We start from the raw sequence: 54,023 nt of genomic DNA on the forward strand, positions 1-54,023 counted from the left end.
CTGCCCGATCCGCCGCCACTGACAGGCCAGCACGTAGCGCCACACGTCCTCGGGATACCAGCTCAGCGCCCGCCGGGCCGCCTCCAGCCCCGCGCCCTCCAGGCCGTCGTGGAACACCTCACCCCGCGTCACCTCGGCCAGGCGCTGCCACGGCGCCGACAACCAGTCCAGCAGCGACACCCCGGCCCGCGGATCGAACCCCAGCTCCCCCTCCAGCCACGACCCCAGATCCGTCACCGTTACCCCGGGCCGCACCTGACCGTGATAGCCGAACACCGTCGGAAACCCACTGAACCGCTCCGGCAGCCCCGCCACCACCTTCGCCTCGACCTCGGCCACACGAGAAGGCGCCACGAACAGCAACACCCGAGGCCCCCAGTCATGGTCGGCGGACCGGGCGGTGTCGAACTCCAGCACCTCCGACCCGGGGCCCACCAGCGCGGCACTATGGGGCACTCCGGACACCAGTGGCGCGACCACCTCGCCATAAAAGGAACGCGACAACTCGAGACCAGGAACGAAATCGCACATCACGCCGTCAACTGTGCCTGACCCCTGCCCGAACCTCACTCGATTTTCCACCGGGTGCGAAAACGCCCAGCACCCTGGGGTGAGACGCCATCACCCGCCGCCGATGGGGTGGGAGGCCATCACCCGCCGCCGCCGATACCCGATCCGCTCGTACACCGTGATCGCCGCCGCGTTGTCGTCATCCACCATCAACGCCGCCCGCCCGTGCGCCGCCACCAGCTCCCGCGACACCCACCGGCACACCCGCTCGGCCAGCCCCCGCCCCCGTAAGGACGGACGCGTCGCCACCCCGGCCAGGAACCCGACCGTCGGCGCCGACCACGCGTCCGCGGCCACCGCCGCCAGCTCCCCGCCGTCCCGTAACCCGGCCCACCGGCGCACCCCGGCCACGCCGGGCACCGCGTACGAGTCCGGCGCCGCAGCCGCCAGCAGCGCCGCCACCTCCGCGTCACCGCCGAGCCAGCCCACACCGCCCCCGGCCTCGGGCACGCCACCGGACAGGCTCATCCACGAGAACCGGCCGCTCTCCTCCAGCCCGTCCAGCTTCGCCGTGACCGCAGCCACCAGGTCCACGTCCCCGAACGGCCGGTAGGAGGGCCCCAGCTCAGCCAGCGCGTGCCGTACCAGCTCCACCGCGGACGACGCGCCACCGGCGACCGCCAGCCGATCCCGCCGCGAGATCGCGGGCGCCCCGGCCACCACCGCGTCGCCCAGCACCCACGCCCGGCCACCCGAACCAGAGCTCTGGGCGGCCCACATCACCAGGTCGTCGTCTCCGCACGCCGCGCGCAGCTCCGCCGCCGACCGCAGCTCCCGGATCACAGAATCGAGCCGGGCCGGTACGCCGCCGCCTCCGGACGCTCCGCCACCACCGCGCCCACCCGCCCCGTCACCGCACGCACCTGGCCGGCGGCCGCGCCCGTGAACGACACCCGATCGGCCAGCAGCTCCTCCAGCCGGGCCCGGTCCAGCGGGAAACGCTCGTCGGCGGCCAGCCGGCCGAGCAGCTCGTTGGCCGCGCCCCGCGAACGCATCGCCAGCGCCGCCGCGACCGCGTGCTCCTTGATCAGCTCGTGCGCCTGCTCACGCCCCACCCCGGCCCGCACCGCCGCCATCAGCATCTTCGTCGTCGCCAGGAACGGCAGATACCGGTCCAGCTCGGCCGCGATCACCGCCGGGAACGCGCCGAACTCGTCCAGCACCGTCAGCATCGTCTCCACCAGCCCGTCGAAGGCGAAGAACGCGTCCGGCAGCGCCACCCGCCGTACCACCGAGCATGAGACGTCGCCCTCGTTCCACTGGTCGCCGGCCAGCTCACCCACCATCGAGGAGTAGCCGCGCAACACCACGGCCAGGCCGTTGACCCGCTCGCACGAGCGCGTGTTCATCTTGTGCGGCATCGCCGACGAGCCGACCTGGCCCTCCTTGAAGCCCTCGGTCACCAGCTCGTGCCCGGCCATCAGCCGGATCGTCTTGGCCAGCGACGACGGCGCCGCCGACAGCTGCACCAGCGCCGTGACCACCTCGAAGTCGAGCGAACGCGGATAGACCTGGCCCACGCTGGTGAACCGGTGCTCGAAGCCCAGGTGCGCGGCCACCCGCTCCTCCAGCTCGGCCAGCTTGCCCTGGTCGCCGCCGAGCAGGTCGAGCATGTCCTGCGCGGTGCCGACCGGGCCCTTGATCCCGCGCAGCGGATAACGGGCGATCAGCTCCTCCAGCCGCCGATAGGCCACCAGCAGCTCGTCGGCCGCCGTGGCGAACCGCTTGCCCAGCGTGGTGGCCTGCGCCGCCACGTTGTGCGAACGGCCGGCGATCACCGTCGACTCGTGCTCCTCGGCCAGCGCCGCCAGCCGGCCCAGCAGCGCCACCACCCGGTCGCGTACCAGCAGCAGGCTGTCGCGCACCTGCAACTGCTCGACGTTCTCGGTCAGGTCACGCGAGGTCATGCCCTTGTGCACCTGCTCGTGCCCCGCCAGCGCGTTGAACTCCTCGATGCGCGCCTTCACATCGTGGCGGCTGACCCGCTCACGGGCTGCGATGGACTCCAGATCGACCCGCTCGACCACCTTGTCGTAGTCGTCGACCGCCCCCTCGGGCACCGCGATCCCCAGCTCGGCCTGCGCCCGCAACACCGCCAGCCACAACCGCCGCTCAGCAATGATCTTGTACTCGGGCGACCACAGACGGGCCAGCTCGACCGAGGCATAACGGGAGGCCAGGACATTCGGGATACGCGGCTTGGAAGTCACGTTGGACAAGTGTATGGGCCACCCCGCGATCGCTGGACGAGGCCCTCAACGGCAGGTGAGTCTCAACGGCGACGCCGCATCGAGAGGACCGGAGAACATGGCCAACTTCTACGAAGACACCCTGGAGCTGCGAGAGAACCTCGAAGAGGCCAGAAAGACCTAGGTCAGAAGTATGCGAGGTAGCACGCTTGACGGGCATGGCCGGCGTTGACCGCCGCCTCGGATACGAGATAGGTCAGGCAGTTGCTGTAGGAGTAATAGCCTAAATTGCAGCCCCTGGCCCGCTCACTGGTCGTGGGATAACCGACGCTGTTGAGATAGCTGAGGCAGACCTCCGGCGTTCTCTGACCATTGGGGCCGGCCATGCCCTGCGCCGGGATGGCGAACATGCCGAATGCCAGGGCGGCCACGCTTCCCACGACAGCCATGGTCTTGAAGGTGCGCATGTGCGTGTCCTCCTAGGTGCTGACTGAGTACGTCCGAGTTCTCGCCCTGAAGACAGAGTCTCATCGCCAAATGGATCACACCAGAACAGATCCGTGACTCAAGGAAACTGCAAGAGATCATCAATGCGCCGTACATACGATGACGGCATGAACCTCGGTGTTCCCGAACTCCTCATCATCGGCGTGGTCTTCGTTCTCCTGGTTCTCTTCCTCCTCGCCGTGGGAGGTGTGGTGTTCGTCGCCGTACGGCGCGCGAATCGGCGACGCGATTAGAAACGACGCGTCACCTTGGCGCTCGACAGCGTCGGCATAGGTCTGGGGCATGGGGGGTCAGGGCCGGACGCCTCCCTGAATCGCCTCGACGAACTCCGTACGGCACGACCTGTTCACCGTCCCCATCGTGAGCGCCGAAAATCGATCGAGACCCGATAACGGATCCGCTAGCGTCTACCTCGCAAGTCCATCGGGCCTGGTGCGGGCACGGGTCGAATGGCGTCGGTCATCTCTCCAAAAGATCACCTCCGGCGCCGCTTCTCACATCCGTACCCATTCCAGGCCCGATGGCCGCCAGTGCGGTTCGGTGAGGGCACGGGTCGAAGCTTCATCGGTTATCCACCCCCAACGGGGTGGTCGCAGGTCCGAGCCCTGCCCGGGATCACGGTCTCGGTAACTCAGCCGGCCAGAGCACCTGAACGCCGGTGGACGTCCCCACATCCGCGCCTTCCCCCGACCGCATGGGCATGGCCGTCGGCTTTGCCGGTGGCACGGGTCGAATCCGGCCGGTTACCACAGGGTTGAGGTTCGATTCCTTCCGGCCCCTCCTCATGGGGCCGGTCGCCCAGGTCGGCTGGGCACCCGGCCGGAGCCCCATATCCGTGCCGCCGACAAAGCTCCCGCCCCTTATATCCGCCGTCAGGGCGGGTCGAATCCCTTGGAGACATTTCCCATGGCCCGCAGCCGCGACCCACTCGCCGGCGTTTCCGCCATCGCCACGCCGCAGACGCGGCCGATGCCCGGCCGTAACGACCAGATGCGCAACGCGGCCGGTGGCTACATATTCGCCAAGGACCTGTGGCGCGAACTGGAGGACTTCCTCATTCTCGGCACCACCGGCGGCACCTACTACGTGTCGGAGGATCGGCTCACCGCCGAGAACGCCGGTGTGCTCTTCGAGGCGATCGCCGCGGACGGGCCGCGCGTCGTCGCCCTGCTGACCGACATTTCGACGGCGCGCCCGCCACGCGCCCCCAAGCAGCGGCCGGCGCTGTTCGCACTCGCCGCCGCCTACGCCCAAGGCGACGCCGCCACCCGCCAGGCCGCCAAGGCGGCGCTGCCCAAGGTCGCCCGCACCACCGACCATCTGGCCCAGTTCTTCGGCTACTACAAGAACCTGGGCGGCAAGCCGACCCCTCACGGCATAGCGCCGGTCGCCGGCCGGTCGCTGCGTACCGCGCTCGCCTCCTGGTTCACCGCCGGCAGCGCGGACGACGTCGCGTTCAAGGTGTGCAAGGCCCGCCAGCGCAAGACCCCGCAGGGTGAGTCGTTCGACCTGCGTGACGTGCTGCGCATCGCCCACCCGAAGGCCGACAGCCCCGAGCGGGCGCGGCTGTTCGGATGGATCGCCGGGAACGTCCCCGACGAGGAGGCCCGCGACGTCCTGGAGTCGGTCGACCGGTTCCTCACCGCCAAGGCCGTCACCAGCCCTCGCGAGGCGATCCGCGTCATCGAGGAGCGCAAGGTGCCGTGGGAGTTCCTGCCGGACGCCATGCTCAGGGAGGCGGAGGTGTGGGACGCGCTGATCGCTACGATCGGCCTGACCGCGCTCATCCGCAACCTGTCCAGGATGACCCGGATCGGCGCCCTGAAGCCCATGGGCGACGCCACCCGGCGCGCGGTCGCCCGGCTCACCGACCAGGACGCCCTGCTGCGCGCACGCATCCACCCGATGGACGCCTTCCTGGCGCTGCGCGTCTACGCCTCCGGCCGCAGCCGGCCGAACCCACGCGCCGGCACGCAGCGATGGACCCCGGTCCCGGCGATCCTGGACGCCCTGGAGGAGACCTACGAGCTGTCGTTCGGCACGGTCGAGCCCACGGGCCGGCGACTGCTGGTCGCCGTCGACTCCTCCGGCTCGATGAGCTGGGACGGCGGCGTCATGGCCGGCGGCTCACCGATCGGGTCACCGTACGAGGTCGGCTGCGCCATGGCCGTCATGCTGGCCCGCATCGAACGCGGCAACGTACACGTCATCGACGTGGACACCAGCGTCCACGCCTCGAAGGTGACTCCGCGCACGAGCCTGCGCGAGATCGCCTCCTGGGAGCCGTCCGGCGGCGGCACCGACCTGTCCCTGCCGTTCCGATGGGCACGCCAGCAGCGCATGGAGACGGACGGCATCGTCCTGTTCACCGACAACGAGACCTGGTCGGGCCAAACGCACCCCTCACAGGAACTCGACGCCTACCGGCGCACCGTGGCCGCCCAGTCCCGCGTGGTCGTGGCGTCGATGACCGCAACGGGTGGCACGATCGGCGACCCACGAGACGAGGGCGTACTGAACGTGGCGGGCCTGGACGCCTCACTGCCACTGATCGTCAACGGCTTCATCCGCAACTGACGCACATGACAGGACCGCCTGCCTCCCAGCCAGGGAAGCAGGCGGTCCTGCCATGTGCGTGGCACTCGATCGAGGCTGGACAGGTTCCGAGTCGCTTGAGCGGCCCGCTGCGGCCATCGCTCCTGTCCACGTCGCCGCCGGGCGGCGTGCCGGGCGGCCGGTCACGGCGAATCAGCGCGACATCATGGCCGCAGACCACGAGGCCGCCGGCGCGGACGTTAACAATGATCGTTCTCGGCAACGTGGAGGATCTGGATGTCACATGAACCTTTCTGACGCGAAGCGCGCGTACGACCATGTGCTTTCCGAGTGTGCGCAATCCCTCCACGCCCGAACGGTTCCTTCGGAGACGGCGATCGACCGCGCGTCCGAGCGGTCGGCCAAGGTCAAGAAGCGTGCCAAGCGCGCGGTTGACCAGCATCGTCCCCTCGGTTCGACGAAGCCATACGACCTGCGACGCAGCCCTTGAATTGTTTGTTCAGTGGTTGGTTCCCTTGCTGGACAACCCCTGGCGACGTACAAACGGGTCTCCAGGTGCCGAACACGGGACATCGAATCCGCCTACAACAGGAACACGGGGTAAACGGCATGACGAAACTCACCTCAAGAGCGCTGAAGGTGCTTCTTGTGCCGATTCTGCTCCTGCTCTCAGTCGTCGTACTCCAATCTCCGGCATACGCCGGATGTCAGTCCGTCAGCTTCACGTTCATCGGCTACCAAAGTAGCGACTACAGCAGATCGTGCAGCGGCCGCTATTACCCCGGAGTCGACATAAAGGGATTCCGTGCGACCGGCTGGAGCGGCTACTTCACGTACACCTGCGGTAGAGACGTCCCCATCCAGCACTGCTCCGCCAACTACCATGAGTTCTGCGACTGGGACTCCGTCAACCTACCGACATACCGCTGGTTCGATGGCGAGAAGATTGTGACCAGGCAGCTCCACTTCATCATCACGGAGCTCTACCTCAATGCAACACGACCGTCTCGGTGCAACTGACAATCCGATCACGGGATGACCAGCGGTGTAGTCGCCCTCTGAGCACAGCTCTGACAGCAGCAAACACACTGAACATGGCGCTGGCCTATCGAATGGCCGTCACGGCATCGGCTCCTTTCGGGAGAGGTTCCGTTTGACGGCCTCGGCGGCCGGGTTGAGCGTGGCAGAGCTCTTGGTCGTTGCTGAGGTTTCAGTTGTTCAACTGCATGATCGATAACAAATCCCCCGCCTTTACAAAGTAGATCAACCCCATTCCTCTGTCCTGCTGCCGCTCGGGCCGGAGCACGTTCACGCGCTGTGTGGTGCTCCCTAGGGCATTCGGGGAGGGACGGACTCCGTGGCATCGCGCCGCGCCACGAACACGAACTCCCCGCTCGGCCGGTCGGGTGCGGCGCGTACGTCCTCGACGACGAAGCCGTGCTCGCACAAGTCCCGCTCGATCTCCGCACGTTCGCGGAAACGAAGTGTCGATTCCGAGGTCAGTACGTCCCCTGAGGTACGGACTAGCGGCAGCGGCCGGAACAGCGGCCATTTCTCTCGGGCTGCTGACCACGGCGACAGCCGGCGCCCAAGCCAGCGCGATGGTGGAGTGCGGATCTGGGCAGGTATGCATCTACCCGCAGACCAACTACGGCGGCGTACCCTACGTCCGCCGGGCGTCGGACGACAGCACGAGCCTCGCGAACACGGTCATCAACGACCACACGTTCTCTGTCATCAACAACGGCACGGGGGATCGCACCGCGCGTATCTACCGGGCCAGCAACTACACCGGCTCCCACACCTGCATTCAGCCAGGCGGGCGAATAGGAGATCTAGAAGGGTATCCCGTCGGCCGGTGGGGGTCATCGCTGAGGCTCAACAACGATAGATGCGGCTAAGTAGTTCCATCGCGAAACCGCGGTGAATTTCGGCCGCAGTCAAATCTCACATGCGGGCCGATCGCTTCCATGATGATGCGTGACCCGTACATGAGCCCGGGCCCGCCCGCACAGCGGACGGGCCCGAGACCCACGACCAGAAACCGGCCCCTACGGCGTCGGCGCCAGGACCTTCGCCTCGTGCTTCGGTTCGGCCGGGCGGCGGCGCATTCGTTCCTTCGTGCGCTCCACCACCGTGTACAGCGTCGGCACCAGCACCAGCGTCAGCAGCGTCGAGGAGATCAGGCCGCCGATCACCACGATCGCCAGCGGCTGTGAGATGAAGCCGCCGGAACCCGTCACCCCCAGCGCCATCGGCGTCAGCGCGCAGATCGTGGCCACCGCGGTCATCAGGATCGGCCGCAACCGTCGCCGGCCGCCCTCGATCACCGCCTCCACCACGCCCATGCCCTGATCCCGGTACTGGTTGATCAGGTCGATCAGCACGATCGCGTTCGTCACCACGATGCCGATCAGCATCAGCATGCCGATCAACGCCGGCACGCCCAGCGCCGTGTCCGTCGCCACCAGCAGCCCGACCGCGCCCGTGGCCGCGAACGGCACCGACACCAGCAGGATCAGCGGCTGGATGAAGCTGCGGAACGTCGCCACCATGATCAGGAACACGATCGCGATCGCCGCCAGCATCGCCAGCCCCAGGTCGGAGAACGCCTCCGCCTGGTCGGCCGACGCGCCACCGATCTCGTACGAGGCCCCCGACTCCAGCGCCACCCCGTCCAGCTTCGTCGTCAGCGCCTGCGTCACCGTACCGAGGTCACCGGCGTTGACCGCCTTGGCCGACACCGTCGCGGAACGCTCACCGTCGATCCGGGTCACCTGCGTCGGACCGGCCACCTCGCGCACGTCGGCCACCGACGACAGCTTCACCATCCCGCCCGCCGTCGCGAGCTTGAGGTCCTCGATCGCCTCGACGTCCTCCGGGGCGTCCGCGCCGCGCAACACCAGGTCACTCGTACGCCCGTCCAGCGTGATCTGCCCCAGCGGCGCGCCACGGAACGCCTGCGCCACCGCCTGGCCGACCTGCGCCTCCGACAGCCCCCGCTCCGCGGCCTCCTGCCGGTCCACCACGACCTCGACCCGCGGCGCGCTCGCCTCCAGGTTCGACGACAGATCCCGCAGCCCGGACACCTCGCCCATGGCCGCCTTCACCCGGTCGGTCGCCGCGCGCAGCCCCTCGGTGTCCGGCGCCCGTACGATCACGTCGATCGTGTCGGAGGAGAACCCGCCCCCACCGGCCCCGCCGACGGTGACCTCACCGACCCCCGACAGCCCGGAGATCCGCTCGCGCAGCTCCTGCTCCACCTTCGCGGTGTCGGCCTCCTCCTCAAGCGTCACCGAGTACGACGCCCGATCCGCGCCACCCCCGACCCCGCCCTGCATGGCGTTGCCGCCACCCACGTTCACCTGGTACGACTTCACACCGTCCAAGCCCGACAGCACACCCTCGACCCGCTCGGCCGCCTTGTCGGTCGTCGCCAGATCGCTGCCCACCGGCATCCGCTGCGACAACGAGATCGTGTTCTGCCCGGAGGAGTCCAGGAAGTTCGTCCGCAGCCCGCCCGCCAGGCCCATCGTCCCGACGAACACCGCCACCCCGATCAGCACCGTCACCAGCTTGAACCGCGTCGCGAACCGCAGCACCGGCAGGTAGGCCCGCTGCAACGGCGACCGCAGCTCCTTGGCCTCGGCCTCCTCGCGCTGCTTGCGCGCCTGCTCCGGGGTCAGCTCCGGCGCCTTGAGGAACCAGTACGCCAGCACCGGCACCACCGTCAGTGACACCACCAGCGACGCCAGCAACGCCACCGCCACCGTGATCGCGAACGGGCTGAACAGCTCGCCCACCATGCCGCCCACGACCGCGATCGGCGCGAACACCGCCACCGTCGTCAGCGTCGAGGCCGTCACCGCGCCCGACACCTCACGCACCGCCGTCAGGATCGCCTGCAGCTTCGCCTCGCCGTACCCGAGATGGCGCTTGATGTTCTCCAGCACCACGATCGAGTCGTCCACCACCCGGCCCACCGCGATCGTCAGCGCGCCCAGTGTCAGCATGTTCAGCGAATAGTCGCCCGCCCACAGCACGATCAGCGCGATCACCACCGACAGCGGGATCGACACCGCCGTCACCACCGTCGAACGCACCGACAGCAGGAACACCAGGATGACCAGCACCGCGAACGCCAGGCCCAGCAGGCCCTCGGTCGTCAGGCTCGCGATCGACTCCTCCACGTAAGGCGCCTGGTCGAACACCACCGACACCGCCGTGTCCGAGCCGTCGCCCAGCGCCTTGGTCAGGTCGGGCAGCTTCGCCGCGATGGCATGCGAGATCGCCACCGCGTTCCCGTCGGGCACCATCGTCACCGACACGCCCAGACTCGTCCTGCCGTCGGTACGCGTGATCGTCGTCGCCTCGGCCAGGCCCCGCGTCACCTTCGCGACGTCACCCAGTTTGACCGGCTTGAGGGGCTTGGGACGCACCTGTTGCGGAAGGGTGGGCTGCCCGGGCTGAGGACGGCCCTGCTGCGCCTGGGGCTGCTGCTGCGAGACCGCCGCCGGCTGGGCCGGCGTCAGGTACAGGTCCTTGAGCTTCGCCACCGAATCGACCCGCGCGCCCACTTGCACCGTCAGCGACTTGCTGTCCGACGTCAGCGTGCCCGCCGGGATCGGCGTGCCGTTGGCCTTCAGCACTTCGGGGATCTGCGCCGCCGACACCCCCGCCAGCGCCATCTTCTTGGCGTCCGGCTCGATCGTCACGACCTCGTCGCGGGTGCCCGTGACCGACGCCTCCCGCACCCCCTCGACGCCCTGCAGCTCCGGGACCACCAGCCGGCGCAGCTTGTCGGCCATCGCCCGCTCGTCACCACCGTCGCCCACCGCCAGCACCATCACCGGGATGTCGTCGGTGTTACCGGCCACGACCTGCGGCTCGACCCCGTCGGGCAGCGTCACCCTGCTGATGGCCTGCTGCATCTCGTTCAGCGAGGACTCGACGTCCGTGCCGTACTCGAAGGCCACCTGGATCTGCGCCACGCCCTCCTTGGAGGTCGAGGTCATCTGCTCCATCCCGGTCAGGCCCTGGAAGGAGTCCTCGATCGGCTTGGTGACCTGGTCCTCCACGATCTCCGGCGAGGCGCCGGGGAACGGCGCCACCACGAACGCGCCAGGGAAGGACAAGGAAGGCAGCAACTGCTGCTTCAACTGCGGAATCGTGAACGCGCCGAACGCGCTGAGCACGACCGCGACCAAAATCACAAGGCTGCGGTTGACCAGGCTCAACCGGGCGAAAGCCGTCATGGACTCCCCCTCCAAGAGTTCGCCCCAGACTAACACTTCGCCTGATACGAATATTTAGACCGATCAAGCAATCCTGATAACCTTCTCAGGAAACGAGAGGTGAGCGTGACCAACGAATCCGACGAACGCGAAGACCTGATCCGCCGGATCACCGAAACCCAGAAGGGCCTCGGGCGGCTGTTCGCCCAGCAGCACAGCCCGCTGTTCAGCTCCAACCTCACCATGAGACAACTCAAGGTCATCCTCGTCGTGGCCATGAACGGCTCCGCCTCCGGCCAGGACCTCGCCCAGAGCCTCGGCGTCGGCCTCGGCACCGTCACCGGCATCGTCGACCGCCTCGTCACCCAGGGCTACGTCAGCCGCCACGAAGACCCCCACGACCGCCGCGTACGCCGCGTCGAGCTCACCAAGAACGGCGCCGCCCTCGTCGAGGAGATCAACAACGCCGGGCACGAGCAGTATCGCCGCATCCTCGACCACCTCGACACGGCGACCCTGCACGCGCTCGACCACGCCACCCGCGCCATCCGCGACGTGGCCGCCAAGCTGATCGACGATGGCCGTGGGGGTTCGTGTTAGGGCGGGGACCATCGTCCCGCCGCCTTTACGTTGTAGATTTCTCAGCCAGGCGGGACAGGACCGGCGGCAGGTCGCCCTCGTGCACCACCGTCAGCCGCCGCGTCGCCCGCGTCACCGCCACGTACAGGTCCTGGCCGCCCCTCGGCGACTGGCCCAGAATGCCCGCCGGGTCCACCACCACGACCGCGTCGAACTCCAGCCCCTTGGCCCTGCCCACCGTCAGCACCACCACCGGCGCGTCCAGGTCGCCCTCCGGCAGCAGCCGCGCCACCTCGGCGTGCCGCCCGTCCGGCACCAGGACGCCCAGGCGGCCCTCGCCGATCTCCGCCAGCTCCGCGTCCACCAGGCCGGGGAGCCCGGACAGCGGCATGCGCACGGCTCGCGGCTCGGCCTCGCCCTCGCGTACCGACTCCGGCGGCTCCTGCCCGGGTGCGTACGCCGCCAGCACGTCCGACGCCACCCGCATGATCTCCACCGGCGTCCGGTAGTTGACCAGCAGCCGCTCCTCCCGCCACCGGTCCTTCAGGAACGGGTCCAGCACCTCGGCCCACGAGCCCGCGCCCGCCGCCGACCCCGTCTGCGCCACGTCGCCCACCACCGTCAGCGACTTGGCCGGCACCCGCCGCATGACCATCCGCCAGGCCATCGGCGACAGCTCCTGCGCCTCGTCCACGATCACGTGCCCGTAGGCCCAGGTGCGGTCGGCCGCCGCCCGGTCGGCCGTGGTCAGGCCCGCGCCGTCGTCGGCGTGCCGCTCGGCCAGCACGTCGGCCCGGTCGAAGATGCCCGCGCCGGCCACGCCCGTGGACTCCAGCACCTCCCACGCGTACAGCTCCCGCTCCGCCAGCTCCTCCCCCGCCTGCCTGGCCGCCACCCGCCGCGCCGAGTCGTCCTCGCCCAGCAGCTCGGCCGCCTCGTCCAGCAGCGGCACGTCGCCGACCGTCCACTCGGCGTCGACCGGGCGGACCAGCTCCTTCCAGGCCAGCCCCGGCGGCGCGACCGACCACAGCGCCTCCGGCGAGGCCAGCAGCTCCGACACCAGGGTCCGCGGCGTCAGCTCCGGCCACAGATCGTCCACCGCGCGCCGCACCTCCGGCTCGCCCCACAGCCGGCGCGAGGCCAGCTCCAGGTCGAGCTCGTCGAGGTCGCTCTCCAGGTCGAGGGGCTCGGTCAGCTCCGGCTCGTCGACGTCGAGGTCCTCGATGTGCAGCGACTCCTCCAGCGCCCGCGCCTCCGCCTTGGCCAGCTCCTTGAGCAGCTCGGTGACGTACAGTTTGCGCGCCATGTTGTGCGGCAGCCGCACCGCCCGCGCCCGGTCGCGCAACCGTACGCACGTCGTGTGCGGCACCCGCAGCCGCAGGCCGTCCAGCTCCACGACCAGCTCACCCTCGGGCGCCCGCTGGCGCAGCTCCACCGCCCCGGCGACCACTTCGGCCATCCGTGAGTCGCCCTTGACGACGGCCGCGGCCGGGCCGTCGGCGGCCACCGCCACCACGCCGGGGAACATCTCCCCCACCGTGGTCATCACGACCTGCGTCTCCCCCAGCGCCGGCAGCACCTGGCCGATGTAGCGCAGGAACATCGCGTTGGGGCCCACCACCAGCACCCCGCGCCGCTCCAGCGTGGCGCGGTGGGTGTAGAGCAGGTACGCCGCCCGGTGCAGCGCCGCCACCGTCTTGCCGGTGCCCGGCCCGCCCTGCACCACCAGCGCCCCCTGCAGCGAGGCCCTGATCACCCGGTCCTGCTCGGTCTGGATGGTGGCCACCACGTCGCCCATCCGCCCGGTGCGGCCGCGCCGCAGCGCGGCCAGCAGCGCCGCCTCGCCGACCAGCGACCCGCGGTCGCCCTCGCTCATCCCCTCCAGGTCGAACACCTCGTCGTCGATGCCGACGACCAGGCGGCCCTTCAGGTGCAGGTGGCGGCGGCGCACCAGCCCGCCGGGGTCGGTGGCCGTGGCCACGTAGAACGGCCGTGCCGCCGGCGCCCGCCAGTCGATCAGGACCGACTCGTGCGCCTGGTCGCGCAGCCCGACCCGGCCGATATAGGTGCTCCGCCCCGCGCCGTCGTCGACGCGGCCGAAGCACAGGCCCCGCTCGACCGCGTTGAGCTGCGCCAGCCGCCGCGACTGCTCACCGGCCAGCACCTCGCGCTCGACCCTCGCCTGGCGGGTGAGCGAGCCGCCGCCTCTGGAGTAGACCTCGCGCAGCGTCACCTGGGCGCGCTGCCGGGCGTCGTCGAGCAGGCCGTAGAGCCACGACACGGTACGCTGCTCGGTGTCAAGGGCTTGCGCGAGACCATCTTGACGATTAGTCATTCCGTGGTATACTCCTATCGGGAGGGCTGTAAAAGCTCGATCGGAAATGCGCAGCATTCGAGCTTAACTCCGCGCCCGCCCGCGCGCAAACTCCGCTATGCGCCCGCCGGTGCCGGAATGGCCGGAAACGGGTTGTCCGGCAGCAGAATCAGCCGCCACGCCCGCGCGCCCCGCGACGCCGCCTCCAGATGCAGCAGTGCCGCGCCGATGCCGGCCGCGCCCGTCAGGTAGCCGGTGTCCGCGCTCAGCTCGCCGGGGCATACCCGCCGGAAGGCCTGATACCACCGCAGACCCTCGCCGCCGCGCGCCCGTGCCATCAGGTGCGCGCCCAGTCTGTGAGCGAAGTCCAGGTACGCCGCCCGCCCCGTCGCCGCCCACAGCCCGACGAACAACTCCACGAGTCCCGCCACGCCGCCGCCGCGATGCCGCTCAGGCCGTGGTGGAAACCGATCCCCTTGATGCCCTGCCAGGCCGAGGCGAGGTAGCGTACGCCCGCGCGGGCGTCGTCGAGGTAGCCGTCGTCGCCGGTCGCCGCGGCCAATTCCAGGAAGAACAGCACGATGCCGGGCGCGCCCGTGTACAGGCAGGCGGGTTCGGGAGCCAGCGCCGGCCTGGCGCCCGCGTCGGGGTTGGCCCGCCAGTGCCGCGAGGGGCCGTCATCGGCCGCCGCGGACCTGATCCAGCGCGCCGCGCCGATCGCGGCGGACAGCGGGGTCCGCGCCCGCTCGCCCGGCGAGCGGGCCCGATCGACGCTCATGGCACCCCCGCCCGTTCAGGACCCTTTCATCCTCCTCCACGCGCGCCCGGCCGCCAACCTCAGCCCGCGGGCGCGCGCCGGAACAGGGCGGTCAGCAGGAAGGCAGCGCCGAACAGCGGCGCGCCCGGGGGCTGCTCCTCCATCGGGCGCAGCTCCACCTCGGTGTAGTCGCAGAACAGGTGGCGCAGCTCCTCGGGGCTGTAGGCCAGGCCGCCGTGCAGGCGGCCGTCGCGGTAGAGATCCTCGTCGGGCTCCTCCGAGCCCATGCCGCCGGCCGCGAAACACGTCAGGGCGAGGTGACCGCCGGGGACGAGCACCCGCTCCAGCAGGTCGCGGTAGCTGATCCGGCGGTGCGGCGGCAGGTGGTGCAGGAGGCCGGAGTCGTAGACCAGGTCGTACGGACCCGTCAGGCCGGAGGCGAAGGCGTCGCCGCACAGGAAGCGCACCTTGACGCCCGCCTCCGCGGCCCGCTCCTCGCCCCAGGCCACGGCGGCGGGCGACAGATCGACCGCGTCCACCTCGAACCCGCGCGAGGCCAGGTGCACGGCGTTACGGCCGGGGCCACAGCCCAGGTCCAGAACACGTCCCGGGGTCAGCAGGCCGCGTTCGACATGGGAGGCCAGGCTCTCGTCCGGGCCGGGGACGAAGAAGGGGACCGGCTTGGAACGGTCGGCGTAGAAGCCGTCCCACCAGGTCGAGGCGTTGCCCGTCCACCGGTCCGCCTCCGTGGCGAACATCCCGTCCAGCAACTCCATGACATCATCGATCGTCCGGATGGTCCGCTTCACTCGGCCTCTCCCGCGAAAGGGGCCGCCCCGTCGCGGCCGTACCCGATGATCCTATTTCGCCATCATCCCTGGTGAGGAGCCATATGCGCGTGTTGGAGGTACGGCGGCACAGTCTGACCAAGAAGGGTGCGGCGCGCGGGCGCGGCTCACACCTGTCGGCCGAAGGTGTCGCCCTGGCCCGCGCCATCGGGCAGAGCGCCGGGCCCTTCGAACGGGTCGTCGCCAGTTCCGTGCCCCGCGCCGTGGAGACCGCCGTGGCCATGGGGTTCGCCGTCGACGACACCGTGGACATGCCCTCCGGCTACGTCCCCGGCGAGATCCCCCGGCACGCGCAGTGGGAATGGGAGGAGCCGTACCGGCGGCTGGCGGAGATCGTCCAGGCGGGCGGCGCCGCGGCGGAGGTGGCCGAGGCGCATCGGGAGATCTGGGCGGAGACGGTCGGCGGCGTCGCCGAGGGCGGCTCGGCGCTGCTCGTGGGGCACGGCGGGGCGATCGAGCTCGCGCTGGTGGCCTGCCTGCCCGGCGCCGCGCACGACACCTGGGGGACGCCGTTCGCCCACGGTGACGGTGTGCGGCTCGGCTTCGCCGGCGGGCGTTTCGTGCACGCCGAGTTCCTGCGGGCCGTTTAGGAGACCCGGCGGGTCAGGTGGACCGTCACCTCGTCGCCGACGTCCTTGCCGATGACCTTCCTGAAGGGGGCGCGCAGCGGCATCATGTGGGTTCCGCCGCCGACCGGCAGCATGGTCGCCTCGTAGGCGTGCCCGTCGACGGTGCCCGCCACCTTGACGGCCTTGCCCGTACCGAAGAAGCCGGCCGAACCGGGCATCCTGACGCACGGCCAGCCGCTGTTGGAGTCGGGGACGATCGCGGTGGTGAAGGTGGTGTCGATCTCAGCCATGGTGAATCCCTCCGTTTCGGATCAGTGCGGGAACGCCCGGCCCCGTCAGCTCGTCGGCGCCGACCGGTCTCCCTGACACGGCCAGGAGCAGCGCCAGGGCGGTGCCGCGCACCTCAGGGCCGTCGCCGGCGTCGAGTTTCGCGTCGGTCGCCAGCAGGCGCAGCCCTTGCGCTCGTTCCTTGCCGCCGCCGACCGGCACGCCGGTGCCGAGCTGGAAACGCAGCGCGGTGGCGACGTGCCCGGCCGGGTAGCCGCGGCTGAGGCCGAGCGGGCGCCGGATGTCCTCGCCGTGGACGAACGCCTCGACCAGCCGGGTCGCCTTCGGCGCCGGCGCGCTCGTCGTACGGTGGCTCGCCGCGCGGAACGAGGCCAGCGTGAGCCGCGGTTCCGCGGCCCGCTCCCGGGCGACTCCCGCGTTGTTGAAGCGGTCGAAGTCGAAGCGGGCGGCGGCGAAGTGCCGCAGGAAGCTCAGGCGGGTGGTCTTGGCGTCGTCGGCGAGGTGGGCCACGACGTCGTGAACGTCCCAGCCGGGGCACAGGGACGGCGTGGACCACCGCTCGGCCGGGACGGTCTCCAGGTCGCGGATCAGTGCAGCGCGTTCGGCGTGGACGACGGCCCACATGTCTGCCTCCTTGGCTTTTGTAACTGAACTGAACTGTACAGGACAGTTATTACTGTACTCAAGAGTTCAGTTGTGGGTAAAATGCCGAGCGTGGGAGACACCAGAGCGCCCTCGGGCAAGCGGGCCGAACGGAACCGGCAGGCCATCGTGGCCGCTGCGGGCGAGATGTTCATCCGCGAGGGGTTCGACGCCGGCATGGACCAGATCGCCGCCGCGGCGGGGGTGTCCAAGGTGACCGTGTACAACCACTTCGGCAGCAAGGAGGAGCTGTTCATCGAGGTCGTCGGCCAGGCGATGGGCGCGGCGCACACGACGATGGCGGAGGTGCGCACGCGGCTCGCCGAGACCGGGGACGTGCGCGAAACCCTGGTCCAGACCGCCCGCGCGATGGTGGCCGCGGCCACCGACCCGGCCCGGCTGGCGCTGCGCAACCTCGTCACCGGCGAGCTGCGCCGCTTCCCCGACCTCGGCACGGCCTACCAGCGGCGCGGCCCGGCCCAGTCGGCCGCCGCCCTGGGCGAGGTGTTCCGCGACCTGTGCGAACGCGGGCTACTGACGATCCCCGACCTCGAACTGGCCGTCGTGCAGTTCTTCGGCCTGACCCTCTACCACCACCTGATCGCCGGCTCGATCGGCGCCGGCGTCCGCCCGGAGCTCGCCGACCGGCTCATCGCCGACGGCGTCGACCTGTTCCTCACGCGGTACGGGTCTCAGCCGGAGGCGGGGCGGTCGAGCGGCGGGGGACGAGGGTCGGGGTGACCGAGAAGGTGACCGATGAGGTGCGGCCCTCGATGCGCTCCAGGAGCAGCCGGCCCGCCGTGCCGCCCATGACGCCGCCGTCCTGGTCGACGCTGGTCAGCGAGATGTCCGACAGCGCCGCCGTACGGGTGTTGTCGTAGCCGGCCAGCGACACGTCCGCCGGCACCGCCAGGCCCGCCTCGTGCAGGGCCGTCAAAGCGCCGAACGCCGCCAGGTCCGCGCCCGCGAAGATGGCCGTCGGGCGGGGCGAGCGGGCCAGCAGCTCACGCGCCCCCTCGTAGCCGCCCTCCTCGCTGTAGGTGGTCATCGCCATCGCGATCTCGTCGTCCAGGCCGTGCTCGCGCATCACCCGCTCGTAGGTGACCGCCCTGATCGTCTGCAGCATGGCCGCCGTCCGGCGGCCGGCGTTCTCCCGGTGGCCGATGTGCGCGATCCGGCGGTGGCCGAGGGAGATGAGGTGGCGAACGACCAGCTCCGCGCCGATCTCGTCGTCGTCGAGGACGGCGTCGTACAGGGCCGACTTCTCGTGCGGCCCGAGCACCACCGTCGGCAGTTGCCCGCCCACCTCTTCCAGCCGGGTCCGTGGCACCCGGGGCGCCACCATGAGCATGCCGTCCACCTGCCGGTCCACCAGCGCGTCGATCGCCCGCGTCTCCGCCTTGGCGTCCCGGCCGCCGAGCACGATGATCACCTGGTAGCCGGTGCCGTCGAGCTGCTCGTACAGGCCGTCGAGGATCTCGGGGAAGAACGGGTTGCGCAGGTCTGGCAGTAACACCCCGATCGTGTACGTACGCCCGCGCATCGCCCGCGCCGACGCGTGCGGCCGGTAGCCGAGCTCGTCGATCGCGGCCTTGACCCGGTCGCGCATGGCGGCGCTGACCCCGTAGGCGTTGCGCAGCACCTTCGACACCGCCGTGGTGGACACCCCGGCGTGGCGCGCCACATCGGCGATCGTCACCCTCCGCCGCCGCTCACGCGTGGTCATTCGCCCGCCTTTCCTCACGACCTGCCGATTGTACGAGGGGTGCCGCCTCGCGGGCGGACGAATGTGGATAACGTTGCCCGATTTCCGCTCTCGCGGAGTGGAGGGATCCCAGGTTCCGGACTGGGGATCGTTCTCCATTCGCGCGCATGAGGTGGCGCCGTCCGTAATTCCGGTGACCGTAAAGGGACCCTTGACCGCCACTCCCTCCGGCAGTTACATGGCCATGCACCCTCTTGTTCCGCATTCGTATCAAGAGGTGATCCAGGATGAGTCCCCCCAGCATTGTGGACGCCAAATTGGCGCTCGCGTTCAAAGCAATCGACCTGTCCCAGGACGACCGCCTTTCCTGGCCGGACCTGGCCGGGATCGCCGAGGAACTGTCCAGCCGCCTGCACGCCGACAAGGAACGCGAACTCGAACTCACCGAGGCGTTCCAGTCCTGGTGGCGCCAGTTCGAGACGAAGACCGGCGACGAAGTCACCCTCGACCGCTTCATCTCCGTGATGAAGACCGGGATGGCGGCCGGCCCCGCCTTCTACCAGCAGGGACCCGGGCGCATCGTCGACGTCCTCATCCGCATCGCCGACCGCAACGGCGACGGCATCATCAGCAAGGAGGATTATCTCGCCTTTTACGGTGGGTCGATGGCCGACGAATCCGCCGTACTGGCAGGCTACCGGAAATTCGACCTCAATTCCGACGGCGCGGTGACGGCCGACGAATTCCGGCAGGCGGCCTACGAGTTCTTCACCTCCGAAGACCTCGACGCCACCGGAAGCTTCCTTCTGGGACGGCCGGAGTAGACCCGTTGCCCCGGGACCCGGTCCGCGCGCACGCGGGCCGGGTCCCGGTCGTTTCCGGGCCGGGCGGAGATGCTAGCTTGACGCTCCATGTCCGACTATCTGCGGGAACTCTTCTCCCTTCACGGCCGCCGCGCGCTGGTGACCGGCGGCAGCTCCGGAATCGGGTACGCCATCGCCGAGGCGCTCGGCCGCGCCGGAGCCGACATCGTGATCGCCGCCCGCAGGCAGGCCGAACTGGACAAGGCGGCCGCCCGGCTGCGTGAGCACGGCGTCACCGTCTCCACGATCGGCGCCGACCTCGGCGACCGCGCCGGCGTCCAGCGGATCTGCGACACGGCGGGCGACATCGACATCCTGGTCAACAACGCGGGCAACAACATCCGCAAGCCCATGGCCGACCTCACCGTGGACGACTACGAGAGCACCCTCGCCGTCAACTTCACCGCTCCGTACCTGCTCGGCCAGCACTTCGGCCCCAAGATGGCCGGGCGCGGATGGGGACGCGTCATCAACATCGGCTCCCAGCAGTCGATCAGCGCCTTCGGCGACAGCGGCGCGTACGGGGCCGCCAAGGCCGCCGTCACCGGCCTGACCCGCTCCCAGGCCGAGGCGTGGTCGGCCGACGGGGTGTGCGTCAACACGATCATCCCCGGCTTCGTGCTCACCCCGCTGACCGCCGCCGCCCAGGCCATCCCCGGCCGCGTCGAAGCGCTGGCGGCCCGGCACATGGTGGGCCGCAACGGGCTGCCGGAGGACTTCGCGGGCGCGGCGGTGTTCCTGGCCGGCGACGCCTCCGCGTTCGTCACCGGGCAGATGCTCTTCGTGGACGGCGGCTTCTCCGTCCACTGACCTGCCGGCGCGGTGTTTGTGTTTGGGGTCTTGACCGTTCGTCTTCGGCCGAGCGCCTTTACATTGTAGATCACGAGCGACGGATCTGACGCACCCCCACCCCTTCACGCCAGGCGTCCATGACGATTTCGTCGCCCTCGACCCGGGTCCAGACCACCTCGGTGAGCTCGATCCGGAACAGGTGTGAGCCCGCCTCTGACTCGAACGCCTCCAGCACCTCCTTGTCGGTGATCTCGACCGCCCGCCCGGCCAGCTTGACGTCCCCCTCCCACGTGGAGGGGTCGGGCCCTTCCGGGTCGCCGGAGGACACGTGGACCGCCATGCGCGGATCCCGCCGCAGGTCGGCGGCCTTGACCGCCGCGCCCATCGAGCCGGTCCACAACTCGCCGTCCCGGAAGCTCGTCTCCACCCCGCTGACCCGGGGTGAGCCGTCCTTGCGCAAGGTCGCCAGCACCTTGTGCCTGTGGGCGTCCATCAGGCGCCGCGCCACGCCCGCCAGCTCGGGCGCCTGCCGATCGAACTCCTGCCATGAAGCCATGGACCCCATCATGGACGCCACCACCGACACAATCGCTTTGCGGTCCGGGCCGCCGCTCGCTAGTTTATAAACGAACAGACATTTACTAATGAGGAGCGCACACATGACCTCAGACCGGCCGTTCACCTGCTCGGTGTTCATCGGCGTCAGCCTCGACGGGTTCATCGCCCGCGCGGACGGCGACCTCGGCTGGCTCACCTCCCGGGGCGAGGCCGCCGGTGACGACCTGGGTTACCAGGAGTTCAGCGACGGGATCGACACCGTCGTCATGGGGCGGGGGACGTACGAGCCGGGCCTCTCCTATGACCCGTGGCCGCACGAGGGCAAGCACGTCGCCGTGCTCAGCACCACGCTGCCGCCCGGGCCGCACCCGCACGCCACCGTCCACCGCGACCTCGACGACCTGCTGCGCGATCTGACCGAGCGCGGTACCAAGAGCGTGTACGTGGACGGCGGCCAGGTCATCCGCGCCTTCCTGCGCGCGGGGCTGATCGACGAGATGACCATCACCACGGTGCCGGTGCTGCTCGGCGAGGGCTTGCCACTGTTCGGGCCGATCGGCCGCGACGTCCCGCTCACGCACCTGTCGACGAAGGTGTTCGGGGCCGGGGTCGTCCAGTCCACGTACGCCGTCGAATAGGGGCATTTGCCCAGCTCAAGTACCTTGTGGCGGCAAACTCCCAGTGTCAGACTGGACCTGACGGAAGGGGGGAAACGTCATGATCGAGGTCAAGAGCATCGACAAGCCGGACGAGCGCCGCGACTTCCCAAAGGGGCACCTGGAGGTGTGCAACCTGAGCGGGCTGAGCTTCGGCGTGGCCACCTTCGAGCCGGGCTGGCGCTGGTCGGAATCGGTGAAACCGATCGCGGGCACGGACTCGTGCGAGGTCCACCACAACGGCTTCGTGGTGAAGGGCCGCATGCGCCTCCGCATGGACGACGGCACGGAGGCCGAGGTCGGGCCGGGCGAGGTCTTCGTCTGCCCGCCGGGACACGACGCCTGGGTGGTGGGCGACGAACAGGCGATCCTGTACGACTTCGCCGGCGGAATGGCCGACTACGCCAAGGCCACCGGAAACCACTGACCACACCGCCACACGCCCCTGGTCCGACCCAGGCGGCGCAGTCGAGCGTGCCCACCCTCGGCAAACATGCAGCCCCCGCCAGGGACATGCCGTGCGCCTCCCGGCGGCAGGGACCCGCGCAAGCTCGGCCGCAGACATGATTGGTCCGTGCGGCCGCGAACGATGCCCGGGGGGCCGCGGACGTGATGGCGAGCCGCGCAATGGGGTGCGATACGAGCGGCGCCGGACGCCATGCGCGGCGGCGGGCGCGGCCACGCATGGCGTCCGGTGCCGCTCCCGGGCACGGCGACCAGCCGCACGAGGGCGACCGCCACGAAGTGCGGTGGGCACCCGGCGCGGCGGCGGGCCTCAGGAACTCACGTGCGGGCCCCAGGCGCGGGGCTCACGAGCGGAGCTCACGTGCGGCGGCGGGCGCGGTAGGCGGTGGCTTTGGCGCGGTTTTGGCAGGACAGGCCGCAGAATCGGCGTGAGGCGTTCCGGGTGACGTCGAAGAAGACCAGTTCGCACCCGTCCGCCTCGCATGAGCGCAGCCGCACCCCCTGCCCCACACCGATCACCATGGCCAGGGCCGTGCCGGCGTCGGCGGCCCAGGCGTCCACCAAATCGGCTCCGGGGTGGTGGAAGGCCAGGACGGGCGGGTCGCCGTGCAGGTTCGGGACGGCGGCATGGCGTACCAGGGCCTGGTTGAGTGCGCCGACGTCGCCGGCGAAGGCGAGGTGGAGTGCGGCGGCCACGTCCACGAGCCGGTCGGCGTCCGCGCTGGTGAGGGCATGGCTCGGCGTCCAGCCCTGGCGCTGGAAGGCGGCTTCGAGCGCGGCCCGGCGGTCGGCGGGGGGATCGGCACGACGGCCGCGTACCTGATCGACGGCCAGTTCGTTCACGAGGAGGGCGGCGAGCTCCACCCACCTCCCGACATAACTGTCTATTTGCGATTGACCAGTGATGCGCCAAGCCTCTATCGTCACTGGCATAGCTTACCTAGACAGTGAGGTGACGTTGTGAACACATCGGCCAGGCTCGCCCGCAGCATGTGGCACCAGCTCGAACCCGTGCACGCGGTGCTGTACTTCTCCCCCCAGGCTTTCGAGGAGGCCGCCCGGCTCGGCTACGACGTGGAGTCGCGCTGGCCCAGCTACTTCGCCTACCGCACGGCCCCGCTGGGACGGGCCGGCGCGCGGTTGGCCACGGCGGCGTACTACAGCTTCAGCCCGCGCATGATGGCCGGGCACGTACCCGCCATTTGGGAGGTCGCGGCGCCCGAGCAGGTGCTGGAGGCGCGGATGGTGGCGGTGGACAGGACGTACCGGCAGTTGCTCGGTGATCGGGTGGCGGGGCCGGACATGGCCGAGGCGGCGGAGCTGGCCAGGCGGGCCGCCGAGAGCGTGACGGTGGCGGGGCGGCCGTTCGCGGCGGCCAACCTGGATCTGGCGTGGCCACAGGAGCCGCACCTGGTGCTGTGGCTGGCGGCCACCGTGCTGCGTGAGCATCGGGGTGACGGGCACCTGGCGGCGTTGCAGGCGGCGGGGCTGGACGGGTGCGAGGCGCTGGTGTCGTTCGCGGCGATCGGGGCCGCACCCGAGGAGAACTTCGCGGGGCGGGGCTGGAGCGAGCAGGAGTGGGCCGAGGCCCGTGAACGGCTGGCCGCGCGGGGGCTGGCCGGGGCCGACGGGCTCGCCACCGAGCGGGGACTGGCCGTCCGGGATCAGGTCGAGCGGATGACCGACGAACTGGCCGCCGAGCCGTGGCGACTGCTCGGTGAGGAGCGCGCCGGACGACTGGCCCAGCTCCTCGCGCCGTTCCTCGGTGCGGTCTTCGAGGCGGGCCTGCTGCCGATGACCAGCACGCTCGGCATCGCCACCGTCAAGGCCCCCGACTAGTCGGCCCTGGTCAGGCCGCGATGGCGTCACCCCGCCGCCCTGGCGGGCCAGCCCGGCATCGGCTTTCGTGGCGATCAGGTACCGCCTTTCGTGGCGATCAGGTACCGGTCACATGCGACCACACAGGGGCGGGAGCACGAGCGCGGCGGCGATCGCCTGCGTCTGCCGAAGGGGCGGGCCGTCAAGGTGGACACCATGCACCACCGGGCCGGGTCAGGCGAAGCCCGGGGCGGGTTGCCAGAGGCTGAGTTCCGTGCCCTGGTCGTCGGTGCAGGAGCAGCCGCGCCCCGACCGCCCCTCGTACAGCTCGCCGGTCGTCCCGCCCAGCTCCCGCACCCGCTCCACCGCCGCCTCGATGTCCTCGACGTGGTAGTAGAGGTTCGGCTGCGACGAAGGCCCGCCCGCGACGAACCCCATCGGCACCTTCGTGTTCGTGACGTGCAGGTACGTCTCATGCTCCCGCTTGAACTCCCAGCCGAGCAGCGCCCCGTAGAAGGCGGCGGCCCGGTCGAGGTCGCGGACGGACAGGGTGTAGTAGCCCAGTTCGGCGGTCATGCACACACCTCCGCAATAATTGCCTCTATCGTTAAGGGTTAAGAGCCTAACGGAAGCAGGCAACAATTAACAGCAACGTTAACGAAGTTGACGCCACCCTGGCCGCGCTCGCCGACCCGACCAGGCGCAAGGTGATCGATCTGCTGCGCGAAGGCCCCCGCCCGGCCGGCGAGCTGGCTCAGGCGGTGCAGATGAGCGCGCCCGCCCTCAGCCGGCACCTGCGCGTCCTGCGGGCGGGCGGGCTCGTGCAGGCCGAGGCCGGCGGGGCCGACGCCCGCCTGCGCCTGTACACGCTGCGCCAGGAACCCTTCACGGCGCTGCAGGCGTGGCTGGACCAGGTGCAGGCGTTCTGGGCCGAACAGCTCGGCTCGTTCAAGGACCATGTGGAGCGGACCCGGTGAACGCGGTGCAGGCCAGCGTCACCGTCCCGGTCGATCCGGCGACCGCGTTCCGGATCTTCACCGACGAGATCGACCGCTGGTACGTACGCGGCCGCCACAGCTGGGTCGACCCCGCCCGCGCGGTGGCCATCCGCTTCGAGGACGGCTACCTGCGCGAGCTGTGGTCGGACGGCGGCCACGTCGACACCGGCAGGATCATGACCTGGGAGCCGCCGCACCGCCTCGTCTGGGCCGACCTCATCAACGAGGGCGGCCGGATGGAGATCGAGGTGGCCTTCAGCCCGGTCGAGGGCGGCACCGAGGTGCTGCTGGAGCACCGCGGCCTGGACACCCTGCCCCCGGACGTGGCGGGCCGGATCAGGCGCGGCTACTCCTGGAACATCGCCCTGGGCTGGTTCGCCCGCCAGTGGGAGACCCAGGACAGCCAGTAGCCCTGTGTTCCGCACGTCACCACGGCTTTCCCTCGTGCCGCGGGGTCCCTTCGAAGAAGTGGCGGGTTCGCCCGCGGCGATTCAGCACGTGCGGAACGCGAGGGCTAGCGGCGGCCGTACTTCTTGTGGACCGCCTGCTTGCTCACCCCGATCGCGTCCGCGATCTGCGCCCAGGCCAGGCCCGCCACCCGGGCGCGCCGCACCTGGACCGCCTCCAGGCGCTCGATCTCGCGCCGCAGCGCGGTCGTGGCGTGCAGGGCACGCAGCGGATCGTCGTCCTGCGCCTGCGTCACGAGGGCCGCCAGGTCGTTCGTCATGCCCTAAAGGTAGTCCAGCAGCAGCGCGCTGATCTCCTCAGGACGTTCGAGAGCGGGCAGATGCCCGGACCATTCCAGCTCCCGCAACTCCGCGCGCGGCAGTTCGGCGGCCAGGTGGCGGGCGCTGCGCACGAAGTACGGCAGGTCGTGCCCGCCGGCCACCACGAGCGCGGGCACGTCGATCGCGGCCGGGACGATCTCCCGCCCGATCCGCGACGTCTCAGGGTCGGCGGCGAGCTGCAGTTCGAACACGCGCCGCTGCATCGCCACCAGCCGCTCCCTGGCCCCGGCCGTGGCCAGGGGGCCGAGCAGGACGCGCGCGTTGAGCTCGGCGGCCCCCTGGACGTCGCCCTGCTCCAGCAGCCGGTCCTCTTCCTTCCAGTACGTCCGTACGTCCTCCGTCGGCTCCAGCGTGGAGACGGGGTTCAGCAGCACGAGCCGCCCGGCGAGCCCGGCGGAGGCCAGCTCCAGCGCGACCCGGCCCCCGCCGGACGACCCGACCAGCGCGGCGCGGGTGACGTCGAGCGCGGCCAGCACCCTGGCCACGTCGTCGGCGTCGCTGTAGGCCCGCCCGGCCCCGTACGAACTGCGCCCGTGCCCCCGGAAGTCCACCCGGATCACCCGGAACCGCCCGGCCAGCGCCTCGGCCTGCTCCTCCCACATGCCGGAGTCGGCCGCCGCCGAGTGCAGCAGCACCACGGCGTCGCCGGTGCCGCGTTCGTCGTGCCAGAGCTCGTCCGTCATCGTGACTCCACCGCCAGTCGTACACCCAGTCCGATGAGCACGACGCCGGAGATCTGCTCCAGCCGCCGCTTGACGGCCGGCCGGCCCAGCCACGCCTTGGCCTTGGCGACCGCCCAGATGAGCAGCCCGTACCAGAGCAGGTCGACCGCCACCCACACCAGGGCGAGCGTCACCAGCGTCACCGGCACGTTCTGGCCGGGCGGGACGAACTGCGGCAGGAACGACATCGCGAACACCGCCGCCTTCGGGTTGGCCAGGCACGTCCCCACCCCCGCCAGGTACGGCCCGCGCCACCCGGGCACCACCTCGCCCTCGGGCTCCGGCGCCCCCTTGCGGGCGTGCCACAGCGCCTGCGCGCCCATCACGACCAGCACCACGGCGCCGGCCACGCGCATGATGTCGTAGGCCACCTGCGAGGCCACCAGCAGGGCCGACAGGCCGAACGCGGCGGCCAGTCCCCACAGCAGGATGCCGGTCTCGTTGCCGAGCGTGGCCGCCAGCCCGGAGCCACGGCCGGCGCGGACGGTCTGCCGCAGGATGATGGCGGTGCTCACCCCGGGCACCATGGCCACCAGGACGCAGGCGCCCGCGAATGCTAGAAGGTACATGCCGGGCATGGTGGCAGAACGGTGACCGGATATCGCCTGATTTTTTGCTAGTGGTACAGCTTGCCCAGCTCGGCGATCGCCTCGCTCATGAGCGTCCGCAGCTCGGCCGGCCCGAGCACCTCGACGTCGGCGCCCATGCGCAGCAGCAGCCAGCGCGCGTGCGTGATCGACTCGACGGGCACGGTGAGCGTGAGCCACCCCTCGGGGTCGGGCTCGCCGGCGGCGGCGAGCGCGGCGCCGACCACGTCCGAGCCCATCGTGTACGCCAGCAGGTCCCCCCGCCCGGGCGCCAGCTTGATCACGGCCTCGGCGGTGTACATCCGCTCGCGGAACTCCTTGGCGTAGGAATGCCAGAACCCGCCCAGATCGAACCCCTCGGGCCGGGTGAACCGCCCGGGCAACGTCTCCAGCGTCAAAATCCTGGCCACCCGGTACGTGCGCGGCCCGCCGTCCGGCGGCGCGGCCACCAGGTACCAGGAGCCGCCCTTGAGCACCAGCCCGTACGGATGGATCACCCGGTCGACCTCCTGCTTCCCCCAGCGCCGGTAGGTCATGTGCAGCGGCCGACCGTCCCACACCGCCTCGGACACCTCGCTCAGATGCGGCACGTCGTCGGACGAGCGGTACCAGCCGGGCACGTCGAGCAGGAACCGTTCGCGCATCCGGGAGGCGTGCGAGCGCGGCTCGGGCGGCAGCGCGGCCAGCAGCTTCAGCTCGGCGTTGGCCGCCACCTCCGCCAGCCCCAGGTCGGCCGCCGGGCCCGGCAGCCCGGCCAGGAACAGCGAGGACGCCTCCTCGGCGGTCAGCCCGTTGAGCCGGGTGCGGTAGCCGTCGAGCAACTGGTAGCCGCCCGCCGGGCCGCGATCGGCGTAGACGGGCACGCCGGCCGCCGACAGCGCCTCGACGTCGCGGTAGACGGTGCGGACCGACACCTCCAGCTCGGCCGCGAGTTCGGGCGCGGTCAGGCGGCCGCGCGTCTGCAGGAGCAGAAGCAGCGAGAGCAGGCGGCTGGCACGCATGATGCACATTGTATTGCGCACATATGTCGTGTTTGTATGAACACATGGAACGTGTGCTCTCCATCATGAACGCCTTGCGTACCCACGACAGCGTGTCCGTCGCCGAACTGGCCGCCGAACACGGCGTGTCCGAGATGACGATCCGCCGCGACCTGGACGAACTGGCGCGCCAGGGGGTGGTGCGCCGGGTCAGGGGCGGCGCGCTGTCGCTGCTGCTGCGCGGCGAGGAGCCGCCGTTCGGCGTGCGCGAACGGGAGGCGGTGGAGGCCAAGGAGCGCATCGGCGCCGAGGTGGCCGCGCTGATCGCCGACGGCGAGGCGGTGGTGCTGGACGGCGGCACGACCGCGCTGGAGGTGGCCCGCGCGCTGCTCGACCGCCGCCTGACCGTGCTGCCGCTGGCGCTGCAGGCGGTGTCGCTGCTGGCCACCGCGCCGCGGGTGCGCCTGGTGCTGCCCGGCGGCGAGGTACGCCAGGGCGAGCTGAACTTCATGGGCCCCCTCACCGAGAGCTCCATCAGGGCCCTGCGCTTCGACACGGCGGTGATCGGCTGCTGCGGCCTGTCCGCCGAGCACGGCCTGACCGCGCACGACCTGCCCGAGGTGGCCATCAAGCAGGCGGCCATCGCCTCGGCGCGGCGGGTGATCGTGGCGTGCGACTCGGGCAAGTTCTCGCGTACGGCCTTCGGCGCGGTGTGCCCGATCGGCCGCCTGGACCTGGTGGTGACCGACCCCGGCATCCCGCCGGAGGAACGCGACGCCCTGGTCGCGGCCGGCGTCCTGGTGAAGGAGGCCGGGTGAACCGCCAGCGGGTGGCCGTCTGCCTGCTGTTCTTCCTGACCGGCGCGGCCGTCGGCACCTGGACGGCGCGCATCCCGGCCGTCAAGGAACGCCTGGAACTCGGCGAGGGCGAGCTCAGCCTCGCCCTGCTGGCCATCGCGCTCGGGGCGATGGCGGGCATGACGGCGGTGGGCCGCCTGGTGGACCGGTACGGCAGCAGCCGGGTGATGATCCCGGCGGCCCTGGCGCAGGGCGTGGTGCTCGTGCCACCCGCCTACGCGGGGAACCTGGGCGTGCTGGCGGGCACGCTGCTGGTGTTCGGCGTGGTGCACGGGGTCCTGGACGTGTCCATGAACGCCAACGCCGTGGAGGTGGAGCGGGGCTGCGGGCGGCCGATCATGTCGTCGTTCCACGCCGTCTTCAGCGTCGGCGGGTTCGCCGGGGCCACGGCGGGCGGGCTGTTCGCGCACGCGGGGCTGGGTCCGGCGGTCACGTTCTGGGCGGTGGGAGCGGTGATCGCCGTCCTGGCCGTGCAGGCCGCGCGGTGGGCGCTGCGCTCGGTGCCGGCGGCCGCCGCCGACACCGGCGGGCGCGGCGGGCGGCCGCAGGGGATCGTGTTCCTGGGCGTGCTGGCGTTCTGCTGCCTGGTGGGCGAGGGCGCCGCGGCCGACTGGAGCTCGGTCTATCTGCGCGAGGACCTGGGCTCGTCGCCGGGGTTCGCCGCCGCCGGGTACGCCGCGTTCTCCATCATGATGACCGCGGGCCGGCTCGCGGGCGACCGGCTGGCCGCCCGGTTCGGGCCGGTGACGCTGGTGCGCTGGTGCGGGCTGCTGGCCGCCGCGGGGCTCGGGACGGCGGTGCTCGTCGGGCATCCGGTGGCGGGGGTGATCGGGTTCGGCTGCTTCGGGGCGGGGCTGTCGTGCATCGTGCCGCAGGTGTTCTCGGCCGCCGGGCACCGGGATCCGGCGTACGCGGGGTGGGCGCTGGCGCGGGTGGCGTCGATCGGCTACCTGGGGTTCCTGTCGGGGCCGGTGTTCATCGGAGGGCTGGCCGAGCTGACGGGGCTGCCGCGGGCGCTGGCCGTACCGGCGCTGCTGGCGGCGTTCGTCGCCCTGGCCGCGACGGCGCTGCGTACCCGGGAGAAGGATCTCAGCCGAACTGCTGCCAGCCCATCCTGACGACCATGGCCACCACCACGCACAGCAGCACGATCCGGACGAAGGAGGTGCCCTTCCGCAGCGCCATCCGCGCGCCGAGCTGCGCCCCGGCCACGTTGCAGACCGCCATGCCGAGGCCGATCCCCCACTGCACGTGGCCCTGCAGCCCGAACACCACCAGCGCCCCGACGTTCGTGCCGATGTTGATGATCTTCGCGGAGGCGGAGGCGGCGACGAAGTCCAGCCCGAGAATGGTGGTGAACGCGATGATCAGGAACGTTCCCGTCCCCGGGCCCATGATGCCGTCGTAGAACGCGATCCCCACCCCGGCCGTCGCCACCGCGACGGCCACCCGGGGCCGGGTGCGCAGGTGCGGCACGGGAACGGCGCCCATCGACGGGCGCAACGTCACGAACGCCGCCACCGCCAGCAGCACGACCATGACGGCCGGGCGCAGCACCTCGGCCGAGATCGACGCCGCGGCCCACGCGCCCAGCCCGGCGCACACGACGGCCAGCACGGCGCCCGGCACCGCCACCTCGCGGTCCACCTTGGTGGAGCGCGCGTACGCCACGGCGGCGGAGGTGGTGCCGAACACCGACGACAGCTTGTTGGTGGCCATCGCCTCGACGGTCGGCATGCCGGTCATGAGGACCGCGGGCAGTTGCAACAGCCCGCCGCCGCCCACGACGGCGTCGACCCACCCCGCCGCTGCCGCCGCAATGAGCAACACGAAGATCAGCTCCAGCGGCACGCGCCACTCCCCCGCATTTCCCCCGATAAACCCCCAGGAGTTTACAAGTCACGCATTGGTGACTTGAGCCAGGGGAGGCTCATCAGGCCAGCTCGTGCAGGAGGGCCGCGGTCAGGGTGGCGCGTTCGAGCATGCCGTCCACGCTGATGTGCTCGTGGCGGGCGTGGGCGCCGGCGCCGACCGCGCCGAGGCCGTCCAGGACCGGGCGGCCCAGCGCGGCGGCGAAGTTGCCGTCGCTGGCGCCGCCGACCGAGCATTCGCACAGGTCCAGCCCCATCCGGGCGGCCACGGCGCGCGCCTTTGCGAACAGCCGGGCGGTGCCGGGGCCGCGTTCCATGACCGCGCCGTCCGCGCTCGCCTCGAACACCAGCACCGCGGCGGCGTCCTCGGCGGCCGCCTCGATGAGGGGCCGGGAGGCGGGGCTGCCGATCTCCTCGTCGCCGTTGAGCAGCAGCCGCAGCGGGGGCCGGGCCAGCCCGGCGGCCTCGAGGGCGCGCAGCGCCCACACCAGTTGCACCAGCCCGGCCTTCATGTCGAAGACGCCGGGCCCGGTGACGTGGTCGCCGTCGGCGGTGAGCGGTGAGCGGTCAGCCAGTCGCGCAGCTCCAGGGGGTTCACCGGGCGGCCTCCAGGTCACGCAGGTGCTCTTCGCCCATGGGGGCGCGGCCGGTCTCGACGCCGGCCAGGCGGGCGAGCATGCCGGTCAGCAGCGGGGTGGCCGTTCCGGTGGCGCGCGCCTGGGCGAAGACCTCGCGGTAGTGGTCGTGCACCTCGATCGGGCGGCGCCGGACGGCGATGTCGCGCCAGATGCCGCTGCGGTCCTTCGGCTGGGTACGCAGCCACGCCGTCAGCCGGTCGGTGGCCTTCTCGCGTTCCGGCGAGGGGGTGGCGGGCAGGTAGGCGGCGGGCTCGAACGCGTCGAACGGCTCCAGCGTCAGGCCCAGCGCGGCGGCGACCGCGAACACCTCGGCCACCAGCGCGTACATGAGCGGCCGGTGCCGGTCGATCAGGTCGGCCATGGGCGCGTCGGCCAGCGCGGTCGCGCTCAGCATGGCGCCGAAGCCCAGTTTGGACCACAGGTAGCCGTTCACGTTCGTGGTGGCCTGGGTGCCGAGCGCGGACAGGTCGGCGACCAGCCGGTCCACGCGGGCGCTCGCGGAGCCGTCCGGTTCGCCGATGACGAAGGCGCCGGGGCCGCCGTCGCGGATGACGCCCGGTTCGACCACGTCGGCGAAGATGTTGACGAACGCGCCGATGACGCGCTCCTTGCCCACGCGCTCGGCGATGAGCGGCTCGTTCAGGCCGTTCTGCACGGACACGACGTACCCGCCGGGGTCCAGGCGCGGCGCGATCCAGGCGGCCGCGCCCGCGGTGGCCTGGGCCTTGACGCACAGCAGGACGCGGTGCAGCGGCCCGTCCGCCTCGCCGGGGGTGGCGGCGGCGACGCGGACGCTCTCGTCGCCGTCCGCCCGCCGCAGGGTCAGGCCGTCGCGGCGGACGGCCTCGACGTGCGCGGGGTCGGCGTCCACGAGCAGCACCTCGTGGCCCGCCCGCGCCAGGTGGAAGGCGATGGTGCCGCCGATGGCGCCGCCGCCCACGATCGTGTACGCGTTCATGCCTTCTGAACCTCGCTCGTTCCGTTCCAGTGCAGGGGCAGGCCGGTGGTGCCCGCCGAGGCGCCGCCGTCGACGCGGAGCACGGCGCCGGTCACCCAGGCGGCCTCCGCGCCGGCCAGCCAGCGCACGGCGGCGGCCACGTCCGGCGGGAGGCCGCGGCGGCCGAGGGGGTTGGCCGAGACGGCGGCCGCGTACGCCTCGGTGACCGGGTTGGCGGCGCTGTCCACGGTGACGAAGCCGGGGCTGACCGCGTTGACGCGCACGCCGAGCGGGCCCAGTTCGACGGCGGCGGCCTTGGTGAGCATCTCCAGCGCGGCCTTCGACGTGCAGTAGTGCGCCGCACCCGGCCGGGCGCGCAGCGCGGCACCGGAGGCGATGTTGACCACAGAGCCGGTACGGCCGCTCGCGGCGCAGGCCCGGCCGAAGGCGGCGGTGATCAGCATCGGGGCGCGGACGTTGACGTGCTGCACCCGGTCCCACTGGGCGGCGGTCATGTCGAGGAACGGCGTGGCCGGGTAGATGCCGGCCGCGTTGACCACGACGTCCACCGGGCCGTGCTCGCGCCAGGCCCGGTCCAGGAGCCCTCCGGCGGCCTCGGCGTCGGCCAGGTCGGCGGCGATCGCGCGGGGCGCGAGGTCCGGCTGCGGCCGGAGGTCCACGGAGGTGACCAGGTCGCCGCCGGCGGCGAACAGCTCGCGGACGGCGGCGCCGATGCCACCGGCCGCGCCGGTGACCAGGACGTGGCGGGTCATGTGAGCTCCTTTCCCTTGGTCTCGGGCATGGTGGCGTAGACGGCCACGCCGACGAGCGCGGCGGCGGCCACGTACAGCCAGACCTGGTCGCGGTAGCCGCTGGTGCTGAGCCAGGTGGTGACGTACGGGGCGGTGCCGCCGAAGACGGCCACGGCCAGCGCGTACGGCAGCCCGATCCCGGTCGTGCGCACCTCGGCCGGGAACTGCTCGGCCATGATGACCGCGCAGTTGGCCGAGTAGCCCACCAGGAAGAGCATCCCGGCCAGCTCGATGACCAGCAGCGAGCCGAACCCGCCGTCCAGGAACTGGAACGCCGGCCACGCCAGCACCAGGAACCCGATCGCGAAGGCGAGCATCGTGGGCTTGCGGCCCACCCGGTCCGACAGCAGGCCGCCGAACGGCAGCAGGATGAGAAAGAACAGCACCGCGATCGTGTTGGCGAGCAGCGCCTGGTTCAGCGGGATGCCGGTGACCGTGTGGGCGTAGGTCGGCATGTAGCTGACCCAGACGTAGTAGAGCAGCGTGCCGGCGATGGTGATGCCGACCACCCGCAACGCGGCCCGCGGATGGTCCCTGAACATGGTGGCCACGGGGTTGGCGCGGGTCTTGCCGGACTCCTGGGCCTTGGCGAACGCCTCGGTCTCCGGCACCGAGACCCGCAGCCACAGGCCGACCAGCCCGAGCAGGCCGCCGATGACGAACGCGATCCGCCAGCCCCAGCCGTGCAGGGACGCCTCGTCCAGGGTCGAGGTGAGCACGGTGCCGAGGGCCGAGGCGATCAGCACGCCGCCGCCCACCGACACCTGCTGCCAGGACCCGGCGAACGCCCGCCGGCCGCGGGCCGCGGACTCGACCAGGAAGGCCGAGGAGGTGCCGAACTCGCCGCCGGCCGAGAAGCCCTGGACCAGGCGGGCCAGCACCAGGATGATCGGCGCGGCGATGCCGATGGTCTCGTAGCCGGGGGTGATCGCGATCACGAACGCGGCCCCGGCCATCATCGCGATGGTGAGCGTCATGCCCTTCTTGCGGCCGTACCGGTCGCCGTAGGCGCCCAGGATCGCGCCGCCGATGGGCCGCATGAGGAAGCCGACGGCGAAGACGGCCAGCGTGGACAGCAGCGCGGCGGTCTCGTTGTCGGTGGGGAAGAACTGGCGGGAGAACACCGACGCGAACGTGGTGTAGATCGCCCAGTCGACCCACTCGACGGTGTTGCCGATGGCGCCGGCCACGATGGCCTTGCGCTGGGCGGGGGTCAGGCGGGTTTCAGCGACGGTGGTCACGCGTTCTCCCTGACGTGGTCGGCGATCTGGGCGTGGGTGGCGTACCAGACGCCGTCGTGCCCGCCGATGTGATCGAGCAGCTCGGACAGGGCCACCATGCGGGAGCGGTGGCCGATGATGTGCGGGTGCAGGGTGAGCTGGAACAGGCCGCCCTCGGCGTACGCGGCGTCGAACTCGTCGCGCCAGATCCCGGCCACCTGCCGGGGCGGCGTGTACGGCCGCAGCGACCCGTAGCGCTCCATCATCAGGTACGGCGCGTCGTCCCTGATCCACTCCACCGGGATCTCCACGATGCCGGTCGGCTCGCCGTCGGCCAGCAGCTCGTACGGCTCGTCGTCGGCCATCAGCGAGGAGTCGTAGCTCAGGCCCAGCTCGCGGGTGATGGCCAGGGTGTGGTCGGAGAAGTCCCACGACGGGGTGCGGATGCCGGCCGGGCGGGTCCCCGACAGGCGCTCCAGGGTGTCGGCCGCCCGCAGGGCCAGCTCGCGCTCGTCCGCCGGGTCGAGCGTCATGTTGCGCTCGTGGATCCAGCCGTGCATGGCGACCTCGTGACCGGCGGCGACGTAGTCGCGGACCTCGCCGGGGTGCAGCAGGGCGGAGACGGCGGGCATGAAGAACGAGGCGGGGACACCGTGCCGCTCCAGCAGGCGCAGCACGCGCGGGACGCCGACACGGGCGCCGTACTCGCCCTGGGCCAGCTTGCCGGGCCGGGTCTCGCCGTCGCGCAGCGGGATCGTCTCGTGGTCGGAGTCGAAGGACAGCGCGACGGCGGCACGCGCGCCCCCGGGCCAGGACGCGGGCCGCAGGCTACGACCGGCCCGCACACGCTCGACGTGGCCACGCCACGTCGCCTCGTCCCACTGCCAAGGCTGCTGTTCTGTCATTCGTCTATCTCCTTCATTTCTCCCCCATCTGCTGCCTCGCTCCGCGAGGGTCGGTCGCCATAAGGCTTCCGACTACGTCGGAAGCGCTCCCTCCTCCTACGGCGGGGGTGGGGACCCAGGCGCGTTTGAGCGTGGTGAGCTGGAGGGTGACGTCGGCGGTGCGCAGGCCGGGCAGGGAGCCGACGTCGCCGGTCAGGTACGGGTACAGGTCGCCGTAGTGGTGCAGCGCCACCTGGCCGGCCAGGTTGAACCGGCCGGTGGTGGCCGACAGGTAACGGGTGGCGGGGTGCGCGGCGAGCTGCTGCCCGGCCCGTTCGAGCAGGCCGGGCTCGACCTCCAGCCAGAGCATGAACTCCACCGCGAACCCGAGCACCTCCGGCTCGGCCAGGGTGCGGAAGCGCAGGCAGCCGCGCCGCACGAGCGACTCGACCCGCCGTTTGGCGGTCGACTCGCTGGCGCCGACGGCCCCCGCCAGCGCCTTGTACGACATGCGCCCGTCCTCCCCGAGCGCGTGCACGATGGCCAGCTCCAGCTCGTCCAGCCGCTCGGGCGGCCCCTGACGGAACCGGTCCTCGAACGGCGGCTCGGCCGAGTCGCGCAGCTCCGTGGTGGCCGGCTCGTCCAGGACACCGGGGTTCCAGTCGTGGTTGGAGACGAACGTGCGCATGACCGCGTGCGTCTCGCTCTCGCCGACCCGGTCGCCGCCGGGCACACCGCTCACCATCACCCGGCCGATGTCGGCGTGGGTGGGCACGACGAACTCGGCCACGACGTCGGCGCTGCCCGACACGACCGCGACGAAGCGGGCCTGGGGCAGCGCGGCGACGCGGCCGGCGACGTCGTAGGAGGTGCCGGGCCGGCAGCGCAGGCGGCTGAGCACCGGCACGCCGAGCCCGCAGCGCAGCACGTCGACCACGCCGATGACGCGCAGCAGGCCGCTGTCGCCGAGCAGGGTGGCGCGGCGCACCACGGTGGACTCGCTCGCGCCGACGATCCGGGCGACCACGCTCCAGGGAGCCCGCCCGTTGAGCTGCAGAGCCGCGACGATCGCGCGGTCCAGCTCGTCGATCTGGACGACTTCTTGCATGCCACCCATGTCTACTGGCGGAATCCACCAAATGCAAGCCTTGGGTGACGTTATCCCCAAAATCTACCGCCGAACGGAACCTCGTACAATCGCGGAGGTGAGAAGGAGCCTGCCCCGCCGGTGGGCGTGCCTCGTCCTGGGGGGTGCGCTGCTGATGCCGTACATGATGGTCGGCGTGCTGATCTCGGCCACGCTGCGGGGCGAGGCGGCCAACCTGATGCTGCCCGCCCAGGTCGGCGTGTTCGCGGCGGTGCTGCCCGTGGTCGCGGTGACCGGGCTGTTCCTGCCGGTGCGCGGGCTGGAGGTCAGCGCGGCGCAGGGGCTGCTCGGGGCGCACGTCGAGGTTCCGCCACGGACGGAACGGCGAGCATGGCAGGAGCGGCGGCGTACGGCCGCCTGGTTCACGCTGCATCTGGCGGTCGGGGGTGTGGTCAGCGGGTTCACGCTGGCGATCGTGCCGTTCACGATGTTCACGCTGGCGCTGCCGTTCCTCGGCTGGCCGACGCCGGTGCTGGGCTTCGTGATCACGCCCGGGTGGAACGCGGTGCCGTGGGCGCTGGCCGGGATGGCGCTGCTGGGGGCGCTGGTCGCGGTCGCGGCCGGGGCGGGGGCGCTGCTGGCCCGGCTGGCTCCCGTCCTGCTCGGGCCCACCCCCGGCGAGCGGCTGGCGGCCGCCGAGGAGCACGCCCGTTCGCTGGCCGAGCGCAACCGGCTGGCCAGGGAGCTGCACGACTCGGTCGGGCACGCGCTGAGCGTCGTCACCTTGCAGGCCGCCGCGGCCGGGCGGGTCCTCGACCGCGACCCGGACACGGCGAGGACCGCCCTGAGCGCCATCGAGCAGTCCGCCCGCGCCGCCCTGGAGGATCTCGACCACGTGCTGGGCGTTCTCCGCGAGGGGGCCGGAGACCGGGCGCCGCAGGCGACGCTGGACGATCTCGGGGAGCTGGTGGCGGCCTCGGGGGCGCGGGTGCGGCAGGAGGTGGGCGATCTGTCGGGGGTGCCGGCCGTGGTGTCGCGGGAGGCGTACCGGATTCTGCAGGAGGCCCTCACCAACGCGATCAGGCACGGCCGCGGGCCGGTGTACCTGATCGCCGGCGTTCGGGATGGCGAGCTGCGCCTGGAGGTCACCAACCCCGGCCGCCGCGACGGCGACCGGGAGGTGACGGGCGGCAGGGGCGTGACGGGGATGCGCGAGCGCGTCCGGCTGCTGCGCGGCGACCTCGAGGCGGGCCCCGCCGAGGCCGGGTGGCGGGTCGCGGTACGGCTGCCGCTACGGTCGAGCCCATGACATTCAGAGCGCGACGGCCGAGCCCATGACGCTCAGAGCGCTACGGTCGAGCCCATGACTCTCAGAGTCGTGATCGCCGACGACGAGGACCTGATCCGCGCCGGCCTGCGCGTCATTCTCGACGCCGAGCCCGGCCTGCGCGTGGTCGGCGAGGCTGCCGACGGGGCCGCCGTCCTGCCGGTGGTGCGCCGCGAGCGTCCCGACGTCGTGCTCATGGACGTGCGCATGCCCGCCCTCGACGGCATCCAGGCCACCGAACGGCTCATGGCCCTGGACGACCCGCCCAAGGTGCTGGTGGTGACCACGTTCGAGAACGACGACCACGTCTACGACGCGCTGCGGGCGGGCGCGAGCGGGTTCCTGCTCAAGCGCGCGAAGCCGGACGACCTGGTGCAGGCCGTCCGGCTGGTCGCGGCGGGCGAGTCGCTGCTGTTCCCGGCCTCGATCAGGACGCTGGCCGGGCGCCGCCCGCAGGCCCCCTCGTCCCGGCGGGCGGCGGGCGTCGACCGGCTGACCGGCCGCGAGGGCGACGTGCTGCGCCTGATGACCAGGGGCCTGTCCAACCAGGAGATCGCCGCCGAACTGGTCGTCAGCGCGGAGACGGTCAAGACGCACGTCGGCAACGTGCTGGCCAAGCTGGGCGCGCGCGACCGCACCCAGGCGGTGATCGCCGCCTACGAGTCCGGGTTCGTGTCTCCCCTGGACCCGTGACGGCCGTCAGGCGGCGGGCGGGACGGCGGCGCGGCGCGGGGTGTACTGGACGATCATCGGCGTGTCCGCGACGACCACGACGGCGTACGGGGTGGACGGGGACAGGTCGGCGGGCCGGGCCAGGTCCTCCAGGCCGAGGTCCTGGGTGCGCTGCGCGGGCACGGTCGAGCGGAACGGGCCGAGCGGCTCCTGGCCCTCCGCGCAGAACGTGAGCTCGACGTGGGCGTTCTTGGAGCTGAGGTTGACCAGGCAGAGGCGGTCGCCGGGAACGCAGCCCTCGGTGATCGCCATCTTCCTGGCTCCAACTACTGTGCTCATGCGCGACTCCCGGGTTCTCTTGTGACCCTTCTGCCGCTACCCAGGAGAACCGGGATATATCGCGCTATTTCAACGTACGCCGCCGCGCCGCATCAGCTCGGCCGCGGGCAGCAGGGTCGCCTCGGCAGCGCTCAGCCCGGTGGCGGCCAGGGCCCGGTCGACCAGGTTCAGGCCCACCGCGTACCCGGCCATGTCGGGAATGCCGCGCGGCTCCTGCCCGAACTTGCGCGCGACGCCGTCGCCCAGCACGTACGCGGACGTGTACTGCATGCCCGCCAGGTCGAAGTCCGCCATGATGCGCTCGTAGGCCAGGTCGTACGCGTCCCCGGTCACCATCGACGACCACGGTCCCATCGCGCCGGGCCCCGACAGCTCCCGGACGAACGCCTCGGCCAGCCCCTCGGCCACCACGTGCTCCCCGACCGTCACCGTCACCGGGTTCCACTCCACATTGGTGAAGCGCACATTGTGGTGGAACTCGTGCACCGCCAGGTGCGCGATCCGCCCGATGACGTCGTCGGACGGCCAGGCCAGCAGGTAGAGCCAGCCAGGTGCGCCGCCCATGCCGTAGTAGCCGCCGGTCGTCGTCATCAGGTGCTCGTCATCGGGGTTGCCCAGGACGAACATGATCTGCAGCGCGCCGGCCTGCTCGGCGTCGCCCAGACGCTCGGAGGCGCGGGTCAGCTCGCGCCGTACCTGCCCGAGCACGTCGGCCTCGATCATGCGGCGGACGGCGGGCAGGTAGCGCGGGTCGTCGGCGTCGACGCGGAAGCCGCCACCGCCGTGGTGAAGGTCGACGATGTCGCCCGGCATCGGGATCGCCGGGCGCATCGGCGTCAGCATCTCCCGCAGCAGCGCGGGCCGCTCGCCGAGCGGCCGCTCCAGCAGGCCGGCCATCGTCGTGAGCGTGTCGTGAATGTGGAGTTCCATGCCGCGGACGCTAGAACCTCACGCTGCGTGAGGCTCAAGCGGAATCACAGCGGGGACTCCTCCCCCGGGTCCTCACCCGGTGACCGGCCGGGCGTGCCGGGGCCGGTGTCGCTCGGCGACTGAGACGGCGACGGCGAGGGCTGCGGCACGGGTGACTCCGGCGGCGTGGGCGGCGGCGTCGGCACGAACACCGTCGGCGGCAACTGCCGCGGCTGCGGCTCGCTGTCCTGCCGGCCGAGCAGCAGCAACAGCAGGATCGCCGTCACCAGGACGAGCAGCAGCACCAGCGCCAGCGCGGCCAGCAGCACCCGTTTGCGCGTCTCGGTCAGCGGCCGGCGCCGCGTGATCAGCCGTGGGAGCGCGGGCGCGCGGTCGGTCAGCCAGTACGGGACGAAGTCGGGCCCGTGCGCCTCCCCGATGAACGTCCCGCCCACCATCACGGGCTCCAGGAACCGCTCGGCGCCCGGCCGCCCCGGCACGTACGGGACCGCGACCCACGGCGCGTGCCCCGCGTCCAGGTCGAGCACCTCGGGAGCGCCCTCCAGCACCGCGCCGCGCGGCCTGCCGGGCAGCCCCAGCCAGCCGCGCATCCCGGAGCGCTCCCGGCCGCCCGCCTCCTTCGCCGCCGTCACGAACCGCTCGCGCGCCGCCGCGTCGAGCGCCGCCCCCCGGGTCAGCACGGCCAGCGACACCGCGCGCCCGTCGGGGCCCTGGCCCAGGTACACGAAACCGGCCGGCGCCTGATGCAGGCGGGCCTGCACCACGTAGGGCCCCAGCCGGGGAGGATCTCCGTACTGCAGGGGACTTGCCACGTTTGCCATGAAAGCACAGACGTGGCGTCGTGCACGTTTGCGGCGCGTTTGGTGGAATGGCGTCATGAGCGTCGCCGAAGAGTTGCCAGGCGGAACCGACGCGGCATCGCTGCGTCAGAGTCTCGACGAGGTCCGGCGGGTCATCGTCGGCCAGGAGCACATGGTCGAACGACTGATCGTGGCCCTGCTGGCCCGCGGGCACTGCCTGCTCGAGGGCGTCCCGGGCGTCGCCAAGACCCTCGCCGCCTCCACCCTGGCCACCGTCGTGGGCGGCACGTTCGCCCGGATCCAGTTCACCCCCGACCTCGTGCCGAGCGACATCGTCGGCACCCGCGTCTTCCACCCCTCCAACGAGAAGTTCGATGTCGAGCTCGGCCCCGTGTTCGTCAACTTCCTGCTGGCCGACGAGATCAACCGCGCCCCCGCCAAGGTCCAGTCCGCGCTGCTGGAGGTGATGGCCGAGCGGCAGGTCACCCTGGCCGGTGTCACCCACCCGCTGCCCAAGCCGTTCATCGTGCTGGCCACCCAGAACCCGATCGAGTCCGAGGGCGTCTATCCGCTGCCCGAGGTGCAGCGCGACCGGTTCCTGTTCCGCGTACGCGTCCCGCACCCCACCGCCCACGAGGAGCTGGAGATTCTGCACCGCATGAGCGTCACCCCGCCCGTCCCCGAGCGGGTGCTCGACCCCGACAAGCTGCTGGCCCTGCAGGAGGCCGCCGAGCAGATCTCGGTGCACCAGCTCGTCGCCGACTACGTGGTGCGCCTGGTCATGTCCACCCGCGCCCCCGCCGAATACGGCCTGGCCGACCTCGCCGAGACCATCGAGATCGGCGTCAGCCCCCGCGCCACCCTGGGCCTGGTCTCGGCCGGCCGGGCGCTGGCCCTGCTGCGCGGCCGCGACTACCTGCTGCCCGACGACGTACGCGACGTCGCCGTGGACGTCATGTCCCACCGTCTCATGCTCACCTTCGACGCCCTGGCCGACGGCGTCGACCCCGAACAGGTCGTCAAGCAGATCCTGCAGGCCGTACCCCCGCCCCTCGTCGTCTGGAACCAGAACCGTTGACAAGCACCGCGGAACAAGCGCTGCGGCGGCTGGAGCTGACCGTCACCCGGCGGCTCGACGGCCTGCTGCACGGCGCCCACCAGGGCCTGCTGCCCGGCACCGGCAGCGAGGCCGGCGACAGCCGCGTCTACGTCCCCGGCGAGGACGACGTGCGCCGCATGGACTGGGCCGTCACCGCCCGCACCACCATCCCCCACGTCCGTGACCTGATCGCCGACAGAGAGCTGGAGACGTGGGCGCTGGCCGACCTGTCGCCCAGCATGGACTTCGGCACCGCCGACACCGACAAACGCGACCTGGTGGTGGCCGCGATCGGCGCCATCGGGTTCCTGTCCAGCCGGATGGGCGACCGGTTCGGCGCGCTGGTGCTGCACGACGAGTTCGTGCACCGCATGCCCGCCCGCACCGGCCGCCCCGCCCTCTACGGCCTGCTGCACTCCCTCATGGACGCCCCGCGGGGCAGCGTCGTGGACGACCCTCCCGACCTGGCCGAGGGCATCGAGGTCCTGTCGGCCACCCGCAGGCGGCGCGGCATGCGGCTGATCGTCTCCGACTTCCTCGACGCCCAGCCCGACCTCGACCCCGACGCCCAACGCCCCTGGGAGCGCCCCATCAGGCGCCTGGCCGCCCGCCACCAGGTGCTGGCCGTCGAGGTCATCGACCCGCGCGAGCTCGAACTGCCGGACGTGGGCCGGGTCGCGTTCGCCGACCCCGAGACCGGGAACGTACGCGAAGTGCACCTTTCGCCCAAGATTCGGCAGGCGTACGCCGAGGCCGCCGCCCTGCAACGCGAGGGCACCCGCCTGGCCCTGCGCCGCGCCGGCATCGCCCACCTCGTCCTGCGCACCGACCGCGACTGGGTGTTCGACGTCGCGCAGTTCGTCCTGCGCCAGCGTCGCATGAGCCATCTCGCCCACAGGAGGGCCACATGACCTTTCTGTCCCCCGGCTGGCTGTGGCTGTTCGTCCTGGTGCTGCTGCTCGTGGCCGGCTACATCGTGGCCATGTTCGCCCGCCGCCGCTACACCGTGCGCTTCACCAACCTGGCCCTGCTCAACCTCGTCGCCCCCGCGGGGCCCGGCTGGCGCCGGCACGTGGCGCCCGGGCTGTTCCTCGTGATGATGTCGCTGCTGGTCATCGGCGCCGCCAAACCCGCCGACGAGGTACGCGTCCCGCGCGACCGCGCCACCATCATGATCGCCCTGGACGTGTCGCTGTCCATGGACGCCGACGACGTCCAGCCCGACCGCATCAGCGCCGCCAAGGCCGCCGCCCAGGCGTTCGCCAGGGAGCTGCCCGACCGCTTCAACGTCGGCGTGGTCTCCTTCGCCCGCTCGGCCAACGTCGTCATCTCCCCCACCACCGACCACCAGGCCGTGATCACCGCCATCGGCAACCTCACCACCCGCCCCGGCACCGCCATCGGCGAGGCCGTCTTCAACGCGCTCGACTCGCTGCGCTCCTTCGACCAGCAGGCCGCCACCGACCCGCCGCCGGCCGCCGTCGTCCTGCTGTCCGACGGCGACAACACCTCGGGCCGGTCGGTCAACGAGGCCATCGAGGCCGCCCAGCAGGCCCGCGTACCGGTCTCGACGATCGCGTACGGCACCCAGGAGGGCACCGTCGACATCGACGGCAGGCCGGTGAACGTGCCGGTCAACAAGCAGACCCTGCAGTCGCTGTCCGACGGCACCGGCGGGCGCGCCTACACCGCCGAGTCCGGCAGCGAGCTGCGCGAGGTCTACGAGCAGATCGGCACCTCACTCGGCTACAAGCTGGTCAACCAGGAGATCACCCAGTGGTTCATCGTGGCCGCGATCCTGACCGGGCTGCTGGTGTCGGGCTCCGCGGTCCTGTTCGGTTCACGGATCCCGTAACGTTTGGCGACGTGGCGCACTACTTCTCCGAGGAGCCGACGACCGCGAGCAGGCCCGGGTCGGTCAATCTGGTCCTGCCCGACCTGCATCTGCGGCTGGAGACCGACAGCGGGGTGTTCTCGCCCGAGCGGGTCGACGTCGGCACCCGCGTGCTCCTGGAGAGCGTCCCGCCGCCGCCCCAGGAGGGCGATCTGCTCGACCTGGGCTGCGGCTACGGGCCGATCGCGCTGACCATGGCCACGCGGGCGCCCGGGGCGACCGTGTGGGCCATCGACGTGAACCGGCGCAGCCTGGAGCTGACCGAGCGGAACGCCCAGGCCGCGCGCCTTTACAAAGTAAGATCCCGGCACATCGACGACGTGCCGGAAGACGTGAGGTTCCGGGCCATCTGGTCGAATCCCGCGATCCGCATCGGAAAGCCGGCCCTGCACGACATGCTCACCAGGTGGCTGACGCGGCTGACGCCCGACGGCGTCGCCTACCTGGTCGTCCAGAAACACCTCGGCTCCGACTCCCTGCAGCGCTGGCTCGGCGAGCAGGGCTGGCAGGCCTCCCGCGAGGCCGGCCGAGCCGCCTACCGCATCCTGAAGGTGACCCGATGAGAAGGCAGCTGCGCCCCACCGACGTCAAGAGGCTCAACCGCACCTGGCGCAGGAACACCGGAAACCGGCTCGGCCTGATCATCGAGTCGGTCACCGGCCCGTTCAACATCGGCTCGATCTTCCGCAGCGCCGCCGCGTTCGGCGTCGACGAGGTCTGGCTGGCGGGCAACGCCACTCCGCCGACCAACCCGAAGGCGGGCAAGACGGCGCTGGGCACCGAGCGGCTGGTCACCTGGCACGAGGCGGTGCCGGCCGCCGAGGCGGTCAAGGCGGCCAGGGAGGCGGGCTTCACGGTGCTGGCCATCGAGCTGACCGGCGAGGCCAAACCGCTGCACCGGGCCGACTTCAACCGTGACGTGTGCCTGGTGGTCGGCAGCGAGGACCACGGCTGCTCCCCCGCCCTGCTCGACGCCGTCGACGGCGCCTGCTACATCCCGCAGGTCGGCCGGGTCGGCTCGTTCAACGTGGCGGTCGCGGCGGCCATCGCGCTGTCCGAGGCCCGCCGCCAGGAGTGGGAGAATCTCCCCGATTCGTAACCTCAGCGTTCCTTCACGAAGGGCATACTTCAGGACGTGCTCAGCCGCCGATTCGCCTTCCTCGACCACCCGGGCCCGCTGCCCTTCGCCCACCGCGGAGGAGCGGCGGAAGGCGCGGAGAACTCCGTCGCCGCCTTCGAGCGGGCGGTCGAGCTGGGCTACACCTACCTGGAGACCGACGCGCACGCCACCTCCGACGGTGTGCTGGTGGCCTTCCACGACCACACGCTCGACCGCGTGACCGACCGGCGGGGCCGCATCTCCGAGCTGCCCTACCAGGCGGTCCGGCGGGCCCGCATCGGCGGGGTGCACGAGATCCCGCTGCTGGAAGATCTGCTCGGCACCTGGCCGGAGGTCCGCTTCAACATCGACGTCAAAGAGTCGGCCGCCATCGCCCCGCTCGCCGAGGCGATCAGGCGCACCGACTCCTACGACCGGATCTGCCTGACCTCCTTCTCCGACGAACGCCTCGTCATGGCCAGGGCGGCGCTGGGCAAGGAGGTGTGCTCGGCGCTCGGGCCGCGCGGCGTGGCCGCGCTCCGGGCCGCCGCGACCACCTCCGGCTACGGGCGGCTGCTGGGCCGCCTGTCGCGCGCCGGGGTTCCCTGCGCGCAGGTGCCGGTGGGCTTTCGCGGGCTGCGCGTCACGACCAGGCGCCTGATCCGTACGGCGCACGCCATCGGCATGCAGGTGCACGTGTGGACGATCAACGACACCGTCCGCATGGACCACCTGCTCGACCTGGGCGTCGACGGCATCATGACCGACAACGTCACCGGCCTGCGCGGCGTGCTCGAACGCCGTGGCCAATGGCATCCCGGCCGCATGGCCGCCTGACACAGGCTTCCCGGCCGTACAAGTCGCAAGGAGCGACCCGACACCATGCCCGAATCCGCACCCCCCGCGGCCCTCGACGACTCCGCCGACTCCCCCACGGCGCGCCGGCGTGAGCAGCGCGGCTGGTACTTCTACGACTGGGCCAACTCCGCCTTCTACACCACGGTCATCTCGGTCTTCCTCGGCCCCTATCTGATCCCGGTCGCCAAGACCGCGGCGTGCGCCAAGGACTTCCCCGACGTGGCCGCGGCCACGTGCGTCGACACCTTCGACCGGCTGGCCGCCGACCACCCGGGGCTCGGTTACGTGGACGTGCTCGGCGCCGACATCAGGCCCGCCGCGTTCTTCGGCCTGATCATGACGGTCGCGGTGTTCCTGCAGATCGTGTTCCTGCCGATCGTCGGCGCTTTGGCCGACCACACCGGCCGCAAACGGGAGATGCTCGGCGCCTTCGCCTATGTCGGGGCGCTGGCCGCGATGTGCCTGTTCTTCGTCGAGGGCGACCGCTACATGCTGGGCGGGGTGCTGTTCATCCTCGCCAACCTGGCCTACGGCTCGTCGGTGGTGGTCTACGACTCGTTCCTGCCGCAGATCTCCACCGCGCAGGAGCGTGACCGGGTCTCCTCGCGCGGCTGGGCGATCGGCTATCTGGGCGGCGGCCTGCTGCTGGCCCTCAACCTGGTGCTCTACCTCAACCACGAGGGCCTCGGCCTGACGCAGGACATGGCGGTGCGGCTGTGCATGATGTCGGCGGGCCTGTGGTGGGCCACGTTCACGATCATCCCGCTGCTGCGGCTGCGCAACCGGCCCGTGCCCGCCCACGAGAGCACGGCGCTGCGCTCGGTCGGGGGCAGCTTCCGCCAGCTCGGCCGTACGCTGTCGGAACTGCGGAGATATCCGCTGACGCTGCTGTTCCTGGTGGCCTACCTCGTCTACAACGACGGCGTGCAGACCGTGATCGGCAACAGCGCCGCCTTCGCCTCCGAGGCGCTCAAGCTGGACCAGAGGGTGCAGATCGCCGCGATCCTCATGGTGCAGTTCGTGGCGTTCTTCGGGGCGCTGCTGCTCGGCCGGCTGGCCCGCGGTTTCGGGACCAAGCGCACGGTGCTGGCCAGCCTGGTGCTGTGGACGGTGATCGTGGCCATGGCGATGTTCGTCGCGGAGGGGCAGGCGCTGCAGTTCTACCTGATGGCGTTCGCGATCGCGATCGTGCTGGGCGGCACGCAGGCGCTGTCGCGCTCGCTGTTCTCGCAGGTGATCCCGAAGGGGCGCGAGGCGGAATACTTCAGCCTGCTGCAGATCAGCGACAAGGGGTCGGCGTTCATCGGGTCGCTGACGATCACGCTGGCGCTGCAGTTCACCAACAGCTACCGGATCGCGATCCTGTCGATGATCGTCTTCTTCGTCATCGGGTTCGTGCTGCTGGCGATGACGAACCTGCCCAAGGCCATCCGCGCGGCCGGCAACGAGGTGCCCGACCGGCTCTGAGCCGTTCGTCACGGTTGGGCCAGCGGGATGATCCGGCGGAACTTGCCGCCGGGCGACCGCTCCGGCGGCTCCTCGGCGCGCTCGACCGTGACGTCCGCGGCCTTGTGCTCGGCGAGCAGGCAGGTGATCTTGTCGTGCGCGGTGCGCCACGCGCGGTCGGTGTCGGTGCCGGGCGCGGGCCGCAGGCGTACGCGCAGGGTGGCCGGGGCGGTCTGGACGATCTGGAACTGCTCCAGCCCGAGCACGTCGAGCGCGGCGCCGAAGGCCATGGGCGAGATGCCGACCTGCTCGCCGTGATCGGCGGGGAAGGTGAGCAGCTCGGCGGCGCGGCCCTGCACCCGGATGGCGGGCAGCGGGCTGCCGCACGGGCACGGATCGGGCCGCTGCAGCACACTGTCGCCGAGGTCGTAGCGCAGAATCGGCTGGACGCGGTTGGCGAGGTTGCTGATCAGCACCGTGTGCGACAGCTCGCCCGGCGGGACGCGCCGGTGATCGGCGTCGACCGGCTCCAGCACGGCCCAGTCGCTGTTGACGTGATACCAGCCGTCCGTGCAGCCGTAGCTGAGGAAGCCGCACTCGGTGGCGGCGTACGCGGCCCGGACCTTGGCCTGGAAGGCGGCGGCGAGCCGCTCACGGACCTCCGGGCGCAGCGTCTCGCCGCCGGGGACGATGACCGCCGGGCGGATGCGCAACCGGCCGGCCTCCTGTTCCGCCGCCAGGAGTGTGAGCGTGCCGACGAATCCGGCGACGCTGGCGGGGTTGTACCGGTTGAGCTCGCCGACCAGGTCGGCCATCGGCTGGTTGATCGAGAAGACCCGCATGATCCGGCCGAGCCACGGCCGCTCCAGGCGGATCCTGGCCGGTCCCGCGACGGTGGCGAAATGGCCGCCGGGCGCGGTGACGATGGCGGTACGGCCCGCGCGGGCCAGCGTACGGATGGCGTCGCGGGCCGTCAGCCCGCCGCTCGCGCGCATCCCGAGAGCCGTGCCGATGGCCATGCCCCGGTCGTCCTGGACGAACAGCCCGCGCCGCCCGCTGGTGCCCGACGTGGTCACCACCAGGTAGCGGTCCAGGAACCGCTGCCCCACGAGCGCGGGGTCGGCCACGAACGCCTCGACGCGCTCGCGCGTCACCTCGCGGTCGGTGACCCAGTCGTCGAAGCGGTCCATCAGTGACGCCTTGTCGGTGACCGGCAGCAGCGCCGGGTCGTCCACCCCGTCGGGCAGGGCTTCGTACAGCTCCCGGTAGTACGGTGAGCGGGCGCGGGCGTAGGCCACCATCTCGGCCAGCCGTTCACGCCGCCGCCGCGCGAGCCCCTCGGCCCCCTCCCGCACGGCTTGCCGCGCGTCGCGGGCCAGGTTGCGCGTTTCCCCCATGATGCTCCGTTCCCTTCCTCAAGCGCTCTCGTCGGGCCGCCGTCGCACCGACAGCAGGCCGTGCAGGGCCACCTCGACGCCGCGCCGGCTCGCCTCCCACAGCTCCTCCTGGGAGCGGCCGAGCCGGACGCTGGCCAGGCCCGCGTGCTGGACGGCGCCCAGCAGGGCTCCGGTCATCGCGGCCGCGGTGATCGGGTCCAGTTCGCCGGGGTACGCCTTCACCAGCTCGCCGGCGATCCGCTGCTGCAGGTCCAGCAGCACGTAGAGCCCTTTGGCCTGCAGCGTCGGCGAGTTCAGCACCACCCGGGCGGCCGCCGACAGCTCCTCGGGCTCCTTGTCCGGGATCTTGGGGCGGCGGTGGGCGGCGTACTCCTGGACCATCCGGCCCAGGAGCTCACCGGGGCCCTCGTCCGGGCGGCGGGCGGCGATCGCCTGGAACATCACGTCGAAGTCCCGTTCGGCGTCGACGAACAGCACCTCGTCCTTGCCGCCGAAGTAGTTGGAGAACGTCTTGGGGTCGACGTCGGCCGCGGCGGCGATCTGCGCCACCGTGGTCTGCTCGTAGCCCTGCTCTTCGAACAGGGCGATGGCCGCCATGACGATCCGCTGTCGGGTCTCGCGCTTCTTCCGTTCGCGCCGTGACTCCTGCATGCCCCAAATATACTCACACACGAATTTTCCCGACAAAGGGAAAATTTTACCGAGTATGTGTTTTACGTCACCTGCTCCGGCGGTGCCGCCAGGAGCATCGTGCCCGGGCCCTGGGCCGCTCCGGGGCCGGCCTCGGCCGTGATCGTGCCGGCCGTGGCCTCGCCACCGCAGTGCGGGCAGGTGACGACCGGGGTGAAGCGCTCGCCGCAGGAGTGCACCAGCACCGCGGGCGGGCCGCCGGGCGGCGTGGACCAGCGGTCGCCCCAGGCCATCAGCGTGATCAGGGCGGGCACGATGTCGCGGCCCGCCTCGGTGAGCACGTATTCGTGCCGCACCGGCCGTTCCTGGTAGGGCCGCCGCTCCACCACTCCGGTGGCGACCAGGTGCTCCAGGCGGCGGGTCAGGAGGTTGCGCGAGATCCCCAGATCCTCGGCCAGGTCGTCGAACCTGCACAGCCCCAGGAACAGGTCGCGCAGGATCAGCGGCGTCCACGGCTCGGCGACCACACCGACGGCCTGGGCGATGGAGCAGTGCATCTCACCGAACCTGTTCACGGCACCAGGATAGTGGGTTGATAAAGTGAACCCATGACAGTTCACATTCAGGACTCACCCGCCCTCGCGTACCGGCTGGCCGGCGAGACGCACGATCTCGACGCGCTCATGGCCACGCTCGCCGACGACGTGATCTTCCGCTCGCCGCTCAGCTCCTCGGCCGGCTTCCGGGGCAAGGAGCAGGTACGCGAACTGTTCTCGGTCGTGTTCGGCGTCATTTCGGACCTGCGCTACCAGACGGACATCGGCGACGAGCGCACCCGGGCGCTGACGGCGACCGCCCGGCTGGGGCGGCTGGAGATGCACGAGGCCGTCCTGCTCGAAGTGGGCGAGGACGGGCTGATCACGGAGGTCACCATGTGGATCCGCCCGCTGCCCGCGCTGACGGCGATGATGGCCGCGCTCGGCCCCGGCATGGCCAGGGCCACCGGCAGGCGCGGCCTGCCGCTGCTCGTCGGCGCCGCGGTCAGGCCGCTCGCGGCGATGACCCGGTTCGGCGACAAGGTCCTGGTCCCGCTCCTGACCCGGCGGGGCTAGAGCCTGTGCGGATCGAGAGGACACTGGCCGGCACCTCCGCGGCCGGTTCGCCTGGATCCGGCTACAGCCGGATGACGGTGTAGTGGTCGAGGCGGTCGACGGTCACCTTCAGCTTGCCGTCCCGGCAGGAGAACGCCGGCGACTTCGCCCCCGGGAAATCCGGCGAGATCGACGAGACGCGGCGCGGGCAGGAGCCCGGCTCGGCCTCCACGGTGAACCCCGTCCGGGGCGTGATGCCCTGGTCGTAGTCGTGGTTGACGAGGTGGATGGAGCGCTTGCCGGTGCCACGCTGCACGAGCAGGCTCGCCGCGACGTTGGCCGCGCCGGCCCGTACCGGCTGGGCGCCGATCGCGTTGTCCTTGAAGGTCGCGCGATGGTCCTTGTAGAAGCGGGTGTAGGTCTTGAAGAAGTCCATCATCCCGAGGTCCGTCGCGGTCGGGCTGCCGACCGTGTCCTTCAGGTGGAAGGCGGGGAAGAGGCCGTTCGCGTACGCCTCCGCGCCGAAGATCCGCCAGTAGTCCTTCTTCTCCTCCAGCGGCAGGTTGAGATAGCCGGTCATCATGTCGTTCGGCCAGTCGATGAACACCACGACCGGCACATTGCCCGCGATCCGGGCGCTCTGCTCCTTCAGGTGGCGATATTGCGACTGGAGCGACTTGGCGCCGTTGAGGTGGCCGCCGACGATGGGCACGTAGTCGGCGCCGCGGTAGTCGGGCGTCTGCTCGTCCGGGTTCCACGGGTACATGCCGACACTGTTGAAGTCCACATACGGCCACAGCCCGTTCGAGGAGATGAGGATGCCGCGGTGCCGGGTGCGCCGGGCGTACGCGCGCAGCTCGTCGACGATCTCCTTCCAGTACCGGCGGATGTACGTGGCGGTGAACGACGTGTCCTCGGCGTACATGCGGTTGGCGACCACCCGGCCCCACTCGGCGGCGAGCGGGTTCGCCGCGTTCAGGGGGTCGCGGTTCCAGCCGCCGGCCCGCAGGTGGTCGCGGTAGTTGAAGTTGGCCGTCAGGTCGCCGGCCGGCACGTCGCGACGGAGGAGGTTGTCGTCGGTCATGCCGAAGCGCGACTTCCAGTCCGCCGCGGTGAAGGCCGGATACTTCGCCAGGAGATACCGGTTGAAGTCGGCGATCGCGTAGTCGTCGAAGCCCTCGTTGCCGTTGAAGCCGTACTTCGACCCGCCGCTGAACCCGGCGTTGATCTCGTCGAGGTTGAGCCCGTCGACTCCGCCGTCGATCTGGATGCGCGCCCAGGACAGCAGGTACGCGCGGTATTCGGGATTGAAGATGTTGCCCCGCCGCGCCGGCTCCGGGAAACCGAACTCGTCGTGGGGCACCGGGTCGCCGTTCGCGTCGCGCGTCGACATGTCGTCGAAGATCTCGGCGGTGGCGAAGTCCTTCGGGAAGATCACGCTCGCCGTGCCGCTGCCCATGAAGGTGATGCCCTGGGCGTGGTAGCGGCCGATCTGCGTGAAGTCGTAGTCGGCCGCCTCGTCCCCCGCCGTGGACCATTTCCCGATCGCGCGGATGGTGGTGTCCGGGTCGAGCTCGTAGACCTGCGGGTCCTCATCGTGCACGTCCGACTGGCTGAACCCGTACACGACGAAGTCGCCGGCCCTGGACGGGCTCGCGGCGGCTTGTCCCGGCACCGCGAGCGCCATCGCCACGATGCCCGCTGACCAGCGCGGTGTCCCAGATCGCCGTGGCATCAGGCCCCCTGAGGGCTTGAGGCGGATTTTCGCAAGCATATGTCCGGGCCGTTGATGGTGGAAGCGCTCGATCCGATCCAGCGCCTCGTTCGTCGATCTGCACCGAGAGCACCGCTCTTGACATGGGACCGCTCTAGCGAGAGCATTGCTCTTGCTAGAGAGCGACGCACATTTCAAGGAGCACCGATGTCCTCCCGGCTCACCTCTGCGGCCTTCGCCGCCGCCGGCATTCTTTTCTTCCTCTATCCGGCGATCCGCCCCTCCGGTGACGACGCCACCGCGATGGCCTCCACCGCCTGGGTGGCCGGGCACGCCGCCGCCATGCTGGGGTTCATCCTGGTCGGCCTGGCCGTGCTCGGACTGCACCAGGTGCTCGGCGACCGGCTGTCACTGCGGGCCGCGGTGGTGACCTGGGCAGGTGCGGGGCTGACGCTGCCGTACTACGGCGCCGAGGACTTCGGCCTCAACGTGATCGCCCGGCGCTCCCTGCGCGACCAGGCCCCGGCGCTCATGGAACTGGCCGAGGAGTTCAGGTACGGCCCCGTCGCGGTCACCATGTTCGCCGCCGGTCTCCTGCTGCTCGGCGCCGGAGCCGTCATGGCCGCGATCGCCGTCTGGCGCTCCGGCAGGGTAGCCCGGTGGAGCGGGACGGCGCTGACGCTCGGATTCGTCCTGTTCATCCCGCAGTTCTTCGGCCCGTATCCGCTGCGCGTCGCGCACGGCGCGCTGCTCATGATGGGGGGTCTCTGGCTGGCCGCCGCGCTCTGGCGGGGCGCCGATCGTCAAGTCTCTCAAAACGAGAGAATCGCGTAACCCCTGGACGAACGCCTGATCGGCGATCGTGTGAAGAACTGAGGGCCCAACCGCGATTGGATCACCCCGCGGATGGGAATCCCATCACGGTACCAAGCGTTAGACACCGTGGGAGACAGTCCCCCCACGCAAGGGGGCCCTGTAGGAGGCATTGAGACATGGGCGAGCGCGCGCTTCGTGGCACCCGGCTCGGGGCAACCAGCTACGAGAACGACCGTAACACGGATCTGGCACCGCGCCAGGACGTGTCCTACACCTGTCCTAAGGGCCATCGTTTCGAGGTTCCGCTTGCCGCCGAAGCCGAAATCCCCGCGACCTGGGAGTGCCGCATGTGCGGCGCGACCGCGGTGCGCGTGGACGGCGAGCAGCCGGAGTCGAAGAAGACGAAGCCCCCGCGGACGCACTGGGACATGCTGCTGGAGCGGAGGTCGATCGAAGACCTTGAGGAGGTGCTCAACGAGCGGCTCGCGGTATTGCGGGCTCAGCGTCGTAAGAGCGCCTGACAACTTCTCACGGTGAGAGACCCCCGGGCACTGCCCGGGGGTCTTCTTTCCTGCGCCGGCTCCCCGCACCTGGGTGAGCCGGCGCAGGCGATTCACCACACGGCCGCCCCAGTTCCAAGGGCAGCACCAAAGGCCGCACTGAAGGCGGCCGGAGCACGGCCGGAGCCCGAGCCGCGTGCACGGCCGACGCGAAGACCGGCGCGAGGGCCGGGACGCGAAGATCGGCGACAGTCGGCGTGAGGGCCGGGGCGGCGCCGTCGGGCGGTTCCTGGGTGGGGAGGGGCGGGAGTTATGATCTCAACCGCCGTGTGCCCCGCGACCGCCAGGAGTGCTCATGTTCCAGCCCGGCGCCCCGCTGGAGTTCGTCCCCGCCGACGGTCCCGTCCGTGAGCCGGTGACCAAGCTCGGCGGGCAGCCGGTGTGGCTGGAGGAGCCGCAGTGGCCGCTCTCGGGCGCCACCGGCGAGCCCATGCAGTTCCTGGGCCAGTTCACGCTCGGCGGCGGCCGCCTCGCCTACGTGTTCATGGGCGACGAGGAGTACAGCGGCGGGACCTTCGAGCCCGAGGGCGGCGAGAACGCGGTGGTGATCCAGCCGGGCGGCCGCGTACCGGACCATCTGACCGTACGGGCGCGGGCCGCCGGCCCGGCGGCGTGTACGGACCACCTGCCGCGCCTGGCGCAGACCCGCACGTCGGTGTTCTTCGGCGGCCCCGGCGTGGAGCCGGACTGGATTCACGAGGAGCGATACCCGGGAGAGGGCTGGAACCTGCTGGTTCAGCTCACCTCGGAGCTGGCGGACTGGCTGCCGTTCGAGGGGCTGGCCGAGCACGGCGTGAGCGAGGAGGTCGAGCCGTGCCACTACACCTGGGGCCGCAGCGGGTGGGGCACCGCCTGGGCCTTCGTCTCGCCGGACGGCAAGGAGGGCCGCTTCCTGTGGGACTGCGTATGAGCCGCCGATCCTAGGAGTCGCGGTCGTCTCTGATGACCTCGCCGTGCACCACGCGGCCGCCCTGCGGCGCGCCGGTAGTGCCGCCGCCAGTGCCAGGGTCAGCACCGGGGCCGGACGGTGTGGGGAAGAGGTGCGCGTATGGTGAGGCCG

At 71.2% G+C, this 54,023-nt stretch carries 63 protein-coding genes (2 of these 63 cut by a window edge); 28 read left to right on the top strand and 35 right to left on the bottom strand.

Annotation, left to right across the window (positions count from 1 at the left end):
- From C4V41_RS65620 to C4V41_RS47085, 5 genes are all read right to left on the bottom strand, one after another.
- On the bottom strand, positions 1-480 hold the 5' end (the start) of the coding sequence (locus tag C4V41_RS65620) for a DUF4037 domain-containing protein (RefSeq protein WP_268808830.1). 504 nt of this gene lie to the left of the window's left edge; 480 of the gene's 984 nt are visible here — the first part of the coding sequence; its start codon is at positions 478-480; the stop codon falls past the left edge of the window.
- Positions 481-621: 141 nt separating this feature from the next.
- The gene (locus C4V41_RS47070) at positions 622-1,353 is read right to left on the bottom strand and encodes a GNAT family N-acetyltransferase (protein WP_200824722.1); all 732 of its coding nucleotides are present in this window, start codon (positions 1,351-1,353) and stop codon (positions 622-624) included.
- A complete protein-coding gene (gene purB, locus C4V41_RS47075; protein WP_103962632.1) occupies positions 1,350-2,780 on the bottom strand; it encodes an adenylosuccinate lyase in 1,431 nt (476 codons plus the stop codon). Before purB ends, C4V41_RS47070 begins: the two co-directional genes overlap by 4 nt.
- A 164-nt stretch (positions 2,781-2,944) precedes the next feature.
- Positions 2,945-3,226 carry a hypothetical protein gene (locus C4V41_RS47080; protein ID WP_103962553.1) on the bottom strand — a complete coding sequence of 94 codons (282 nt, stop codon included), beginning with the start codon at positions 3,224-3,226 and terminating at the stop codon, positions 2,945-2,947.
- Between the two features lie 120 nt (positions 3,227-3,346).
- On the bottom strand, positions 3,347-3,550 hold the full coding sequence (locus C4V41_RS47085; protein ID WP_103962554.1) for a hypothetical protein: 204 nt from the start codon (positions 3,548-3,550) through the stop codon (positions 3,347-3,349).
- 622 nt (positions 3,551-4,172) lie between these two features.
- Between C4V41_RS47085 and C4V41_RS47090 the strand changes: the two genes are divergently transcribed.
- The 3 genes from C4V41_RS47090 (at position 4,173) to C4V41_RS66290 (ending at position 7,723) form a co-directional block, all read left to right on the top strand.
- Entirely contained in the window at positions 4,173-5,843 is a 1,671-nt protein-coding gene (locus C4V41_RS47090) for a TROVE domain-containing protein (protein WP_103962555.1), read from the top strand.
- A 588-nt stretch (positions 5,844-6,431) separates the two neighbouring features.
- Entirely contained in the window at positions 6,432-6,842 is a 411-nt protein-coding gene (locus C4V41_RS47095) for a hypothetical protein (RefSeq protein WP_103962556.1), read from the top strand.
- Between the two features lie 581 nt (positions 6,843-7,423).
- The gene (locus tag C4V41_RS66290; protein WP_103962557.1) at positions 7,424-7,723 is read left to right on the top strand and encodes a peptidase inhibitor family I36 protein; all 300 of its coding nucleotides are present in this window, start codon (positions 7,424-7,426) and stop codon (positions 7,721-7,723) included.
- A 150-nt stretch (positions 7,724-7,873) separates the two neighbouring features.
- Here C4V41_RS66290 and C4V41_RS47110 read toward each other — a convergent pair whose 3' ends face one another.
- Positions 7,874-11,077, bottom strand: coding sequence for an efflux RND transporter permease subunit (locus C4V41_RS47110; protein WP_103962558.1), 3,204 nt, complete (start codon positions 11,075-11,077; stop codon positions 7,874-7,876).
- A 105-nt stretch (positions 11,078-11,182) separates the two neighbouring features.
- On the opposite strand from C4V41_RS47110, the gene C4V41_RS47115 reads away from it, so the two are divergent.
- Complete coding sequence (locus tag C4V41_RS47115; RefSeq protein ID WP_103962633.1) at positions 11,183-11,656, top strand: MarR family winged helix-turn-helix transcriptional regulator; 474 nt, start codon at positions 11,183-11,185, stop codon at positions 11,654-11,656.
- Between the two features lie 25 nt (positions 11,657-11,681).
- On the opposite strand, the gene C4V41_RS47120 is transcribed toward C4V41_RS47115, so the two are convergent.
- From C4V41_RS47120 to C4V41_RS47130, 4 genes are all read right to left on the bottom strand, one after another.
- On the bottom strand, positions 11,682-13,970 hold the full coding sequence (locus tag C4V41_RS47120; RefSeq protein WP_103962559.1) for a HelD family protein: 2,289 nt from the start codon (positions 13,968-13,970) through the stop codon (positions 11,682-11,684).
- 95 nt (positions 13,971-14,065) lie between these two features.
- Positions 14,066-14,287, bottom strand: a complete 222-nt coding sequence (locus tag C4V41_RS64815; protein WP_235030818.1) for a hypothetical protein — start codon at positions 14,285-14,287, stop codon at positions 14,066-14,068.
- The gene (locus C4V41_RS47125; protein WP_235030819.1) at positions 14,287-14,727 is read right to left on the bottom strand and encodes a lanthionine synthetase LanC family protein; all 441 of its coding nucleotides are present in this window, start codon (positions 14,725-14,727) and stop codon (positions 14,287-14,289) included. Before C4V41_RS47125 ends, C4V41_RS64815 begins: the two co-directional genes overlap by 1 nt.
- A gap of 59 nt (positions 14,728-14,786) precedes the next feature.
- Positions 14,787-15,515 carry a class I SAM-dependent methyltransferase gene (locus tag C4V41_RS47130; RefSeq protein WP_103962560.1) on the bottom strand — a complete coding sequence of 243 codons (729 nt, stop codon included), beginning with the start codon at positions 15,513-15,515 and terminating at the stop codon, positions 14,787-14,789.
- Between the two features lie 83 nt (positions 15,516-15,598).
- Here C4V41_RS47130 and C4V41_RS47135 point away from each other — a divergent pair, with 83 nt between their 5' ends.
- Complete coding sequence (locus tag C4V41_RS47135) at positions 15,599-16,144, top strand: histidine phosphatase family protein (RefSeq protein ID WP_103962561.1); 546 nt, start codon at positions 15,599-15,601, stop codon at positions 16,142-16,144.
- Here the strand turns inward: C4V41_RS47135 and C4V41_RS47140 are convergent.
- Together C4V41_RS47140 and C4V41_RS47145 are read right to left on the bottom strand one after the other, a co-directional pair.
- Positions 16,141-16,413 (bottom strand): DUF1905 domain-containing protein, encoded by a 273-nt coding sequence (locus C4V41_RS47140; RefSeq protein ID WP_103962562.1) that lies wholly within the window; start codon positions 16,411-16,413, stop codon positions 16,141-16,143. The genes C4V41_RS47135 and C4V41_RS47140 overlap by 4 nt on opposite strands.
- On the bottom strand, positions 16,406-17,035 hold the full coding sequence (locus tag C4V41_RS47145) for a maleylpyruvate isomerase family mycothiol-dependent enzyme (protein ID WP_103962563.1): 630 nt from the start codon (positions 17,033-17,035) through the stop codon (positions 16,406-16,408). Before C4V41_RS47145 ends, C4V41_RS47140 begins: the two co-directional genes overlap by 8 nt.
- Positions 17,036-17,125: 90 nt before the next feature.
- Between C4V41_RS47145 and C4V41_RS47150 the strand changes: the two genes are divergently transcribed.
- On the top strand, positions 17,126-17,794 hold the full coding sequence (locus C4V41_RS47150; protein ID WP_200824723.1) for a TetR/AcrR family transcriptional regulator: 669 nt from the start codon (positions 17,126-17,128) through the stop codon (positions 17,792-17,794).
- On the opposite strand, the gene C4V41_RS47155 is transcribed toward C4V41_RS47150, so the two are convergent.
- A complete protein-coding gene (locus C4V41_RS47155) occupies positions 17,730-18,779 on the bottom strand; it encodes a LacI family DNA-binding transcriptional regulator (RefSeq protein ID WP_103962565.1) in 1,050 nt (349 codons plus the stop codon). The genes C4V41_RS47150 and C4V41_RS47155 overlap by 65 nt on opposite strands.
- Before the next feature lie 296 nt (positions 18,780-19,075).
- Here C4V41_RS47155 and C4V41_RS47160 point away from each other — a divergent pair, with 296 nt between their 5' ends.
- Both C4V41_RS47160 and C4V41_RS47165 read left to right on the top strand, forming a co-directional pair.
- Positions 19,076-19,582 carry an EF-hand domain-containing protein gene (locus tag C4V41_RS47160; protein ID WP_160150640.1) on the top strand — a complete coding sequence of 169 codons (507 nt, stop codon included), beginning with the start codon at positions 19,076-19,078 and terminating at the stop codon, positions 19,580-19,582.
- 87 nt (positions 19,583-19,669) lie between these two features.
- The gene (locus C4V41_RS47165; RefSeq protein WP_103962567.1) at positions 19,670-20,431 is read left to right on the top strand and encodes an SDR family NAD(P)-dependent oxidoreductase; all 762 of its coding nucleotides are present in this window, start codon (positions 19,670-19,672) and stop codon (positions 20,429-20,431) included.
- Positions 20,432-20,501: 70 nt separating this feature from the next.
- Here C4V41_RS47165 and C4V41_RS47170 read toward each other — a convergent pair whose 3' ends face one another.
- Complete coding sequence (locus tag C4V41_RS47170) at positions 20,502-20,969, bottom strand: pyridoxamine 5'-phosphate oxidase family protein (RefSeq protein ID WP_103962568.1); 468 nt, start codon at positions 20,967-20,969, stop codon at positions 20,502-20,504.
- Between the two features lie 103 nt (positions 20,970-21,072).
- On the opposite strand from C4V41_RS47170, the gene C4V41_RS47175 reads away from it, so the two are divergent.
- Together C4V41_RS47175 and C4V41_RS47180 are read left to right on the top strand one after the other, a co-directional pair.
- A complete protein-coding gene (locus tag C4V41_RS47175; protein ID WP_103962569.1) occupies positions 21,073-21,609 on the top strand; it encodes a dihydrofolate reductase family protein in 537 nt (178 codons plus the stop codon).
- Positions 21,610-21,688: 79 nt separating this feature from the next.
- On the top strand, positions 21,689-22,054 hold the full coding sequence (locus C4V41_RS47180; protein ID WP_103962570.1) for a cupin domain-containing protein: 366 nt from the start codon (positions 21,689-21,691) through the stop codon (positions 22,052-22,054).
- Between the two features lie 395 nt (positions 22,055-22,449).
- On the opposite strand, the gene C4V41_RS47185 is transcribed toward C4V41_RS47180, so the two are convergent.
- A complete protein-coding gene (locus tag C4V41_RS47185) occupies positions 22,450-22,956 on the bottom strand; it encodes a CGNR zinc finger domain-containing protein (protein WP_235030820.1) in 507 nt (168 codons plus the stop codon).
- A 96-nt stretch (positions 22,957-23,052) separates the two neighbouring features.
- On the opposite strand from C4V41_RS47185, the gene C4V41_RS47190 reads away from it, so the two are divergent.
- Positions 23,053-23,931 carry an SCO6745 family protein gene (locus tag C4V41_RS47190; protein ID WP_200824724.1) on the top strand — a complete coding sequence of 293 codons (879 nt, stop codon included), beginning with the start codon at positions 23,053-23,055 and terminating at the stop codon, positions 23,929-23,931.
- A 213-nt stretch (positions 23,932-24,144) separates the two neighbouring features.
- On the opposite strand, the gene C4V41_RS47195 is transcribed toward C4V41_RS47190, so the two are convergent.
- Positions 24,145-24,486 (bottom strand): VOC family protein, encoded by a 342-nt coding sequence (locus C4V41_RS47195; protein WP_103962571.1) that lies wholly within the window; start codon positions 24,484-24,486, stop codon positions 24,145-24,147.
- 98 nt (positions 24,487-24,584) lie between these two features.
- Between C4V41_RS47195 and C4V41_RS47200 the strand changes: the two genes are divergently transcribed.
- Positions 24,585-24,887, top strand: coding sequence for an ArsR/SmtB family transcription factor (locus C4V41_RS47200; protein WP_268808841.1), 303 nt, complete (start codon positions 24,585-24,587; stop codon positions 24,885-24,887).
- A complete protein-coding gene (locus C4V41_RS47205; RefSeq protein ID WP_160150641.1) occupies positions 24,884-25,318 on the top strand; it encodes an SRPBCC domain-containing protein in 435 nt (144 codons plus the stop codon). The genes C4V41_RS47200 and C4V41_RS47205 overlap by 4 nt, the downstream gene beginning before the upstream one ends.
- A gap of 104 nt (positions 25,319-25,422) precedes the next feature.
- Here C4V41_RS47205 and C4V41_RS47210 read toward each other — a convergent pair whose 3' ends face one another.
- The 4 genes from C4V41_RS47210 to C4V41_RS47225 are packed head-to-tail and all read right to left on the bottom strand — an operon-like array spanning position 25,423 to position 28,006.
- Entirely contained in the window at positions 25,423-25,635 is a 213-nt protein-coding gene (locus C4V41_RS47210) for a hypothetical protein (protein ID WP_103962574.1), read from the bottom strand.
- Positions 25,636-25,638: 3 nt separating this feature from the next.
- Positions 25,639-26,379 carry an alpha/beta fold hydrolase gene (locus tag C4V41_RS47215; RefSeq protein ID WP_103962575.1) on the bottom strand — a complete coding sequence of 247 codons (741 nt, stop codon included), beginning with the start codon at positions 26,377-26,379 and terminating at the stop codon, positions 25,639-25,641.
- The gene (locus tag C4V41_RS47220; RefSeq protein WP_103962636.1) at positions 26,376-26,987 is read right to left on the bottom strand and encodes a LysE family translocator; all 612 of its coding nucleotides are present in this window, start codon (positions 26,985-26,987) and stop codon (positions 26,376-26,378) included. Before C4V41_RS47220 ends, C4V41_RS47215 begins: the two co-directional genes overlap by 4 nt.
- A gap of 47 nt (positions 26,988-27,034) precedes the next feature.
- Positions 27,035-28,006, bottom strand: coding sequence for a helix-turn-helix transcriptional regulator (locus C4V41_RS47225; protein ID WP_103962637.1), 972 nt, complete (start codon positions 28,004-28,006; stop codon positions 27,035-27,037).
- Positions 28,007-28,050: 44 nt separating this feature from the next.
- Here C4V41_RS47225 and C4V41_RS47230 point away from each other — a divergent pair, with 44 nt between their 5' ends.
- Both C4V41_RS47230 and C4V41_RS47235 read left to right on the top strand, forming a co-directional pair.
- Positions 28,051-28,803, top strand: coding sequence for a DeoR/GlpR family DNA-binding transcription regulator (locus C4V41_RS47230; protein WP_268808831.1), 753 nt, complete (start codon positions 28,051-28,053; stop codon positions 28,801-28,803).
- Positions 28,800-29,960 (top strand): MFS transporter, encoded by a 1,161-nt coding sequence (locus tag C4V41_RS47235; protein ID WP_103962576.1) that lies wholly within the window; start codon positions 28,800-28,802, stop codon positions 29,958-29,960. The genes C4V41_RS47230 and C4V41_RS47235 overlap by 4 nt, the downstream gene beginning before the upstream one ends.
- Here C4V41_RS47235 and C4V41_RS47240 read toward each other — a convergent pair.
- The 7 genes from C4V41_RS47240 to C4V41_RS47265 form a co-directional block, all read right to left on the bottom strand.
- Positions 29,932-30,693, bottom strand: a complete 762-nt coding sequence (locus C4V41_RS47240; protein WP_103962577.1) for a sulfite exporter TauE/SafE family protein — start codon at positions 30,691-30,693, stop codon at positions 29,932-29,934. The genes C4V41_RS47235 and C4V41_RS47240 overlap by 29 nt on opposite strands.
- A gap of 82 nt (positions 30,694-30,775) precedes the next feature.
- Positions 30,776-31,330, bottom strand: a complete 555-nt coding sequence (locus tag C4V41_RS63515; protein WP_235030822.1) for a M20/M25/M40 family metallo-hydrolase — start codon at positions 31,328-31,330, stop codon at positions 30,776-30,778.
- On the bottom strand, positions 31,308-32,309 hold the full coding sequence (locus C4V41_RS47245) for a ketopantoate reductase family protein (RefSeq protein WP_200824725.1): 1,002 nt from the start codon (positions 32,307-32,309) through the stop codon (positions 31,308-31,310). Before C4V41_RS47245 ends, C4V41_RS63515 begins: the two co-directional genes overlap by 23 nt.
- Positions 32,306-33,061: an SDR family NAD(P)-dependent oxidoreductase gene (locus C4V41_RS47250; protein ID WP_103962578.1), complete on the bottom strand. Its 756-nt coding sequence runs from the start codon at positions 33,059-33,061 to the stop codon at positions 32,306-32,308. Before C4V41_RS47250 ends, C4V41_RS47245 begins: the two co-directional genes overlap by 4 nt.
- Positions 33,058-34,341 carry an MFS transporter gene (locus C4V41_RS47255; RefSeq protein ID WP_103962579.1) on the bottom strand — a complete coding sequence of 428 codons (1,284 nt, stop codon included), beginning with the start codon at positions 34,339-34,341 and terminating at the stop codon, positions 33,058-33,060. The genes C4V41_RS47250 and C4V41_RS47255 overlap by 4 nt, the downstream gene beginning before the upstream one ends.
- Positions 34,338-35,225: a polysaccharide deacetylase family protein gene (locus tag C4V41_RS47260; protein WP_103962580.1), complete on the bottom strand. Its 888-nt coding sequence runs from the start codon at positions 35,223-35,225 to the stop codon at positions 34,338-34,340. Before C4V41_RS47260 ends, C4V41_RS47255 begins: the two co-directional genes overlap by 4 nt.
- A 13-nt stretch (positions 35,226-35,238) precedes the next feature.
- Positions 35,239-36,312: an Lrp/AsnC family transcriptional regulator gene (locus C4V41_RS47265; RefSeq protein WP_103962639.1), complete on the bottom strand. Its 1,074-nt coding sequence runs from the start codon at positions 36,310-36,312 to the stop codon at positions 35,239-35,241.
- Positions 36,313-36,409: 97 nt separating this feature from the next.
- Between C4V41_RS47265 and C4V41_RS47270 the strand changes: the two genes are divergently transcribed.
- Both C4V41_RS47270 and C4V41_RS47275 read left to right on the top strand, forming a co-directional pair.
- Positions 36,410-37,600: a sensor histidine kinase gene (locus C4V41_RS47270; protein WP_235030823.1), complete on the top strand. Its 1,191-nt coding sequence runs from the start codon at positions 36,410-36,412 to the stop codon at positions 37,598-37,600.
- A gap of 54 nt (positions 37,601-37,654) precedes the next feature.
- Positions 37,655-38,311: a response regulator transcription factor gene (locus tag C4V41_RS47275; protein WP_103962582.1), complete on the top strand. Its 657-nt coding sequence runs from the start codon at positions 37,655-37,657 to the stop codon at positions 38,309-38,311.
- 6 nt (positions 38,312-38,317) lie between these two features.
- Here C4V41_RS47275 and C4V41_RS47280 read toward each other — a convergent pair whose 3' ends face one another.
- The 3 genes from C4V41_RS47280 to C4V41_RS47290 form a co-directional block, all read right to left on the bottom strand.
- Positions 38,318-38,629, bottom strand: coding sequence for a sensory rhodopsin transducer (locus C4V41_RS47280; protein WP_103962583.1), 312 nt, complete (start codon positions 38,627-38,629; stop codon positions 38,318-38,320).
- A gap of 69 nt (positions 38,630-38,698) precedes the next feature.
- Positions 38,699-39,559 carry a DUF2268 domain-containing protein gene (locus tag C4V41_RS47285; RefSeq protein ID WP_103962584.1) on the bottom strand — a complete coding sequence of 287 codons (861 nt, stop codon included), beginning with the start codon at positions 39,557-39,559 and terminating at the stop codon, positions 38,699-38,701.
- 44 nt (positions 39,560-39,603) lie between these two features.
- Positions 39,604-40,380, bottom strand: a complete 777-nt coding sequence (locus C4V41_RS47290; RefSeq protein ID WP_235030824.1) for a hypothetical protein — start codon at positions 40,378-40,380, stop codon at positions 39,604-39,606.
- Positions 40,381-40,435: 55 nt separating this feature from the next.
- Between C4V41_RS47290 and C4V41_RS47295 the strand changes: the two genes are divergently transcribed.
- Genes C4V41_RS47295 through C4V41_RS47325 form a run of 7 tightly spaced genes read left to right on the top strand, consistent with a single transcriptional unit; the run spans position 40,436 to position 46,776 of the window.
- Entirely contained in the window at positions 40,436-41,437 is a 1,002-nt protein-coding gene (locus tag C4V41_RS47295) for an AAA family ATPase (RefSeq protein ID WP_103962586.1), read from the top strand.
- Entirely contained in the window at positions 41,434-42,369 is a 936-nt protein-coding gene (locus tag C4V41_RS47300; protein ID WP_235030825.1) for a DUF58 domain-containing protein, read from the top strand. Before C4V41_RS47295 ends, C4V41_RS47300 begins: the two co-directional genes overlap by 4 nt.
- Positions 42,366-43,313 (top strand): VWA domain-containing protein, encoded by a 948-nt coding sequence (locus C4V41_RS47305; RefSeq protein ID WP_103962587.1) that lies wholly within the window; start codon positions 42,366-42,368, stop codon positions 43,311-43,313. Before C4V41_RS47300 ends, C4V41_RS47305 begins: the two co-directional genes overlap by 4 nt.
- A gap of 11 nt (positions 43,314-43,324) precedes the next feature.
- Positions 43,325-43,915 carry a class I SAM-dependent methyltransferase gene (locus tag C4V41_RS47310; RefSeq protein ID WP_103962588.1) on the top strand — a complete coding sequence of 197 codons (591 nt, stop codon included), beginning with the start codon at positions 43,325-43,327 and terminating at the stop codon, positions 43,913-43,915.
- Entirely contained in the window at positions 43,912-44,451 is a 540-nt protein-coding gene (locus C4V41_RS47315) for a TrmH family RNA methyltransferase (RefSeq protein ID WP_103962589.1), read from the top strand. Before C4V41_RS47310 ends, C4V41_RS47315 begins: the two co-directional genes overlap by 4 nt.
- A gap of 36 nt (positions 44,452-44,487) precedes the next feature.
- Positions 44,488-45,288, top strand: a complete 801-nt coding sequence (locus C4V41_RS47320; RefSeq protein WP_103962590.1) for a glycerophosphodiester phosphodiesterase — start codon at positions 44,488-44,490, stop codon at positions 45,286-45,288.
- 45 nt (positions 45,289-45,333) lie between these two features.
- Positions 45,334-46,776 carry an MFS transporter gene (locus tag C4V41_RS47325; protein ID WP_103962591.1) on the top strand — a complete coding sequence of 481 codons (1,443 nt, stop codon included), beginning with the start codon at positions 45,334-45,336 and terminating at the stop codon, positions 46,774-46,776.
- 8 nt (positions 46,777-46,784) lie between these two features.
- Here the strand turns inward: C4V41_RS47325 and C4V41_RS47330 are convergent, their stop codons facing one another.
- The 3 genes from C4V41_RS47330 to C4V41_RS47340 form a co-directional block, all read right to left on the bottom strand.
- Positions 46,785-48,152: a CoF synthetase gene (locus C4V41_RS47330; protein ID WP_103962592.1), complete on the bottom strand. Its 1,368-nt coding sequence runs from the start codon at positions 48,150-48,152 to the stop codon at positions 46,785-46,787.
- Between the two features lie 18 nt (positions 48,153-48,170).
- Complete coding sequence (locus C4V41_RS47335) at positions 48,171-48,803, bottom strand: TetR/AcrR family transcriptional regulator (protein ID WP_103962593.1); 633 nt, start codon at positions 48,801-48,803, stop codon at positions 48,171-48,173.
- 62 nt (positions 48,804-48,865) lie between these two features.
- Entirely contained in the window at positions 48,866-49,357 is a 492-nt protein-coding gene (locus C4V41_RS47340; protein WP_235030826.1) for a winged helix-turn-helix transcriptional regulator, read from the bottom strand.
- A 33-nt stretch (positions 49,358-49,390) separates the two neighbouring features.
- Here C4V41_RS47340 and C4V41_RS47345 point away from each other — a divergent pair, with 33 nt between their 5' ends.
- Positions 49,391-49,894, top strand: coding sequence for a nuclear transport factor 2 family protein (locus C4V41_RS47345; protein WP_103962595.1), 504 nt, complete (start codon positions 49,391-49,393; stop codon positions 49,892-49,894).
- Between the two features lie 61 nt (positions 49,895-49,955).
- On the opposite strand, the gene C4V41_RS47350 is transcribed toward C4V41_RS47345, so the two are convergent.
- The gene (locus C4V41_RS47350) at positions 49,956-51,608 is read right to left on the bottom strand and encodes a hypothetical protein (RefSeq protein WP_146104052.1); all 1,653 of its coding nucleotides are present in this window, start codon (positions 51,606-51,608) and stop codon (positions 49,956-49,958) included.
- A 186-nt stretch (positions 51,609-51,794) separates the two neighbouring features.
- Between C4V41_RS47350 and C4V41_RS47355 the strand changes: the two genes are divergently transcribed.
- From C4V41_RS47355 to C4V41_RS47365, 3 genes are all read left to right on the top strand, one after another.
- Positions 51,795-52,421 carry a hypothetical protein gene (locus C4V41_RS47355; protein WP_103962597.1) on the top strand — a complete coding sequence of 209 codons (627 nt, stop codon included), beginning with the start codon at positions 51,795-51,797 and terminating at the stop codon, positions 52,419-52,421.
- 158 nt (positions 52,422-52,579) lie between these two features.
- Positions 52,580-52,924 (top strand): RNA polymerase-binding protein RbpA, encoded by a 345-nt coding sequence (locus C4V41_RS47360; protein WP_103962598.1) that lies wholly within the window; start codon positions 52,580-52,582, stop codon positions 52,922-52,924.
- A gap of 334 nt (positions 52,925-53,258) precedes the next feature.
- A complete protein-coding gene (locus tag C4V41_RS47365) occupies positions 53,259-53,873 on the top strand; it encodes a YwqG family protein (protein ID WP_103962599.1) in 615 nt (204 codons plus the stop codon).
- Positions 53,874-53,883: 10 nt separating this feature from the next.
- Here C4V41_RS47365 and C4V41_RS47370 read toward each other — a convergent pair whose 3' ends face one another.
- Positions 53,884-54,023: the end of an FxsA family protein gene (locus C4V41_RS47370; protein WP_103962600.1), read on the bottom strand. Its footprint extends 373 nt past the window's final position; only the last 140 of its 513 coding nucleotides appear in the window; the start codon falls outside the window, past its right edge; it ends in the stop codon at positions 53,884-53,886.

Source organism: Nonomuraea solani, assembly GCF_900108335.1.
Lineage (GTDB): Bacteria > Actinomycetota > Actinomycetes > Streptosporangiales > Streptosporangiaceae > Nonomuraea > Nonomuraea solani.

Bases quoted from the DNA above. Each gene is read 5' to 3' on its own strand.
- C4V41_RS47080 (WP_103962553.1), bottom strand. From the start codon at position 3,226: ATGCGCACCTTCAAGACCATGGCTGTCGTGGGAAGCGTGGCCGCCCTG.
- C4V41_RS47085 (WP_103962554.1), bottom strand. From the start codon at position 3,550: ATGCCCCAGACCTATGCCGACGCTGTCGAGCGCCAAGGTGACGCGTCG.
- C4V41_RS47090 (WP_103962555.1), top strand. From the start codon at position 4,173: ATGGCCCGCAGCCGCGACCCACTCGCCGGCGTTTCCGCCATCGCCACG.
- C4V41_RS47095 (WP_103962556.1), top strand. From the start codon at position 6,432: ATGACGAAACTCACCTCAAGAGCGCTGAAGGTGCTTCTTGTGCCGATT.
- C4V41_RS66290 (WP_103962557.1), top strand. From the start codon at position 7,424: ATGGTGGAGTGCGGATCTGGGCAGGTATGCATCTACCCGCAGACCAAC.
- C4V41_RS47110 (WP_103962558.1), bottom strand. From the start codon at position 11,077: ATGACGGCTTTCGCCCGGTTGAGCCTGGTCAACCGCAGCCTTGTGATT.
- C4V41_RS47120 (WP_103962559.1), bottom strand. From the start codon at position 13,970: ATGACTAATCGTCAAGATGGTCTCGCGCAAGCCCTTGACACCGAGCAG.
- C4V41_RS64815 (WP_235030818.1), bottom strand. From the start codon at position 14,287: ATGGCACGGGCGCGCGGCGGCGAGGGTCTGCGGTGGTATCAGGCCTTC.
- C4V41_RS47125 (WP_235030819.1), bottom strand. From the start codon at position 14,727: ATGAGCGTCGATCGGGCCCGCTCGCCGGGCGAGCGGGCGCGGACCCCG.
- C4V41_RS47135 (WP_103962561.1), top strand. From the start codon at position 15,599: ATGCGCGTGTTGGAGGTACGGCGGCACAGTCTGACCAAGAAGGGTGCG.
- C4V41_RS47140 (WP_103962562.1), bottom strand. From the start codon at position 16,413: ATGGCTGAGATCGACACCACCTTCACCACCGCGATCGTCCCCGACTCC.
- C4V41_RS47145 (WP_103962563.1), bottom strand. From the start codon at position 17,035: ATGTGGGCCGTCGTCCACGCCGAACGCGCTGCACTGATCCGCGACCTG.
- C4V41_RS47155 (WP_103962565.1), bottom strand. From the start codon at position 18,779: ATGACCACGCGTGAGCGGCGGCGGAGGGTGACGATCGCCGATGTGGCG.
- C4V41_RS47165 (WP_103962567.1), top strand. From the start codon at position 19,670: ATGTCCGACTATCTGCGGGAACTCTTCTCCCTTCACGGCCGCCGCGCG.
- C4V41_RS47170 (WP_103962568.1), bottom strand. From the start codon at position 20,969: ATGGCTTCATGGCAGGAGTTCGATCGGCAGGCGCCCGAGCTGGCGGGC.
- C4V41_RS47175 (WP_103962569.1), top strand. From the start codon at position 21,073: ATGACCTCAGACCGGCCGTTCACCTGCTCGGTGTTCATCGGCGTCAGC.
- C4V41_RS47180 (WP_103962570.1), top strand. From the start codon at position 21,689: ATGATCGAGGTCAAGAGCATCGACAAGCCGGACGAGCGCCGCGACTTC.
- C4V41_RS47195 (WP_103962571.1), bottom strand. From the start codon at position 24,486: ATGACCGCCGAACTGGGCTACTACACCCTGTCCGTCCGCGACCTCGAC.
- C4V41_RS47210 (WP_103962574.1), bottom strand. From the start codon at position 25,635: ATGACGAACGACCTGGCGGCCCTCGTGACGCAGGCGCAGGACGACGAT.
- C4V41_RS47215 (WP_103962575.1), bottom strand. From the start codon at position 26,379: ATGACGGACGAGCTCTGGCACGACGAACGCGGCACCGGCGACGCCGTG.
- C4V41_RS47220 (WP_103962636.1), bottom strand. From the start codon at position 26,987: ATGTACCTTCTAGCATTCGCGGGCGCCTGCGTCCTGGTGGCCATGGTG.
- C4V41_RS47225 (WP_103962637.1), bottom strand. From the start codon at position 28,006: ATGCGTGCCAGCCGCCTGCTCTCGCTGCTTCTGCTCCTGCAGACGCGC.
- C4V41_RS47230 (WP_268808831.1), top strand. From the start codon at position 28,051: ATGGAACGTGTGCTCTCCATCATGAACGCCTTGCGTACCCACGACAGC.
- C4V41_RS47245 (WP_200824725.1), bottom strand. From the start codon at position 32,309: ATGAACGCGTACACGATCGTGGGCGGCGGCGCCATCGGCGGCACCATC.
- C4V41_RS47250 (WP_103962578.1), bottom strand. From the start codon at position 33,061: ATGACCCGCCACGTCCTGGTCACCGGCGCGGCCGGTGGCATCGGCGCC.
- C4V41_RS47260 (WP_103962580.1), bottom strand. From the start codon at position 35,225: ATGACAGAACAGCAGCCTTGGCAGTGGGACGAGGCGACGTGGCGTGGC.
- C4V41_RS47265 (WP_103962639.1), bottom strand. From the start codon at position 36,312: ATGCAAGAAGTCGTCCAGATCGACGAGCTGGACCGCGCGATCGTCGCG.
- C4V41_RS47275 (WP_103962582.1), top strand. From the start codon at position 37,655: ATGACTCTCAGAGTCGTGATCGCCGACGACGAGGACCTGATCCGCGCC.
- C4V41_RS47280 (WP_103962583.1), bottom strand. From the start codon at position 38,629: ATGAGCACAGTAGTTGGAGCCAGGAAGATGGCGATCACCGAGGGCTGC.
- C4V41_RS47285 (WP_103962584.1), bottom strand. From the start codon at position 39,559: ATGGAACTCCACATTCACGACACGCTCACGACGATGGCCGGCCTGCTG.
- C4V41_RS47290 (WP_235030824.1), bottom strand. From the start codon at position 40,380: ATGGCAAACGTGGCAAGTCCCCTGCAGTACGGAGATCCTCCCCGGCTG.
- C4V41_RS47295 (WP_103962586.1), top strand. From the start codon at position 40,436: ATGAGCGTCGCCGAAGAGTTGCCAGGCGGAACCGACGCGGCATCGCTG.
- C4V41_RS47305 (WP_103962587.1), top strand. From the start codon at position 42,366: ATGACCTTTCTGTCCCCCGGCTGGCTGTGGCTGTTCGTCCTGGTGCTG.
- C4V41_RS47315 (WP_103962589.1), top strand. From the start codon at position 43,912: ATGAGAAGGCAGCTGCGCCCCACCGACGTCAAGAGGCTCAACCGCACC.
- C4V41_RS47325 (WP_103962591.1), top strand. From the start codon at position 45,334: ATGCCCGAATCCGCACCCCCCGCGGCCCTCGACGACTCCGCCGACTCC.
- C4V41_RS47330 (WP_103962592.1), bottom strand. From the start codon at position 48,152: ATGGGGGAAACGCGCAACCTGGCCCGCGACGCGCGGCAAGCCGTGCGG.
- C4V41_RS47335 (WP_103962593.1), bottom strand. From the start codon at position 48,803: ATGCAGGAGTCACGGCGCGAACGGAAGAAGCGCGAGACCCGACAGCGG.
- C4V41_RS47345 (WP_103962595.1), top strand. From the start codon at position 49,391: ATGACAGTTCACATTCAGGACTCACCCGCCCTCGCGTACCGGCTGGCC.
- C4V41_RS47350 (WP_146104052.1), bottom strand. From the start codon at position 51,608: ATGCCACGGCGATCTGGGACACCGCGCTGGTCAGCGGGCATCGTGGCG.
- C4V41_RS47355 (WP_103962597.1), top strand. From the start codon at position 51,795: ATGTCCTCCCGGCTCACCTCTGCGGCCTTCGCCGCCGCCGGCATTCTT.
- C4V41_RS47360 (WP_103962598.1), top strand. From the start codon at position 52,580: ATGGGCGAGCGCGCGCTTCGTGGCACCCGGCTCGGGGCAACCAGCTAC.
- C4V41_RS47365 (WP_103962599.1), top strand. From the start codon at position 53,259: ATGTTCCAGCCCGGCGCCCCGCTGGAGTTCGTCCCCGCCGACGGTCCC.